General features: G+C 58.3%; 55 protein-coding genes (2 of these 55 running past the window's edge). 14 read left to right on the forward strand and 41 right to left on the reverse strand.

Translation table 11 applies throughout. From position 1 onward, the window contains the following. Positions 1 to 597, forward strand: partial view of a PD-(D/E)XK nuclease family protein gene (locus tag NL154_RS16545; protein ID WP_216759823.1) — the 3' portion only. It extends 573 nt beyond the left edge of the window; 597 of the gene's 1170 nt are visible here — the last part of the coding sequence; the start codon falls outside the window, past its left edge; it ends in the stop codon at positions 595 to 597. A gap of 35 nt (positions 598 to 632) precedes the next feature. Here NL154_RS16545 and NL154_RS16550 read toward each other — a convergent pair whose 3' ends face one another. Then, the gene (locus NL154_RS16550; RefSeq protein ID WP_434732997.1) at positions 633 to 1052 is read right to left on the reverse strand and encodes a hypothetical protein; all 420 of its coding nucleotides are present in this window, start codon (positions 1050 to 1052) and stop codon (positions 633 to 635) included. Positions 1053 to 1523: 471 nt separating this feature from the next. Between NL154_RS16550 and NL154_RS16555 the strand changes: the two genes are divergently transcribed. The 11 genes from NL154_RS16555 to NL154_RS16605 all read left to right on the forward strand — a co-directional run bounded on the left by NL154_RS16555 (position 1524) and on the right by NL154_RS16605 (position 9561). Continuing rightward, a complete protein-coding gene (locus NL154_RS16555) occupies positions 1524 to 2129 on the forward strand; it encodes a hypothetical protein (RefSeq protein WP_434732998.1) in 606 nt (201 codons plus the stop codon). Then, a complete protein-coding gene (gene dbpB, locus NL154_RS16560; protein WP_434732999.1) occupies positions 2126 to 3247 on the forward strand; it encodes a DGQHR domain-containing protein DpdB in 1122 nt (373 codons plus the stop codon). The genes NL154_RS16555 and dbpB (NL154_RS16560) overlap by 4 nt, the downstream gene beginning before the upstream one ends. Next, positions 3244 to 4611, forward strand: coding sequence for a tRNA-guanine transglycosylase DpdA (dpdA, locus tag NL154_RS16565; protein ID WP_434733000.1), 1368 nt, complete (start codon positions 3244 to 3246; stop codon positions 4609 to 4611). Before dbpB (NL154_RS16560) ends, dpdA begins: the two co-directional genes overlap by 4 nt. Then, positions 4529 to 5635, forward strand: coding sequence for a DGQHR domain-containing protein DpdB (gene dbpB, locus NL154_RS16570; RefSeq protein WP_216759828.1), 1107 nt, complete (start codon positions 4529 to 4531; stop codon positions 5633 to 5635). Before dpdA ends, dbpB (NL154_RS16570) begins: the two co-directional genes overlap by 83 nt. Further along, on the forward strand, positions 5632 to 6264 hold the full coding sequence (queE, locus tag NL154_RS16575) for a 7-carboxy-7-deazaguanine synthase (protein ID WP_434733001.1): 633 nt from the start codon (positions 5632 to 5634) through the stop codon (positions 6262 to 6264). Before dbpB (NL154_RS16570) ends, queE begins: the two co-directional genes overlap by 4 nt. After that, positions 6261 to 6617, forward strand: a complete 357-nt coding sequence (queD, locus tag NL154_RS16580) for a 6-carboxytetrahydropterin synthase QueD (protein ID WP_434733002.1) — start codon at positions 6261 to 6263, stop codon at positions 6615 to 6617. The genes queE and queD overlap by 4 nt, the downstream gene beginning before the upstream one ends. Then, entirely contained in the window at positions 6607 to 7341 is a 735-nt protein-coding gene (gene queC, locus NL154_RS16585) for a 7-cyano-7-deazaguanine synthase QueC (protein WP_253958379.1), read from the forward strand. Before queD ends, queC begins: the two co-directional genes overlap by 11 nt. Further along, the gene (locus NL154_RS16590) at positions 7338 to 7904 is read left to right on the forward strand and encodes a VUT family protein (protein WP_434733003.1); all 567 of its coding nucleotides are present in this window, start codon (positions 7338 to 7340) and stop codon (positions 7902 to 7904) included. Before queC ends, NL154_RS16590 begins: the two co-directional genes overlap by 4 nt. Next, positions 7901 to 8281 carry a hypothetical protein gene (locus tag NL154_RS16595; RefSeq protein ID WP_434733004.1) on the forward strand — a complete coding sequence of 127 codons (381 nt, stop codon included), beginning with the start codon at positions 7901 to 7903 and terminating at the stop codon, positions 8279 to 8281. The genes NL154_RS16590 and NL154_RS16595 overlap by 4 nt, the downstream gene beginning before the upstream one ends. Positions 8282 to 8345: 64 nt before the next feature. After that, positions 8346 to 8798 carry a hypothetical protein gene (locus NL154_RS16600; protein ID WP_434733005.1) on the forward strand — a complete coding sequence of 151 codons (453 nt, stop codon included), beginning with the start codon at positions 8346 to 8348 and terminating at the stop codon, positions 8796 to 8798. Further along, positions 8767 to 9561 carry an HAD family hydrolase gene (locus NL154_RS16605; RefSeq protein WP_434733006.1) on the forward strand — a complete coding sequence of 265 codons (795 nt, stop codon included), beginning with the start codon at positions 8767 to 8769 and terminating at the stop codon, positions 9559 to 9561. Before NL154_RS16600 ends, NL154_RS16605 begins: the two co-directional genes overlap by 32 nt. Positions 9562 to 9689: 128 nt before the next feature. Here NL154_RS16605 and NL154_RS16610 read toward each other — a convergent pair whose 3' ends face one another. The 15 genes from NL154_RS16610 to bhcA form a co-directional block, all read right to left on the reverse strand. After that, on the reverse strand, positions 9690 to 10886 hold the full coding sequence (locus NL154_RS16610) for a TrbI/VirB10 family protein (RefSeq protein WP_434733007.1): 1197 nt from the start codon (positions 10884 to 10886) through the stop codon (positions 9690 to 9692). Then, positions 10883 to 11923, reverse strand: a complete 1041-nt coding sequence (gene trbG / locus NL154_RS16615) for a P-type conjugative transfer protein TrbG (protein ID WP_434734105.1) — start codon at positions 11921 to 11923, stop codon at positions 10883 to 10885. Before trbG ends, NL154_RS16610 begins: the two co-directional genes overlap by 4 nt. A 20-nt stretch (positions 11924 to 11943) precedes the next feature. Beyond that, positions 11944 to 12633, reverse strand: coding sequence for a conjugal transfer protein TrbF (gene trbF, locus NL154_RS16620; protein WP_434733008.1), 690 nt, complete (start codon positions 12631 to 12633; stop codon positions 11944 to 11946). After that, positions 12630 to 13982 carry a P-type conjugative transfer protein TrbL gene (trbL, locus tag NL154_RS16625; RefSeq protein WP_434733009.1) on the reverse strand — a complete coding sequence of 451 codons (1353 nt, stop codon included), beginning with the start codon at positions 13980 to 13982 and terminating at the stop codon, positions 12630 to 12632. The genes trbF and trbL overlap by 4 nt, the downstream gene beginning before the upstream one ends. Further along, entirely contained in the window at positions 13979 to 14293 is a 315-nt protein-coding gene (trbK-alt, locus tag NL154_RS16630; RefSeq protein ID WP_434733010.1) for a putative entry exclusion protein TrbK-alt, read from the reverse strand. The genes trbL and trbK-alt overlap by 4 nt, the downstream gene beginning before the upstream one ends. A gap of 13 nt (positions 14294 to 14306) precedes the next feature. Next, positions 14307 to 15077 carry a P-type conjugative transfer protein TrbJ gene (gene trbJ, locus NL154_RS16635; RefSeq protein WP_434733011.1) on the reverse strand — a complete coding sequence of 257 codons (771 nt, stop codon included), beginning with the start codon at positions 15075 to 15077 and terminating at the stop codon, positions 14307 to 14309. Then, positions 15074 to 17620 carry a conjugal transfer protein TrbE gene (gene trbE / locus NL154_RS16640; protein WP_434733012.1) on the reverse strand — a complete coding sequence of 849 codons (2547 nt, stop codon included), beginning with the start codon at positions 17618 to 17620 and terminating at the stop codon, positions 15074 to 15076. The genes trbJ and trbE overlap by 4 nt, the downstream gene beginning before the upstream one ends. A 9-nt stretch (positions 17621 to 17629) precedes the next feature. Continuing rightward, positions 17630 to 17911 carry a VirB3 family type IV secretion system protein gene (locus NL154_RS16645; protein WP_373968716.1) on the reverse strand — a complete coding sequence of 94 codons (282 nt, stop codon included), beginning with the start codon at positions 17909 to 17911 and terminating at the stop codon, positions 17630 to 17632. Continuing rightward, entirely contained in the window at positions 17911 to 18207 is a 297-nt protein-coding gene (locus tag NL154_RS16650; RefSeq protein ID WP_434734106.1) for a TrbC/VirB2 family protein, read from the reverse strand. Before NL154_RS16650 ends, NL154_RS16645 begins: the two co-directional genes overlap by 1 nt. Before the next feature lie 44 nt (positions 18208 to 18251). Continuing rightward, on the reverse strand, positions 18252 to 19259 hold the full coding sequence (trbB, locus tag NL154_RS16655) for a P-type conjugative transfer ATPase TrbB (protein ID WP_434733013.1): 1008 nt from the start codon (positions 19257 to 19259) through the stop codon (positions 18252 to 18254). A 189-nt stretch (positions 19260 to 19448) separates the two neighbouring features. After that, positions 19449 to 20330: a LysR substrate-binding domain-containing protein gene (locus NL154_RS16660; RefSeq protein WP_434733014.1), complete on the reverse strand. Its 882-nt coding sequence runs from the start codon at positions 20328 to 20330 to the stop codon at positions 19449 to 19451. A gap of 192 nt (positions 20331 to 20522) precedes the next feature. Beyond that, positions 20523 to 21488: an iminosuccinate reductase BhcD gene (gene bhcD / locus NL154_RS16665; RefSeq protein WP_434733015.1), complete on the reverse strand. Its 966-nt coding sequence runs from the start codon at positions 21486 to 21488 to the stop codon at positions 20523 to 20525. Between the two features lie 44 nt (positions 21489 to 21532). Then, the gene (gene bhcC / locus NL154_RS16670; RefSeq protein ID WP_434733016.1) at positions 21533 to 22696 is read right to left on the reverse strand and encodes a 3-hydroxy-D-aspartate aldolase BhcC; all 1164 of its coding nucleotides are present in this window, start codon (positions 22694 to 22696) and stop codon (positions 21533 to 21535) included. A 13-nt stretch (positions 22697 to 22709) separates the two neighbouring features. Further along, positions 22710 to 23657, reverse strand: coding sequence for a beta-hydroxyaspartate dehydratase BhcB (bhcB, locus tag NL154_RS16675; RefSeq protein ID WP_434733017.1), 948 nt, complete (start codon positions 23655 to 23657; stop codon positions 22710 to 22712). Positions 23658 to 23668: 11 nt separating this feature from the next. Next, a complete protein-coding gene (bhcA, locus tag NL154_RS16680) occupies positions 23669 to 24859 on the reverse strand; it encodes an L-aspartate--glyoxylate aminotransferase BhcA (RefSeq protein WP_434733018.1) in 1191 nt (396 codons plus the stop codon). A gap of 192 nt (positions 24860 to 25051) precedes the next feature. Between bhcA and bhcR the strand changes: the two genes are divergently transcribed. Continuing rightward, positions 25052 to 25861, forward strand: coding sequence for an HTH-type transcriptional regulator BhcR (gene bhcR / locus NL154_RS16685; RefSeq protein ID WP_434733019.1), 810 nt, complete (start codon positions 25052 to 25054; stop codon positions 25859 to 25861). Between the two features lie 3 nt (positions 25862 to 25864). Here bhcR and glcF read toward each other — a convergent pair whose 3' ends face one another. The 11 genes from glcF to NL154_RS16740 form a co-directional block, all read right to left on the reverse strand. Next, the gene (glcF, locus tag NL154_RS16690; RefSeq protein WP_434733020.1) at positions 25865 to 27190 is read right to left on the reverse strand and encodes a glycolate oxidase subunit GlcF; all 1326 of its coding nucleotides are present in this window, start codon (positions 27188 to 27190) and stop codon (positions 25865 to 25867) included. Between the two features lies 1 nt (position 27191). Beyond that, the gene (locus NL154_RS16695) at positions 27192 to 28349 is read right to left on the reverse strand and encodes an FAD-binding protein (RefSeq protein WP_434733021.1); all 1158 of its coding nucleotides are present in this window, start codon (positions 28347 to 28349) and stop codon (positions 27192 to 27194) included. After that, the gene (locus tag NL154_RS16700) at positions 28346 to 29803 is read right to left on the reverse strand and encodes an FAD-linked oxidase C-terminal domain-containing protein (protein ID WP_434733022.1); all 1458 of its coding nucleotides are present in this window, start codon (positions 29801 to 29803) and stop codon (positions 28346 to 28348) included. Before NL154_RS16700 ends, NL154_RS16695 begins: the two co-directional genes overlap by 4 nt. 549 nt (positions 29804 to 30352) lie before the next feature. Continuing rightward, on the reverse strand, positions 30353 to 32590 hold the full coding sequence (locus NL154_RS16705) for a methyl-accepting chemotaxis protein (protein ID WP_434733023.1): 2238 nt from the start codon (positions 32588 to 32590) through the stop codon (positions 30353 to 30355). A gap of 423 nt (positions 32591 to 33013) precedes the next feature. Beyond that, entirely contained in the window at positions 33014 to 33919 is a 906-nt protein-coding gene (gene folD / locus NL154_RS16710; protein WP_434733024.1) for a bifunctional methylenetetrahydrofolate dehydrogenase/methenyltetrahydrofolate cyclohydrolase FolD, read from the reverse strand. Between the two features lie 3 nt (positions 33920 to 33922). After that, the gene (gene purU, locus NL154_RS16715) at positions 33923 to 34807 is read right to left on the reverse strand and encodes a formyltetrahydrofolate deformylase (protein ID WP_434733025.1); all 885 of its coding nucleotides are present in this window, start codon (positions 34805 to 34807) and stop codon (positions 33923 to 33925) included. A gap of 155 nt (positions 34808 to 34962) precedes the next feature. Then, positions 34963 to 36198, reverse strand: a complete 1236-nt coding sequence (locus NL154_RS16720) for an NAD(P)/FAD-dependent oxidoreductase (RefSeq protein ID WP_434733026.1) — start codon at positions 36196 to 36198, stop codon at positions 34963 to 34965. Between the two features lie 156 nt (positions 36199 to 36354). Beyond that, the gene (locus tag NL154_RS16725; protein ID WP_434733027.1) at positions 36355 to 36675 is read right to left on the reverse strand and encodes a Rieske 2Fe-2S domain-containing protein; all 321 of its coding nucleotides are present in this window, start codon (positions 36673 to 36675) and stop codon (positions 36355 to 36357) included. A 149-nt stretch (positions 36676 to 36824) separates the two neighbouring features. After that, positions 36825 to 37820, reverse strand: coding sequence for a sterol desaturase family protein (locus tag NL154_RS16730; RefSeq protein WP_434733028.1), 996 nt, complete (start codon positions 37818 to 37820; stop codon positions 36825 to 36827). A gap of 91 nt (positions 37821 to 37911) precedes the next feature. Beyond that, complete coding sequence (locus tag NL154_RS16735) at positions 37912 to 38757, reverse strand: 3-methyl-2-oxobutanoate hydroxymethyltransferase (RefSeq protein WP_434733029.1); 846 nt, start codon at positions 38755 to 38757, stop codon at positions 37912 to 37914. A gap of 33 nt (positions 38758 to 38790) precedes the next feature. After that, positions 38791 to 39822 (reverse strand): ribokinase, encoded by a 1032-nt coding sequence (locus tag NL154_RS16740; RefSeq protein ID WP_434733030.1) that lies wholly within the window; start codon positions 39820 to 39822, stop codon positions 38791 to 38793. Between the two features lie 160 nt (positions 39823 to 39982). On the opposite strand from NL154_RS16740, the gene NL154_RS16745 reads away from it, so the two are divergent. After that, positions 39983 to 40867, forward strand: a complete 885-nt coding sequence (locus NL154_RS16745; protein ID WP_434733031.1) for a helix-turn-helix domain-containing protein — start codon at positions 39983 to 39985, stop codon at positions 40865 to 40867. Positions 40868 to 41152: 285 nt separating this feature from the next. Here NL154_RS16745 and NL154_RS16750 read toward each other — a convergent pair whose 3' ends face one another. From NL154_RS16750 to NL154_RS16815, 14 genes are all read right to left on the reverse strand, one after another. Continuing rightward, positions 41153 to 42010 (reverse strand): branched-chain amino acid ABC transporter permease, encoded by an 858-nt coding sequence (locus NL154_RS16750; protein ID WP_434733032.1) that lies wholly within the window; start codon positions 42008 to 42010, stop codon positions 41153 to 41155. A 176-nt stretch (positions 42011 to 42186) separates the two neighbouring features. After that, positions 42187 to 43443, reverse strand: a complete 1257-nt coding sequence (locus tag NL154_RS16755) for an amidohydrolase family protein (protein ID WP_434733033.1) — start codon at positions 43441 to 43443, stop codon at positions 42187 to 42189. A 71-nt stretch (positions 43444 to 43514) separates the two neighbouring features. Continuing rightward, positions 43515 to 44216 (reverse strand): ABC transporter ATP-binding protein, encoded by a 702-nt coding sequence (locus tag NL154_RS16760; protein ID WP_132589919.1) that lies wholly within the window; start codon positions 44214 to 44216, stop codon positions 43515 to 43517. Next, on the reverse strand, positions 44209 to 44943 hold the full coding sequence (locus NL154_RS16765) for an ABC transporter ATP-binding protein (RefSeq protein ID WP_132589921.1): 735 nt from the start codon (positions 44941 to 44943) through the stop codon (positions 44209 to 44211). Before NL154_RS16765 ends, NL154_RS16760 begins: the two co-directional genes overlap by 8 nt. Beyond that, positions 44930 to 45886, reverse strand: coding sequence for a branched-chain amino acid ABC transporter permease (locus tag NL154_RS16770; protein ID WP_434734107.1), 957 nt, complete (start codon positions 45884 to 45886; stop codon positions 44930 to 44932). Before NL154_RS16770 ends, NL154_RS16765 begins: the two co-directional genes overlap by 14 nt. A gap of 132 nt (positions 45887 to 46018) precedes the next feature. Continuing rightward, on the reverse strand, positions 46019 to 47239 hold the full coding sequence (locus NL154_RS16775) for a substrate-binding protein (protein ID WP_434733034.1): 1221 nt from the start codon (positions 47237 to 47239) through the stop codon (positions 46019 to 46021). A gap of 621 nt (positions 47240 to 47860) precedes the next feature. Further along, positions 47861 to 49081: a substrate-binding protein gene (locus tag NL154_RS16780; RefSeq protein ID WP_434733035.1), complete on the reverse strand. Its 1221-nt coding sequence runs from the start codon at positions 49079 to 49081 to the stop codon at positions 47861 to 47863. Between the two features lie 497 nt (positions 49082 to 49578). Continuing rightward, entirely contained in the window at positions 49579 to 50550 is a 972-nt protein-coding gene (locus NL154_RS16785; RefSeq protein WP_434733036.1) for an ABC transporter permease, read from the reverse strand. Positions 50551 to 50578: 28 nt separating this feature from the next. Next, positions 50579 to 52120, reverse strand: a complete 1542-nt coding sequence (locus NL154_RS16790; protein WP_434733037.1) for a sugar ABC transporter ATP-binding protein — start codon at positions 52118 to 52120, stop codon at positions 50579 to 50581. After that, positions 52117 to 53079, reverse strand: coding sequence for an ABC transporter permease (locus NL154_RS16795; protein WP_221129740.1), 963 nt, complete (start codon positions 53077 to 53079; stop codon positions 52117 to 52119). The genes NL154_RS16790 and NL154_RS16795 overlap by 4 nt, the downstream gene beginning before the upstream one ends. 73 nt (positions 53080 to 53152) lie before the next feature. Next, positions 53153 to 54328, reverse strand: a complete 1176-nt coding sequence (locus NL154_RS16800) for a sugar ABC transporter substrate-binding protein (protein ID WP_221129739.1) — start codon at positions 54326 to 54328, stop codon at positions 53153 to 53155. A 172-nt stretch (positions 54329 to 54500) separates the two neighbouring features. Next, complete coding sequence (locus tag NL154_RS16805; RefSeq protein WP_434733038.1) at positions 54501 to 56015, reverse strand: amidase; 1515 nt, start codon at positions 56013 to 56015, stop codon at positions 54501 to 54503. A 355-nt stretch (positions 56016 to 56370) separates the two neighbouring features. Beyond that, on the reverse strand, positions 56371 to 56748 hold the full coding sequence (locus NL154_RS16810; protein WP_434733039.1) for a nuclear transport factor 2 family protein: 378 nt from the start codon (positions 56746 to 56748) through the stop codon (positions 56371 to 56373). Between the two features lie 246 nt (positions 56749 to 56994). Further along, a protein-coding gene (locus NL154_RS16815) for an FAD-dependent oxidoreductase (protein WP_434733040.1) crosses the window boundary here: on the reverse strand, positions 56995 to 57224 show its end. Its footprint extends 1501 nt past the window's final position; 230 of the gene's 1731 nt are visible here — the last part of the coding sequence; its start codon lies beyond the right edge, outside the window — the gene reads right to left on this strand; its stop codon occupies positions 56995 to 56997.

Consider the following 57224-nt stretch of genomic DNA (forward strand, 5'->3'; position numbering starts at 1 on the left):
TTGAAAGCCGCCATTGTCGCGGCGCAACCGGATCTCAACGGCGAATACGAAATCATCATCGACTACAAGGGATCGCGCCGCCCGCCGGTCGACACAGACGAGCGAAGCGACTGGCAGTTGGGCGAGTGGCAGGTACAAACCTATGCCTGGCTCAGATCGCAACAACCGGAGGCAAGGCCGGTTGCCGCCGCCATCCTCGTCTATATTGGCGAACTGTCGCCGGGTACGAATGAACTTTCAAACTTGAAACGCGAGATGCGCCGTGGCCGGACCGATGTCATTCCTGCCAATGGCACACCGGATTACTATCAGATCAATGCTTGGGAACCCGGTCGCCAAATCGATCTTTCCGACGACTTCAAGATGAGACGGGCGATCCGGATCATTCCGGTCACGCAAGAATCGATGCATGCTGCAACAGCAGCGATCGACCGCGTGGTTCGCGCGATTGAAGATAGGGTCGTGGACGAACGCACGAGCAATCATATTCGCCAAACCTGGCCCGCCGACAGCCAGGACGAAGCCACCTGCGTTGCGTGTGATTTCAGGGTCTCTTGCGAGCGGTACAACAGTCGCCCATGGCCGGAAAATGGCTAAAAGCTGCTTGGGCACGTCGGTCGTTCACTGGCAACCTAGTTCGCGACAAAGGGGGCCAATAGAAGCGATCCGTAGCCATTTATCAACGTACCCACGATGGCGATCGCGGGACCGTGTTGATATTCTGCGCGAGCGTCTTGGAAGCGTTGGTTCTCTTCCTCCGGGTTGACGAGAACGACACGACCCTCGACCTCCCTCACCTGACGCAGGATTGTTCTTCCACTCTCCAGCACCTTACGATCACCCTGCCGGATGAGCGGGTGAGCTATAGTCAGGACCCCTAGGATGATGATGAGCGCTCCGCCTGCCGAAAGCCAACCTGGATCGCCCAGGACAAACGCAAGCGCTACATGAACGATAAGAACCACAGTCGCCAGCAGCCAGCCAATTGCAGGATTGAAGGCACGCCATTGTTCCAGCGTGGCGATAACTGCGAAAAGCCAAGTGCGACTCATATGTAGTCTCCTGTTCGACGGCGTGACGATTCCGCAGTTTCCATAGCAGGAATAAAAGCAGTCTGCAGTTTTTTGGTTGACCTTTTTGCGGTGTCGCAGTTATTTCATGAGCTAGTTTGATCTCTGCAATTAATTGGGGAACCGCACATTGGTATGATGACGCATTTAATCCTTACGACGTGCACGAACCGGAAGCGATACGATCACAGTCCCGCCCTCTCCGCGCGTGCGCTTCCGTATGGGAGCCTGCGAGATGTAAGTGATGAATGGAAAGCCAGGATATTGGCGGCCCCACCAGTTGCCTCCGCTGGAGATCTCTATCGTGGTCGCTCTTTTTCTGAGGCGACCGCAGCAGCCCGCGAAATCGGAGCACCGCTTTGCGTTGTTTCCGCTGGGCTTGGCTTTCTGACGGCGCAACAGGCTGTTCCGTCCTATAACTTGACCGTTTCAAAAGGGACGTCGGACTGTGTCTTGGATCGCATCACCCCTTCCGCCTCGGCGGCGGAATGGTGGCGAACGCTTGTCGATCAAGATGCGGTACGTGGAACACTTCGCTTGGTGAATGGGCTGATTCTCATCGCTGTCGGGCCGGCGTACTTGAAAATGCTCGTGCCAATTCTTTCAGATTTGCCTGAGGAGACCATCGACCGTCTGCGGATTTTCGTCGGACCAGACGTTTCTATGCTGTCAGAACGTCTCGTCGCTCAGACCCTGCCCTACGATAATCGGCTGGATGGTCCAGATAGCCCGATTCGGGGAACAAAGATCGATTTTGTGTCGCGTGCGCTTCGCCACTTTGCCACGATCGTTATGCACCAATATCCGACGGCGCCGATTGCGAAACAGGCGAAACACGTTGAAGAGTTATCACGACATTGGGGCCGCCCCAATGTCCATCCTGGTGCTCGTCGTTCTGATGCAGAAATCAAAAGTCTTCTGCGCCAGCACTGGGATCGTACAGGCGGACTATCGACGAAGCTTCTCCGCGTTCTTCGAGATGAATTGTCTGTCGCTTGTGAGCAGAAGCGCTTCTCCCGTCTGGCCTCTGAGGTCCGGAGCGAGGGGATGTCAGTATGAGTATTGAAGATAACCTCGTTGTTCGCGCAGTGAAGACGCAGCAGGGCGATGGGATCGACGTTTATGCATTCTTCCTTTACGGGTCCGATCTGACCCGCGTTGCTGATATCAGCAGAATTCACAGGGACGAGAAGGAGTTGAAGGGGTTCCAGCGAAAAGAAATCCGCAGCCACGTCAACTCGATCGTTGAGTTTCTCGATAGCGGTCCCGTCCTTTTTCCGAACGCAATCACGCTGGCACTCTCCCCCGAGATCCATTTTGAACCGTCACGTGGACCAAAACCGAACGGACTTACTGAGGTTGGTGCTTCCGGCACCCTCACCATCCCCTTTCGAACGGAGGGAGACCGGGCGGCGTGGATCGTCGACGGTCAACAACGCTCTCTTGCCCTGGCCAAAGCGAAGAACAGCCGGTTCCCGGTTCCCGTCATCGGGTTCGTCTCCCGGGATCTGCAGATGCACCGCGAGCAATTTATACTTGTGAATAAGGTCAAGGCATTGGATGTGCGCCTGATTAATGAATTGTTGCCAGAAGTCGGCACACTTCTGCCGAAAGATTTGGCTGTTAATCGACTGCCGAGCGAACTCTGCAATCTTCTCAACAGACAGCCGAAATCGCCGTTTTATAAGCTGATCAAGCGGGCCTCGGACAAAATTGATGACGCCAGTGTAGTGAGCGATACGGCGTTGATAGCCGCGATCAAACAGAATTTGCGCCCGCCACTCGGTGCGCTCAGCCAGTACAAACATTCCCCGGAGACGGCGAATCCCGATGCCATGTACGAGACTTTGGCACTTTATTGGTCGGCCGTGCGTGACACTTTTCCAACTGCCTGGGGACGCGCTCCGACTGAGAGCCGGTTGATGCATTCTGCAGGCATCAAGGCGATGGGTGCGCTGATGGATCAGATCATGCTTCGTGCCGATAGTTCAGAAAATCCAGATATCGAGATCCGTGAAGCGCTCAAGCGCCTAGAACCCCATTGCGCTTGGACGGACGGTGTCTGGGGAGGCCTCGGCTGGGCCTGGAACGAAATCCAAGGTACGCCACAGCACATCACCAAGCTTGCTGACCATCTGATGCAACTTGACCGCAAGCTGTCGAGACCGAGCCGATGAAGTTCATTTTTGCCGACAGTCTCGATCACGTGGACCCTGGCTATGACTTTGTGCGCGACCGGTACGCCGAGGGAAGAGTCCCTTATTGGGATGACGCATACCCACACGAGATCATGGGCTACGCACCTTACGACGGCATGCTCGTCTCCCGCGGGATCGTAGGCGGCGTGGCCGTTGGAGGCAAATACACCGAGGCTCAGGCGATGCGCTTTCGCCGCGTCGGTGCCCGTGAGTTTTTAAGGCTTGATAAGCCGGCGCTCGATAAGCTCCCGATATTTGGCGATTGTGGTGCTTTCACTTATCATAAAGAGGAGCGCCCGCCCTATAGGCCAGAGGATACGGCTGAATTCTACGACGACGGACGGTTCACGCACGGCTGCTCGGTCGACCACATTATCTTCGATTTCGATGAGAGCCTTTCCGGCTTCGAGGGGGGCACAGAAGACGCCCGCCGGCGCTTCGACATTACTCTCGAAAATGCTGCGGAATTCCTCAAGGCCACATCCCATATGTCCGGTCGTTTCGTCCCACTCGGTGTCATCCAAGGATGGTCTCCGGGTAGTATGGCGGAAGCGGCACGCCGCCTGGTCGCGATGGGATATGAGTATTTAGCGCTCGGAGGCACTGTCCCTTTGAAGTCGGGGCAGATCAAAGCTTGCCTGCGCGCCATCCGTGATGTCATTCCGTCAGGCGTCCGGCTCCACATCCTCGGGTTTGCGAAGGCGGATGAGATCGAGACGTTCCAATCCTTCAACATCACGAGTTTCGACACCACCTCGCCGCTGATTCGCGCGTTCAAGGACGCCAAAGCGAATTATTATCTTCCAACGTCCAGCGGCACTCTGGCCTATTACACCGCCATTCGCGTACCGCAGGCACTCGAAAATCCGAAGCTGCAGCGCTTGGCGAAACAAGGCGCCTTGAATCAAGAGCAACTCGTTGCGATGGAAGCTCATGCCCTGAGCGCGCTACGATCGTATGATCGAGGAGATCTCGGCCTGGAAGACACCCTTGAAGCGGTCATTGCCTACGCGGCGCCGGCGCTGATGGGGGCGCCTATTGGCGAACTTCCGGGCATAAAGGCTGTCGAGGAATTGCGTAGCCGCTATAGGCGCACGCTCACCGATAGGCCATGGAAGATGTGCGGGTGCCCGATTTGCAAAGCGCTTTCCATCGAAGTGGTGATCTTCCGGGCAAGTAATCGGAACAAACGGCGCGGCATTCATAATCTCGGGGTCTACGAAGCCCTCGTCCGCAATCTACCATGCAGAAGTGAATTTGATGACGATATTCAGGTTTCCAGCGATCAAGGCGCGACAGAGCGAGCAGCACACAGTGGTGTCGTTTGCAGCCCTTGCCTCTGAACTACAGCAATTTGCCTTCATCGAGCGCGTTGCGCGCGACAGCGGCGGCCGCCTGAGCGGTTTTCAGCGCCCACAGATCGCGGGGCATATTCGGGAGATCCGTGACTATCTCGAAAAGTCGGAAGCGATCTTGCCCAACCCGATCGTCGTCGCCTTCACATCTGGAATCGAGATCGAGGAAGTGGACGCGTTCGGACGCTGTGTGGTCAAAATTTCCTCGGATGACGGGCCTCCGGGCTTCGTCGTTGACGGTCAACAGCGACTGACGGCCCTTTCGCAACTGCCTGACAAAGATTTCCAGGTATTCATCTCCGGTGTCGTCTGCGAAGACGACGCCGAACTTCGCCGGCAGTTCGTACTGATCAACAACACACGCCCCCTGCCGAAGTCGCTGATCTACGAACTGCTTCCGACCGTGGGCGGCCTGCCTAGACGTCTCGGCGATCGTGCCTTCGCCGCGGAACTTGCAGCGCGTCTAAACTTCGATGAAAATTCGTCCCTCAAGGGAATGATCCACCAGCATACCAATCCTGCCGGGATCATTCGTGATACCGCCATTCAACGAGTTATCATGAACTCGGTTACCGACGGGGTCATGCGGGAAATGATCCGCGAACCCAATGGCGAAGAACTTTGCTTCCAGGTGATCGAGCAGTTCTACGCAGCTGCGAAATACGTCTTCAAGGATGATTGGAAGAACCATACTCCCAAGTCTTCCCGCCTTGTTCATGGCGCAGGCGTCATGGCGTTGGGCTACGTGATGGAGGTCCTGGCGCTGCTCGATGGTGCCCGAACCTGGCAGGCTTTCTCGAAAGGCCTGTCGTGCCTGGTCGGCAAGACCGCGTGGACGTCCGGAGAATGGGAGTTTGGTCCGGATGATCACCGCCATTGGAAATCAGTGCAAAACGTCAATCGCGACATTGTCACCCTAGCCCAGTATCTGATTACGATTGTGCGTGCCGATGCGAAAGCGCGTCGAGCAGCCCTCACTGAACCGCCGGACGGTTCGCCGGAGGCACTATGACCTATTCCGTGAAGGAACTGTTCAAGACCCTCCAGGGAGAGGGTGCGCAGGCCGGTCGTGCGGCGGTTTTCTGCCGTTTCGCGGGATGTAACCTTTGGTCTGGTCGGGAGGAAGATCGGGCGAGATCGATCTGCCAATTTTGCGACACCGACTTCATCGGCACGAATGGCATCGGCGGGGGCAAATTTGCGCATGCGGCAATGCTTGCCGCGGCGGTCGAAAGAACCTGGGGACCGGAAATGCGAGGACGCTTCGTCGTGTTCACCGGGGGGGAACCGCTATTGCAACTCGATGCACCACTGATCGAGGCCGTTCACGCCGCCGGCTTTCAGATCGCGGTTGAAACCAACGGAACGATCGAGGCTCCAGCAGGACTGGACTGGATCTGCGTCAGCCCAAAGGCGGGTTCCGAGTTGAAACAACGGTACGGAAACGAGTTGAAGCTCGTCTATCCGCAGGTTGGCGCCGATCCCGACCAGTTTGGCGATCTCGCCTTTGATCACTATTGGCTTCAGCCGATGGATGGACCCCGGCGGCAGGAGAATACGGTGTCGATCGCCGCCTATTGTCTCGACAACCCGCAATGGCGCCTCAGTCTCCAGACGCACAAGATGATTGGTATCCCATGAAGATCACGCAAGCCTTTACCTTCGAAGCGGCACATCGGTTGCCGAACGTTCCAAGCACCCATAAATGCCACCGGATGCACGGCCACTCTTATCGCGTCGATGTCCAACTTTCGGGAAAGGTCGACCCACACACAGGCTTCGTGATCGACTTTTTCGACGTTGAACGCGCTTTCAAGCCCCTCCTGGAGCAGTTGGACCACCACACTTTGAATGACATCGACGGGCTCGAAAATCCAACGGCTGAAAACATCGCTGTCTGGATCTGGGAGCGCGCCAAACCCCTCCTGGCGCAATTGTCGTCGGTCAAGGTCTTTGAAACTCCTTTTTGCTGGGCGGAATATGATGGCGACTGAACATCAGGGCGGCGCACTGGTCCTCTTCTCCGGTGGCCAGGACTCCACCACATGCTTGGCGTGGGCGCTCGATCGCTTCCAATCCGTAGAGACCGTCGGCTTTGACTACGGCCAACGGCATAGGGTGGAGTTGGACTGCAGGGCGAAGCTACGGACCGAACTGGGCAACATTAACCGCGACTGGGCAAATCGCCTTGGTGACGACCATACAATTTCCCTTTCGGCGCTGGGCGAAATCTCGGATACGGCGCTGACCCAGGACATTGAAATCGAGATGGCGAGCAGCGGACTGCCAAATACGTTCGTGCCTGGCCGCAACCTGATATTTCTGACATTCGCGGCCGCTCTTGCTTATCGCCGCGGGCTGAAGCATGTCGTCGGCGGCATGTGTGAGACCGACTTCTCCGGCTATCCCGATTGCCGTGATGATACGATCAAGGCGCTTCAGGTCGCTCTCAATCTCGGAATGGAGAGCCGCTTCGTGCTTGAGACGCCTCTTATGTGGATCGACAAAGCAGCGACCTGGCAGCTTGCAAAGGGTCTGGGCGGACAGTCGCTGGTCGACGTGATCGTTGAAGACACGCATACATGCTACCGCGGCGAGCGCGGCCAACGGCATGACTGGGGCTTTGGATGCGGCGTCTGCCCTGCATGTGACCTGCGGGCCAAAGGGCACAGTAAATTTATTGCCGAAGACGCGACGAGCACGGGAGATCTCTCATGACGGATTCAGATCGCACACGCCGCACTGAAGGCGTCGTGTTTCTGCTTGCATTCACGGCCTGCATCCCTGCCGCGAACTTCATGATCGGGAACATTGGAACGTTCTGTGTACCAGATGGCCCGTGCCTGATACCCGTCGGGTTTGGATTAACCGCACCAAGCGGCGTCCTTCTTGTTGGTTTGGCGCTGGTTCTTCGCGACTTGGTGCAGCGACGCCTTGGACTTTTGTGGTCTGTTGGAGCAATCCTGGTTGGTGCAATTCTGTCCACTACATTCTCTGCGCCAAGCCTTGCGATCGCCTCTGCTTCAGCATTTCTTGCCTCCGAACTGGCTGATCTCTTTGTATTTACGCCGCTGCAGCGCAAAGGATTGATTATGGCGGCCCTCTGCAGCAGCGTTGTCGGACTGGTTGTCGATAGCGCCATGTTTCTCTGGCTCGCGTTCGGTTCGTTCGACTTCCTGACGGGGCAGATCCTGGGGAAGGCGATTATGGTGTTCGCCAGCCTTCCCTTTCTATTCTTGCTTCGCAAACACGATCGCAAACGGGGGCTCTATCCTGCATGACCAACGGCAATTCTGAGGATCCAGTCGGTCCTTTCCGAGCAATCTGGCATGCGCTGCGCGGCTCTCCCTTCGAACATTACCCGCAGGTTTCGCAAGACGGTGTTGTCAAACATCTTGAAACCGGCCTAGTTATGGAACGCGCGAGCGGCGAACTTGCTCAATTGAAAGCGCCAACCAAGGATAGCATCGAAGCACCACTGAAACTTGCTCGTCAGTCTCTCGACGAGGTTAAGGCGCTGACCGACTACCAAGACGGCAAGGCGACCAGACTGCTAACGATTATCACGTTCCTCAGTGCTTTTTCTGGGGTCCTCTTTAATCGCTTTTCCGATACTTACCCCCTGCAGTTTTTTTTTAAACGGCTTGTCCCTCGCTAACACGGCGACCTACAAGACGGCGCTCGTCCCTCTATGTTACCTGCTGTTTGCTGCGTTTGGGCTCTTGGCTGCATCCGGCGCGCTGGTGACGTTTCACGCGATCCGCGCCCGGTTTCGATATCCTCGGGTTGCAAGTGAAAAGGGCAAGCCTAAATCGTATGTCTTCTTCAAGCCAATCGCGGAGGTCGCCCCTGAGGATTGGAGCAAGGCCTTTCTATCAACTGACCCGACCAAGCTGAACGATGATCTGCAACTAAACTATCTTAAGAACTACATCGCCGAAGCCTATCTGGTCGCAACCAAGGTGGCCGACAAGCTGCGCTATCTGGAACCTGCGCAGCAACTGCAGTCTTGGGCCATCAAAGCGCTCATCCTTTGGCTCCTTGCCCTCAGCATCACGTTTATCTTTGTAACGCCGCCACAAAAGGATTCTAATGGTGCGATTCGAACGGCGGTCGCCACCGACTGTGCCACAGGTCAAAGAGATGTCGCAGCCATCGCTAGCCAGCACTGCTAATAGAACCCGCCGCGACAACCCGGCGCCGGTCGTTTGCCTGGATGCCGACAACACCTTATGGGATACAGATGGGGTGTTTGCGGCAGCGCAGCTTCGGTTGCTGGCGAACGTCATTGGTGCAATCGGGGTCGATACTGCAGAAGAGGATCGTTTGGCGTATGTACGAGAGATCGACCAGGAGCTCGCGTCGCGCCATCACCTCGGCCTCCGATATCCTGCTCGTTTGCTGATTGCGGCGCTCTGCCATAGGCTGCTCGGTGATGATCCGAGCCTTGCCGCCCGAAAGACCTGGAACGATCCTTCTGCAGTTCCGCTGGCGAAAGAAGTCATCGAAGGGATCGAAAAGCAATATCTTGCCGATCTACGAGAGACACCAGCACTTTTGTCAGGCGTACATACGGGGCTCGAACGATTGCACCACGCCGACGCAACTCTCGTTCTCGTCACAGAAGGCGGGCGCGACCGCGTCGAAAATCTGCTTCTAGCCAACAAAATTGACAAATATATCGACCGCGTTATCGATGCGCCGAAGCGTAAAGAACTTTTCCTACGGTTAAGACGCCTCTTCGGTGCCAACGTCCTTGTTTATATGATAGGCGATCAAGTAACGCGTGACATTCAACCGGCTGCCGAGGCCGGTCTTCGCACCATTCATATTCAAGGGAAGTTTCGACCGATCTGGGAGGTCGGCGCGGCGGCTCTGACAGCACGCGAAGCGAAGACGTTCGAGGACGCTGCGAACGCCATTCTTGCCGGCGACTGAGACTCTGTGCCGCTCGCCTGTTCTATGCTTTAGGCAACTGCTTGTCTTCCAGAGGCCGCCCCTCCCGCCGGGCTATTTCTGCCTCGATAGCGGTCCGGATGAAGCTGTGGCAGAAAGCTTCAGCTTGGTCATGTAGGCTCCTTCGCGGCACCATAGGCCTGCATGACAAGGTCCCTGTTGACGATGACGCGAACCGGGAACCCTGGGCGGATGGTAAGCGTCGGCTGGATGTTGAGCTGCCGGCTGACGATTTGCTGGCCGACATTCGAGGCGGTGCCTTGGGCGCTTTCCCGTATCGCCTGGGCGATCTCGCTCTCCTCGTCGTCGCTGCCGATCTGCGTGCCGACGCCGAGCAGCGTCGAGAGTGCGGCCGCCTTGAACAACTGGCCCCAATGATAATCCACCTCGTCCTCGAGGCCGGAGAAACCTTGAGGATCGGTGCCCTGCAGGCGCTCAAGGACGATCGAGGTGCCATTCGGCATGACGACGCGGTTCCAGACGAGCAGCACACGCGACTGTCCGAAGGCGACCTGACTGTCGTATTGGCCGATGAGACGAGCGCCCTGCGGAATGAGGAGATGCGCGCCACTCGGGCTGTCATAGACATTCTCCGTCACCTGTGCTGTGATCGATCCGGGCAGATCTGACTTGATGCCGGTGATGAGGGCTGTGGCAATCACAGACCCGGCCTGCAAGACATAGGGTGACGCCTTTTCCTCGACCCGATCGGGGCTGACGGTGCGCCGATCGGCCTCAGCATTGACAAAGGCAAGCTTGCGGTCCTGCATGTTCTGGGCCGCTCCGGTGTCAAGCGGCGGGACAGCGTCAGGCTGTGTCAGCGCATTGGGATCAGCCGTGGTGGTCCGCGTGTCGACAGGTTGGTTGCTGTCGTTGCGTTCGCCGCGGCTCTCGGTGAAGAGCTTGGCGACGCGCGCGGCCTCGATTTCGGCAAGGCGGCGCTGTTCCTCGGGATCGGCGCGGGGCGTCTGGATCGAAGGCACGACGACTGGCTTGCCCTCCTCCTGGGCTTCGAGGATCGGCTTGCCGAGATCGCCTGGAAGTGCGGGCCCAAGTTTCGGGATGCCGGTGTAATCCTTCGGCAGGTTGGCGAGACCGTCGGCCGGCGTGCGGTTTTCGGTGTTGTAGAGCTCGGATGGGGCCTCGCCCTGTCGCCTGTTGGTGTCGAGCGCGAAGAACAGGGCTGCGGCGATGGCAAGGCCTGAGACACCGCCAAGAGCGATCAGCACCTTGCGCGACAGGCGGGTGACGCGTGGCGGTTCTGGACGCAGCCGGAACTCCGCCTTGAGATCGGACGGTCCTGTCATCGGCTTCTCTCCGACGAAAACAGCGCCATGCGGTTTCCGATGCGGCGGCCGTCGGTGCGGACGATGCGCACGCGGCGCTGGCTGTCCTTGTCGCCAAGCCGGAGCTCCGCCGCAGCGAACAACCGGTCGACGACATAGTAGTTCTGCCGGGCGCGGTAGTTCACCAGTTCGGAATTGCCGGACGGGCCGATGACGAAGAGCGGCGGCATTTCGCCCTGGGCGATGCCCGACGGGAATTCGATATAGACCTTGGCGCCGTCGTCGAAGGCACGCAACGGCCGCCAGGGGGCGCTATCGCCCTCGATCCGGTAACGGAAGTTGAGGCTCTGCAGATCGACGCCGCTGGCCACGGCCTGGCTCTCTACCGCTCGCGTGTTCTGGCGCCTGAGCGCAATCAGCTGGTCGGCCGGATACTGCCAGGACACCGAGGCCATATAGGTCTTCTCGGTTGAGCGCAGCTCGAGATGATAGGTGCGCAGGTTGGTGTTGATCACGAGATTGGTCTGGAGATCGGCTCGCGTGGGCTTGACCAGGATATGCACCTGCTTTGCCGCGCCCGTTCCGCTCTCGGTATCGCCGATGATCCAGCGCACCGTGTCGCCAGCGGCAACGGGGCCGGCGCCGACCAGTTGCTCGCCCGGCTGCAGTGCAATGTCGGTCACCTGGCCGGGTGCGGCATAGACCTGATAGAGAGCGCCGATCGCGAAGGGATAGACCTGGACGGCATTGATGAAGCCGTCGCGGACCGGCTGCATGCGGGCCGCCTCATTGGCGGCGGCGATCCGCGCCTTCGGATCAGGATTGTCCTGCTTCTTCTTGCCCTCCTCCAGCGGCTTCAATTGGCCAGGCAGCGGCAGCGGCTTTGGCAGTGCGACGACCTTCACCGGCCCGACCGGATCGACCAGCTTCACGGCGGGTGCCGCATCGTCATAGTCGATCTCCGGCGGAATGTACTTCTTGGCGCAGCCGGCGAGCGCCGTCGCTGCCAGCAGCGCCGTTACCAGCATAGAGCCCCTGCCCAATCGAATCCTGTTCATGAAAATCACTGTTGCCCCCTTCATTGCGAAAGCTCCTTCGACCAGTTGATCGCGTTGACAAAGACCCCGAGCGGATTGGCGCGCAGCTTGTCGGGCGTGCGCGGCTGTTCGATCACGACGGTGAGGATGGCGGTCCAGCGCTCGGTGGATGCGAGTTGCCCGTTTTCGTAGCGGCGTTCGCTCCAGGCGACGCGAAAACTCTCGGGTGAAGCGCGGATGACGGAGGAGACGTCGACGGCGACCTGGATCTTGCCGACCTTGGTGAACGGGTCATTGGCGCGGGCATAGTCGTTGAGCGCCACAGCCCCGCGATCGGTCGTGAACTCGTAAGCGCGCAGCCAGTTCTGGCGAACGATCACCGCATCTGCCGGGATCGCACGGACGTTTTCGATGAAGCGGGCGAGATGCCAGGCGATCTGCGGATCGGTCGGCCGGTAGTCGGCCGTCGCGGGTGCCACGGCCTGCGCCTCGCCAAGCTTGTCGATCTGCACCACCCAGGGCACCACGGTGCCTTGCGTCGACTGCCAGATCAATGCAGCGGCAAATCCGCCGGCTAGAATGAGCGAACCGAAGGCCATCAGCCGCCAGTTTCGGGCCTGCACCCGGGCGGAGCCGATCCGCTCGTCCCAGGCCTGAGCGGCCTTCTGGTAGGGAGTTTCGGGTTCGGGCGTGCGGGCATAGCGCACGGAGGCGCGTTTGAAGGGATTCATCTGTGGTCATCCTGATTGAGGGAAACGGACATGGAGCCGCCGCCGTGGTCGCCGGAACGGACGGAATGAGCGGCGGTGCTGACGCCATGCTGGAAAGCCTGCTTGCGCTGCATGCGCTCGGCCCAGGGCGGCGGCGACGAGGATTGCGCTGCTCCACCCGCGGACTCACCGGCGGTTCCCGAGGCAGCGGCGCCGACGTCATTGCCGCCGCCGGTGGCCTTCCAGCCAGCCGCCTGCCCTACCCCGTAGCTCGCGCGCATCGTCTCGTTGGAGCGGCCGGCCGCCTCCTTTGCCTTGCTCATGACAAAGCCGGCGCCGGCCCTGGCCATGCCGGCGAGACCTGCCGCGGCGCGTCCGGCGCTGCCCGCATCGGACGATGCACTGGCCAGCCCATAGGCGGTGCTGGCGCCACCGGCGACAGCCGCCCCGCCCCGCATCGCGCCACCGATCGCGCCGGCCGCGGCACCGATACCGGCACGGGCGCCGACATAGCCGGCAGCGCCGAGGCCGGCGGCCGTCAGACCCGTTCCGACGGCGGCACCGGCGCCGAGCTGCGGGGCGCCGGAGACGAGGCCCGTGGCAATCCCCGGACCGAAGATCGACAGCCCCATTAGCGCAAGCGCGCCGAGCACGAGCGATAGTGCTTCGGAGATGGTCGGCTGCTCGGAGAAACCGGCGGTGAACTCACTGAATAGGCCAGAGCCGATGCCGACGATGACGGCAAGCACCAGGATCTTCACACCGGAGGCGACAATGTTGCCGAGCACCTTTTCGGCGAGGAAGGCCGTCTTGTTGAAGAAGGCGAAGGGAATCAGGATGAAGCCGGCGAGCGTCGTCAGCTTGAACTCGATCAGCGTGACGAAAATCTGGATCGCCAGGATGAAAAAGGCGACGAGTACGATGACCCAGGCGGTCATCAGTACGAAAATCTGCACGAAATTCTCGAAGAAGCTGACATAGCCCATCAGGTCGCCGGCCGCCTGCAGGATCGGATTGCCGGCGTCGATGCCGACCTGGGCAACGCGGCCCGGCTGCAGCAGCTCGGTGCTGGAGAGCGAGGAGCCGGCCGCCTTGAGCCCAAGGCCGGAGAAGCTCTCGAAGACGATCCGGGCGAGGCTGTTGAAGTTGCCGACGATGTAGGCGAAGAAGCCGATATAGAGCGTCTTCTTGACGAGACGCTGGATAACATCCTCATCGGCGCCCCAGGCCCAGAAGAGACCGGCCAGCACGATATCGATCGTTATCAGCGTCGAGGACAGGAACGCGACCTCGCTGCCGAGCAGGCCGAAGCCGGAATCGATATAGGAGGTGAAGGTCTCCAGGAAGCGATCGATGATGCCGCTGTTCATGGCATCACCGTCTGATCGGCTCCGGCGCCTGGTGCTCGCGGCTCACTAGACTGCGAGGGTTTCAGGAAGCGGCGGCGGCTTTCCAGCCAGGCCTTCAGGCAGGCCTTGTCCTTCAATGCCTCGGCGCCGAGATCCCGGCAGCGGATGAGCTCCTTGCGCACCTCATTCTCAGGCTCGCCGCCCGGAGTAAGCGACCGGAAGACGGGGGTCTCTTCCGGCCCCTGTCGCTGGCTCATAGCCATGAGCGTCGCGGTCAGTCCTGCTCCAAGGGCGATGACAGCGGTCATCCGGGCGGCGATCTTGAGGTCCATCGGTCCCGTCCCCTCAATCGTGGAACATGCGGACGTTTGCCGGGCTGTAGGCCGTGCCGGTCATGAAGCGGCTGAACTGCTCGCGAGCCTGCTCCTGGGCTGCGGCCTGGCGCGCTTTCTCGAGCGCTTCGGCCCGCCCCTGGGCGGCGAGCATTGCCGTCAGATCCGACATCTGCTTTGCCTGCACGGCGAGCAGCTGGTTGCCGGCCTGGGCGGCCTGCAGCACGCCGACGGCCGACTGGCTGGCGCTGACGAGCGTCGAGGTCTGGACTTGCGTGCTGGCAATGCCGCTGACCGCGACGGCGCCGGTCTTCAGCGAATCCTCGAAGGCCGAGACGGATTGTTGCCAGCGCTCGCGCGCCGCGGTGACCAGCTCACCGTTGCTCTTGCCGGCGGCGAAGGTCTCGTAGGTGGCGCTGAACTGCTGGTCGATATTCTGGACATTATAGGCAAGCTGCTCGGCCTGATCGAGCAGGCTCTGCATCTGCGAAAAGTTGCTTTCGATCTGCGACAGCAGCGATGTCGGCAGGCTGGTGAGATTGCGGGCCTGGTTGATCAGCATCTGCGCTTCGTTCTGAAGCGAGGTGATCTGGTTGTTGATCTGCTCCAGCGCCCGGGCGGCGGAGAGCAGGTTTTCGCCATAGTTCTTCGGGTCGAAGACGATCAGCGCATGGGCCGGCCGCGGCGCGAGCGTGACGGCGGCGATGGGCAACAGCGTCGTGGCGCCCAGTGCAAGCGCCAGCGCACGACCGGCATGGCCGGAGCGGGAAACGGAACGGATCATCGAATGATCTCCTCTTTGAATGAGATGGGATGGGAGGGAAGCGCGCCCGTCTTGACGGGCGCGGGCTCAGCAATGTTGGTGAGGACCGGGATGAGATCAGCGGCCCAGCGAAGGCCGCGGGCGGACAGCCACGCTTCGAGAAAGCGTGGCCGCTCGCCCTCTTCGACAAGCGCGTTCATCGCCGCATGCGCGGCCTTGTCCGAAGCGGCGCAGAGCGCAAGCGCCACCTCGCCCAAGCCCAGTTCGAAGAGCCGATTGCCGCGCCGCGACTGGCAGTAATAGTCGCGCTTCGGTGTGGCGCGGGCGACGATCTCGATCTGCCTGTCGTTGAGCCCGAACTGCCGGTAGACGTTGGTGATCTGCGGCTCGACAGCGCGCTCGTTGGCGAGGAAGATCCGGGTCGGGCAGCTTTCCACCAGCACCGGCGCAATGGGTGACGCCTCGATGTCGGCGAGCGACTGGGAGGAGAAGACGACACTGACATTCTTCTTGCGCAGCGTCTTCAGCCATTCCTTGATCTTTTGGGCAAAGCCGCCGTCATCAAGCGCCCGCCAGCCCTCGTCGATGATCAGCAGCGAAGGGCGGCCGTCAAAGCGGGCCTCGATCCGGTGGAAGAGATAGGCAAGCACGGCCGGCGCCGCGCCGGTTCCGATCAGACCCTCGGTTTCAAACGCCTGGACCGAGGCGTCTCCGAGCCATTCCATCTCCGCATCGAGCAGCCGGCCATGAGCGCCGCCGATGCAGTAGGGGCGGAGCGCCTGCTTGAGCGCCGTCGACTGCAGAAGCACCGTCAGGCCGGTGATGGTTCGTTCCGCCACCGGCGCCGAGGCAAGCGAGGTCAGCGCCGTCCAGAGATGCTCCTTAACCTGCGGCGTGATCTCCACGCCTTCGCGGGTGAGAATGTCCACCAGCCAGTCAGCCGCCCAGGCACGTTCCGGCGTGTCGTGAATGCCGGCCAGCGGCTGCAGTGCCACCATGTTGAGAAACGTCGCGGCATCGGAGATCGAGCCGCCGAGATCCTGCCAGTCGCCGCCCATGGCAAGCGTCGCCGCCCGGATCGAGCCACCGAAATCAAAGGCAAAGACCTGGGAGCGTTCGTAGCGGCGGAATTGCAGCGCCATCAATGCCAAAAGCACCGACTTGCCCGCTCCGGTCGGACCGACCACCATCGTGTGGCCGACATCACCCACGTGCAGTGAGAAGCGGAAGGGCGTCGAGCCCTCGGTCCGGGCATAGAAGAGCGGCGGCGCATCGAGATGTTCATCCCGCTCCGGTCCGGCCCAGATGGCTGAGATCGGGATCATGTGAGCGAGGTTCAACGTTGAGATCGGCGGCTGGCGGACATTGGCGTAAACATGGCCGGGAAGGCTTCCGAGCCAGGCTTCGATCGCATTGACGCTCTCGGCAATGCAGGTGAAGTCATGGGACTGGATGATCTTCTCGACGAGCCGCAGCTTCTCCTCGGCAGTCCGCGGATCTGCATCCCAGACGGTGACCGTCGCGGTCACATAGGCTTCGCCGATCTGGTCGGAGCCCAGGTCCTGGAGGGCGGCATCGGCCTCGTTCGCCTTGTTGGCGGCGTCGGAATCGACCAGCACCGACTGTTCGTTGGTCAGGACCTCTTTCAGGATTGCTGCGATCGACTTGCGCTTGGCGAACCACTGCCGCCGGATCTTGGCGACGAGGCGCGTCGCATCCGTCTTGTCGAGCATGATGGCGCGGGTCGACCAGCGGTAAGAGAAGGCGAGCCGATTGAGATCATCGAGGATGCCGGGAAAGGTGACCGTCGGAAAGCCGATCACCGTCAGCGTGCGCAGATACGCCTCGCCCAGCCGGGGCTCGAGACCGCCGGTCAATGGCCCAACGGCGAGCAGCGCATCGAGATGCATCGGGGTTTCAGGGACGCGCACGCGCTGGCGCGTCACCGATATAGTCGAATGCAGATAGGTGAGTGTCTCCGTGTCGTCGAGCCATTCGGCCTCCGGAACGAAGCCTTCGAAGAGATGCAGCACCCGGTCGGTTCGGTCGAGAAAGCCCTTGAGCAGCTCCCCCGGGTTGACGCCAGACTGCTCACGGCCCTCATAGAGCCAACCTTCCATGCGTGAGGCCTCTTCCGCCGGCGGTAGCCAGACGAAGGTCAGGAAATAGCTACTCTCGAACAAGGCACCGGCTCGCGGGCGATCGCTCCCCTGAGGAGAGCCCTGATCGGCCTCGCCCTCGAACTGCTCGCGCCGTTCGAGATCGACAAGCGCAGACGCGGCATCGGCAAACAGGCTTTCGGGATATTCATTGGCGGGATTGCGCTGCGCCTCGACGAACACCGCCCAGCCGGAACCAAGACGCCGTAGCACATTGTTGAGGCGTGCGGTGACGGCCACGAGCTCAGCGGGCGTGGCACTATCAAGGTCCGGCCCGCGAAATCGCGCCGAGCGTTGAAACGAGCCGTCCTTGTTGAGGACGACACTGGGGGCAATCAGCGCCGCCCAGGGCAGGAAATCGGCAAGGGAGGAATTCTTCTTCCGGTATTCGCTAAGGTTCATCATGGCCGAACCTCACACGCCCATATGCGCTGGATAGCGCAGGTGCCGGCGGCCGACATCGACGAACTGCGCATCACGGCGGGCCGCCCACACGGCTGCGAAGTGGCCGATCGCCCAGATCGCGAGACCGGCAAGCCAGAGGCGAAGGCCGAGGCCCACGGCGCCGGCAAGCGTACCGTTGACGATGGCGACGCTGCGCGGCGCACCGCCGAGCAGGATCTGTTCGGTCAGCGCCCGGCGAACCGGCGCATAGAAGCCGCGGATCTCGTCCTGTTCGGAGCCAAATGCCGTCATCAGACCAGAGCCCCGCCGCCGAAGGAGAAGAAGGACAGGAAGAAGCTCGAGGCGGCAAAGGCGATCGACAGACCGAAGACGATCTGGATCAGCCGCCGGAAGCCGCCGGACGTGTCGCCGAAGGCGAGCGCCAGACCCGTGGCGATGATGATGATGACGGCGACGATCTTCGCGACCGGCCCCTCGATGCTCTCGAGGATTTTTTCGAGCGGCTCTTCCCACGGCATGGAGGAACCGGAGGCATGCGCTGGCATTGCCGTCAGGACGAATACGGACGCGAGCGCCGTCGCTTGCATGAGCTGGCGATGGCAGCGGTGAAACATAGATGTAACGGACAGAGTCATTCCTCTTCTCCTTTCGGGAGCGGTTGGCGGTCGTCTGGGAGGTGAGCATTGAGGGTGCGGTAGTCGCCGGTCGCGGGATCGAGACCGCCGACGAGGGCGATCTCGGCAAGGCGACGGGCAGCACCGTGGCCGGAGAGCACGGCGATGAGGTCGATCGTGTCGGCGATCAGCGCCCGCGGCACCCTGACCACGGCTTCCTGCACAAGCTGTTCCAGCCGCCGAAGCGCGCCGATCGCGGTATTAGCGTGAATGGTGCCGATGCCGCCCGGATGACCGGTTCCCCAGGCCTTCAGAAGATCGAGCGCTTCTGCGCCGCGCACCTCACCGATCGGAATGCGGTCGGGCCTGAGGCGCAGTGAGGATTTGACGAGATCGGAAAGCGAGGCAACGCCGTCCTTGGTGCGCAGCGCCACGAGATTGGGCGAGGCGCATTGCAGCTCTCGCGTATCCTCGATCAGCACGACGCGGTCGGCAGTTCTTGCGACTTCCGCCAGCAGCGCATTGGTCAGCGTCGTCTTGCCCGTCGAGGTGCCACCGGCGACGAGAATGTTCTTGCGCCGCTCGACGGCAAGCCGCAGAACGTCGGCTTGGGCCTGGGTCATGATGCCGGCGTCGACATAATCAGAGAGCGTAAAGACGGCAACCGCTGGCTTGCGGATCGCGAAGGTGGCAGCGGCGACAACAGGAGGAAGCAACCCCTCGAAACGTTCGCCCGTTTCCGGAAGTTCAGCCGAGACGCGTGGGTTTCCGGGATGAACCTCGGCACCGACATGGTGAGCGACAAGGCGAACGATACGATCGCCGTCCGCGGGGAGCAGCCTCTCGCCCGTGTCGGCGAGCCCGTCCCTCAGCCGGTCTATCCACAGTCGGCCGTCCGGATTGAGCATGACCTCGACGACCGATGGGTCTTGGAGATGGCGTACGATTGAAGGTCCGAGAGCCGTGCGCAGCATGCGCGTACTACGAGAGATCGCTTCGTCGTTCTGATGGTGATGTCCCGGCATGTGGTCCCCGCTTCCGGCGATCAGCTGAGGAGCGGATCGCGACGGGAACAATCAAGAAAGGCAGAAATATGCGGGCAGCAACAGGTTAATCGCGAGCATCGTACCCAAGCGTAGTCGCGCGAAAAAATACTTGCTCATCTCGGACCTGGCCACCCATCAAAGGCAGCGGCCGCGGCTGCCGAAAATCGATCAGCGCGGAAATGTATCGAAGAAGTTCTTGACGACGGGATTGGCATTGTCGGGGCGCCAGCAGGCGATGAAACCAAGCCGAATGCCACCATTGCCGTCATGGACGGGCCGCTGGACAATGCCTTGCACCTGCGCAGGCTGGACGCCTTCGAACAGCAGGCTGATGCCCTGCCCGCTCACGACCTCAGCCAGGATGCTTTCGCGACCGAGTTGCCGCATGATGATTTCAGGGTGATCCGAGGGTGCGGCCAGATGGCGAAGGATGACATTGCGGATGTCCGGTCCCGGATCATCGTGGCCGATCAGGAAACGCTCTCCCTTCAACTCCGACCAATAGATTACGGCTTTTTCGGCGAGCGCATGATCCTCGGGGAGTACAACCAGCAATTGTGCGGACCAGAGCGGTATTGAGTCGAGCAGCTCCGTCCTGCCCGCGTCGCCGAGAATGATTGCCAGATCGATTGTACCCGACATGACGCCAGCCTTAAGCTCGATGTAGGAGGCCTCCAGCAACTCCACCTCGACGCCTGGGTAGTTGGCGCGAAAACTCTTTAATGCGGCCCGAAAGCACGCCGACAAAGTCGACTTGTAAAAGCCGATAACGATGCGCCCGGTCTTGCCGGCGCCGCTCGCCTTGGCCCGTTCGGAAAGCCGCTGAAAACCATCGATGATCCGCCGAGCGCCGACGACGAACTCTTCTCCAGTAGGCGTGAGCCGCGCCCCAGCCGTAGAGCGGTCGAACAGAAATACACCGAGTTCGTCCTCCAGCTCACGGATCCGCTTGCTGATGATCGGCTGCCGCACATTCAGCTCGTGGCCGGCAGCGCTAAAACTGCCGTTGCGCGCAGCGGCAACGACGTATCGGAGATGACGAAGGTCCATCACTCCCACCTAGCTCGATATCGTCACAAAATGGATTGTGGACGGGGCAACTATTGTAAATTCTCACTCGCGTGCCCGGACCAAGACATCCGTATCTCCGAGTGGTGCGGAACTGTCAAAGCGTAAGAAAGTCCTAAAGTACGTCCGTAAGCATCGAGGGCTCCGATTATTGCCTCCGCGGGGACGCCGTCGTTAAAAATCAATCTCGATGGCAACCCCTTTCGTTACTGCTGACTCGACAGCGGCCGAAGCCACAGCAAGATCTTGGAGCGCAACGCCGGTGCCGTCGAACAGTGTGATCTCATCCGCTGATGTTCGTCCGGGATGTGCTCCGCCTATTACGGCGCCAATTTCGACGATCGCATCTTTTGTCAATAGTCCCCTTTCCACCGCATGCTGGGACTCGCCAATCGTGACAGCTTGAGCGACTTCATCGGTAAAGACGGTTGCAGCAGCGAGGAGCTCGGCCTCGACCTCCTGCTTGCCCTTGGTGTCCGTGCCCATGCAGGCGAGATGGGTGCCGGCGCGTATCTGCGAGGACTTGAGAAGCGGAGCGAAGGACGACGTGATCGAGATGATGACATCCGCCTCGGCTCCCAGCCGATCGCGGTCGACTGCCTCGAATGGAAGGCCCTCCTCCTTTGCTACCTCCTCCAGACGGCTCAGCATGTCGGGATGCGGGTTCCAGGCAAGGATCTTCTCGAATGCGCGCTGCTCGAGGGCTGCGCGCAACTGAAACGTCGACTGGTGTCCCGCGCCGATCATGCCGAGTACCTTCGCGTCTTTTCGGGCGAGATATTTGATCGAGATTGCCGATGCGGCGGCCGTCCGCAGCGCAGTCAGCAAGTTACCGCCCACCATGGCGCGGCATCTTCCGGTATCGGCGTCGAACAGGAAGATGGCGGACTGGTGGTTGGTAAGGCCTCTGCTGGTATTATTTGGCCAGAACCCACCGGACTTGAGGCCGAGCGCCAGGCTCTTGCGATCGAAGCCGGACTTGAAGCCATACTGCGCATCGGCATGCCCGATCGCCTCCCGGATCACCGGAAAATTATAGGCCGACCTGCTCGCCATCGAGGCGAAGACCTCTTCGACCGCCTTGAGGCAATCGGAGGGCGTGACCAGTTCGGCAATGGCACTTTCGGGAATGATGATCATTGCACTTCCGCTTGGTTTGCCGGGAACCGAAGCCCCCTGTTTCATCAGTAGGCCTTGCCGCGGGCCGACACCGGCCAAAGCGTCTCCACCTTGCCGTTACGCACGCCGACATACCAGTCGTGAACATTGCAGGTCGGATCGCAATGGCCCGGAACCAGGCGGAGCTTCTCGTTGATCTTGAGAACGCCTTCGGGATCTTCGATAACGCCGTGCTCGTCGGAGCATTTGATGTATTTCACGTCATTGCGACCGTAGATAAAAGGCAGGCCTGAGTCGACCGATTGCGCCTTGAGGCCGGCGTCGCAGATCGCCTTGTCGGGCTTTGCATGGCTCATGATGCTCGTCAGGATGAAGAGAGCATTTTCCCATTCGCCATGGTCGATCCTCTTGCCGTCCTTGTCCTGGATGCGGCCGTAATCGGCATCCATGAACGCATAGCTGCCGCACTGCAGCTCGTTGTAGACGCCCGAATTGCTCTCGAAATAGTAGCTGCCTGTGCCGCCGCCACTGACCAGTTCGGGTTCCAGGCCCTCAGCCTTCAGCGCTTCGACAGCATCCTTGACCTGGGCAATGGCCGCATCGAGTTTCGCCTTGCGGTCTTCATATTTATCAATGTGCTGCATCGCGCCCTGATAGGCCTGGATGCCCGTGAACTTGAGACCCGGTGCCGCGTGGATGGCATTGGCGAGTTCGACGACGGCCGACGTCGTCATGACGCCGCAGCGTCCGGCGCCGCAATCGATCTCCACGAAGCACTCCAGCGTCGTGCCGTATTTCTGTGCCGCCTTGGAGAGTTCCACGACATTGGCGAGATCATCGACGCAGACGATGATGCGCGCACCGTGCTGCGGCAGGAGTGCCAGGCGATCGATCTTTGCTGGGTCGCGAACCTGGTTCGAGACCAGCACATCCTTGATGCCGCCGCGAACGAAAACTTCGGCCTCGGACACCTTCTGGCAGCAGACCCCGACTGCACCGCCAAGCTCTTGCTGTAGCCTAAGGACATCGACGGATTTGTGCATCTTTCCATGCGCTCTGTGGCGCATGTTGTGGGCCTTGGCATAGTCGCCCATCTTGCGGATGTTGTGCTCGAGCGCATCGAGATCGAGGATCAGGCAAGGCGTCTGGATTTCGTCGACGCTCATGCCGGGAAGAGCCGGCACGTCGTAGCCGACTTCCATGCCGGCGAATTTCGGTTCCATGTTCATTGCTCTTTCTCCCTTACTGCCAAGGCAATGTGTCGAGGTCGACGTTTCCGCCGGTGATGATGATGCCAATACGCTGACCGGCGAAAACCTCCCTGTTCTTGATGATCGTCGCCAGCGGGACGGCGCTTGAAGGTTCCATGACGATCTTCATCCGCTTCCAGATGAGCTTCATCGCATCGACGATATCCTCTTCGGTGGCCGTCAGGATATCGGTCACATGGTTTCTGACGAAATGCCAGGTCAGCTCCTTGAGCGGCACTTTCAGACCATCGGCCACCGTATTCGGCGCGTCGTCGGCAATGATGTAACCCGCCCTGAAGCTGCGGCAGGCATCATCGGCCTGCTCGGGTTCGGCTGCATAGATCCGGACATTCGGCGCGAGGTTCGACAAGGTGAGGCAGGTTCCCGACACCATGCCGCCACCGCCGATCGGTGCGACCACGGCATCGAGCCCGTCGACCTGCTCGATCAGCTCTCTGGAGCAGGTTGCCTGACCTGCGATGACGCGCGGATCATTGTAGGGATGAACGAATTCGGCGCCGCTCTCGGCGACGACTTCGGCAAAGACGGCCTCGCGCGAGGAGGTCGAAGGTTCGCATTCGACCACTCTGCCTCCATACCCCTTGACGGCATCCTTCTTTGCTTGCGGGGCGGTCCGCGGCATGACGACGGTGCAGGGAATGCCCCGCCGCCCAGCGGCGTAGGAAAGGCAAGTTCCGTGGTTTCCGGATGAATGCGTGGCAACGCCGCGGGCTGCCTGCTCGTCACTCAGGCCGAAGACGGCGTTGGATGCGCCGCGGGCCTTGAACGCACCGGCTTTCTGGAAGTTCTCGCATTTGAAGAACAATTCGGCGCCGACGAGCGAGTTGATGAAGCTGGAGGTGAGGACCGGGGTGCGATGGATGTGGGGCCTGATGCGCGTATGCGCAGCCACCACATCGGCCAATGTCGGAATGTACATCATATAGCTCCTCAGGCCGCGGCTTGAATCTTGGATTGCTGGTCGTTGCGATAGTGTTCCTGCGCGGCCGCAACACCCGAGCCGAGTTTGACATTGAGACCGAGATCGACCATGGCCATCTCAGCCGCCGCTATGCCCGACAGGGCCATGACGTCAGTCAAACTGCCGAGATGCCCGATGCGGAACACCTTGCCGGCGACCTCGCCCAACCCGGTTCCGAAAGCGACATCGTACTTCCTCGCGGCATGCGCGACGATCGATGTCGCGTCGAAACCTTGCGGCGTGCGGATCGCACTCACCGTGTCGGAATAGAGTTCCTCGCTTCTAGCGCACAGATTAAGCTCCCATGCCCGAACGGCGGCTCGGATGCCGCCGGCAATACGCCGGTGTCTTGCAAATACATTCTCCAATCCTTCGGCGAGCAGCAGCTCCGTCGAGAGTTTCAGCCCATTCAGAAGGCCGACCGCCGGGGTATAGGGATAGGCGTTGTTCGCATAGCTCTTCGCCATATCGCGAATATCGAAGAAGGTACGCGGAAGCTTTGCGTGATCGACCGCTGCCAGGGCCTTCGGGGAAAAGGCCGTGATCGCCAGACCGGCGGGCAGCATGAAGCCCTTTTGCGACCCCGTCACGGCGATGTCGACGGACCATTCGTCCATGCGGAAATCCATCGAGGCGATCGAGCTGACACCATCGACGAACAACAAGGCGGGATGGCCGGCGGCGTCGATCGCCCGGCGGATGGCAGCGATATCGGATTTGACGCCGGTTGCAGTCTCGTTGTGCGTGACGAGGACGGCCTTGATTTCGTGCGCGGTATCGCCTGCAAGAACTTCCTCATAGCGATCGGCAGGAGCACCGCCGCCCCATTCGGCCTCGATGACATCGACTTTGAGACCGTGCCGTAGGCACATGTCGATCCAGCGGTGGCTGAACATGCCGTATCGAGAGGCAAGAACACGATCACCAGGGTTGAGCGTATTGGTGATGGCAGTTTCCCACCCGCCCGTGCCAGTCGAGGGAAATACGAATGCCGACGCCGTTTCAGATTTCAGAACCTTCTTTACGCCTGCAAGAGCCGGCCTCAGAATCTCACCGAACAGCGGCGAACGATGATCCAGCGTCGGCATGTCGGAAGCCTTTCGAAGAACTTCAGGCATGTTAGTCGGGCCAGGGATAAAGACGGGGTTTTGCATGTACATCTAGGCGTCCTCCGCGTGTAAGAAACTTCTAACACGAGAGTCGCGCACAAGATATTTTTCCGAAAGTGGCTTTTAAAAGCTGACTTTTGATACAAAATCTTTGTTAAAACAAGTTGTTAGTTTTTTTCATTGTACAAAGTGATTTTTCAGTTCAGAAATTTTCTGAACCCATTCTCATGGAGACGATTTCCGATGCCCGTTGAAATGCGCAAAAGAGGACGCCCGAAAGCCTTCAATGGACCACAGTCACAAAACACCATTCAAGCACTCGACCGGGCACTGGATGTACTTGAGGCTCTCGCTACACCGGAGGGTATGACGCTTTCGAAGCTCGCTGACCATCTTGGTCAATCAACGGCCACGATGCACCGCGTGTTGGCTACTCTTGAACGGCGTGAATTCGTCGAAATCAGCCCTGACCGCCAAGTATGGCATATTGGCCCGGAGGCCTATAGGTTGGGCTCGGCGTTTCTGCGCCGATCCAATGTCGTCGAGCGCAGTCGTCCAATCATGCGCGAGCTTATGCTGGAAACAGGGGAGACGTCCAATCTGGGGATCGAGAAAGACGGCCATGTCCTGTTCATAAGCCAAGTCGAGACGCACGAATCGATCCGGGCCTTTTTTCCACCGGGAACACTGTCGCCTCTGCATGCGTCCGGCATCGGCAAGGCGCTCCTCAGCACCTATGACGAAGACCGGCTCTCAGCTCTTTTCAAGAAGAGAGAACTCGAGCGGTTTACAGAAAATACCGTACGCTCATTCGATCACTTGAAAGCAGAACTGCAAAGGACGCGAGAAAGGGGCTATGCGGTTGATGACGAGGAACGAACCTGGGGTATGCGATGCGTCGCGGCACCGATCCTCAATATGCATGGAGAGGCCGTGGCAGGCATCTCCGTCTCCGGACCGAAAATTCGACTCCACGACGCCGACGTGCATCATATAGGAGAGCGTGTGAGACGCGCGGCGAGCATGGTGTCCCGCCGCATTGGCGCGCCATGACGGTCAGGCGTGCACGTCTTCTCGGACCGGCACTTCGGCGGGGGCAGCCAGACTCGGGGGCATGGGGCCACCTGTTGCCCAATCGAGAAGTTCCACCGTGTGAACCATCGGAATGGCCGTTGCCGATCCGATCTGCATCATACAGCCTATATTGCCCGAGCTGATCACCTGAGGCTGAGTCGCCTCGATTGTCGCGACCTTGCGCCTCTTGAGCTCGACCGATATTGCCGGCTGCATCAGATTGTAAGTGCCGGCCGACCCGCAGCAGATGTGGCTTTCACGGGGCTCGACCACCTGGAATCCGGCGGCTTTCAGCAGGTCCTTTGGCGTCGAGCGGATCTGCTGGCCGTGCTGCAAGGAACATGCGGCATGATAGGCGACGCGCAGCGGTTCGGCGTGCGACGGGTCCCTCAGCCCGAGATCGGCAATGACCTCGGAAATGTCTTTCGCACGAGCTGCAACGCGTCCAGCATCAACGGCCAGCGGATCATTGCGGAACATGTGACCATAGTCTTTGACCGTGGTCCCACAGCCTGAGGTATTTATGACGACGGCATCAAGCCCCTTGCCATCAAGCTCGGCGACGATTGCCCGGATATTGGCAGCGGCCATCGCATGGCTGTCGTCGCTCTTACCCATATGATGGGTGAGCGCGCCGCAGCAACCAATTCCCTGGGGAATGACAACTTCACAGCCATGCCGTCTCAGCAGTCGGATGGTTGCATCATTGATGTCGGTGTTCAGCGCGCGTTGTGCACAGCCGGTGAGAAGGGCAACGCGCTTGATTCGCTGTCCCTCGGCGGGAAAGCATTGCGGCCGATCATTCCGGCTCGGCGGCGGTATTTGGTCCGGCGCCATTTCAAGCATCGCCCTGAGCCGAAGATCCGGAACAATTTTCCTGAAGGGTCGAGCTAGCTTTGCCCATAACAGCGCAAAGCGAAATCGGTTGGGATAGGGCAGAATCTGCGAAAGCAGCCATCTTAGTAACCTGTCATCCCACCGGCGTTTGTAGTTCCGTTCAATGTAGGCGCGCGCGTGATCGACAAGGTGCATGTAATGAACGCCGGACGGGCAGGTCGTCATGCAGCTGAGGCAGCTCAGGCACCGGTCGACGTGCATCACCGTCTTTTCATCTGGCTTCCTGTTGTTTTCCAGCATGTCCTTGATCAGGTAGATGCGGCCGCGCGGACTATCGAGCTCATCGCCGAGCACCTTGTACGTCGGACAAGTGGCCGTGCAGAAGCCGCAGTGCACGCATGATCTCAAGATCTCGTTGCACCGTTTGGTGGCCGGGTCGGCCAGTTGCGCTTCGGTAAAGTTCGTCTGCATCTCAGTTGCCCATTAGGCCGGGATTGAATATCCCGGCGGGATCGAATGCCTTGCGCAGCGATGCCGATATCCGGGCAACGGCGCCGTCTTCATGTGGGAAGAGGTCAGCGGCAGGCAGCGGACCGCGTCGTACCAGCATCGCGTGTCCCTTGCCCACTGCTTTGCGAACAGCCGCACTTGCGGCCCCACCCGAGAACCAGATCAAGCCGCCGCCCCAATCGACAGACGCCTCTCCGCCAAGTTGACGCAGTGCCTCAACCACGGCCGGTGCTTCGCTTGGCTTGATCAGGATCCGCCAGATTGAATCATTGGAACCCGCGAACTGTTTAACGTCGCGCAGGTCACGCCACACGCTGCGACTTACAGGGTCCGCGATGACATTAATTTCCCGGCGGAAGAACAGCTCCCTGAGCTGGTCCACTCGATAGTCGACTTGAGCCTCGAAACCTTCGACCCTCAACCATGCGGTGCCCGCGTGGAACGCCGCGCCGGAGATTTCGAACGGTGTAGCAAGCGCTGCGACGAAGATTTCGCGTGCTTCGCGAAGCGTGATCCCAGGAAATGCTAGGCTCGTTTCGGCTTCCGCCCGAGGCAACGTCTTCAGCGCGACTTCCGTGAGCACGCCCAGAGTGCCAAAGCTGCCGCAAAGGAGCTTGCCGAGGTCAAGCCCAGTGACATTCTTCATCACGCGGCCACCATTCTTGATGGTTCGCCCACGGCCGTCCACGAACCTGACACCGAGAAGGTGATCTCTGCACGCCCCGGCCTGGATGCGGCGTGGTCCCGAGACATTAGCAGACACGATACCGCCGATCGTCGGTGTGCCTTTCGAACCGAGGATCGCCCTGTGGTCCATTGGTTCAAACGCCAAGGCCTGCCCTTCGGCCGCAAGCGCGTCTTCCACATCCTGCAAGGTCGTGCCCGCGCGCGCGATCAGCGTCAACGCCCCCGGTTCAAAGGTTACGATGCCAGACATGTTGCGAGTCGTGAGAATGTGCTCCCCTTCGACGGCCCCGGCCTGAACCCGCGTTCCGCCTCCGACAATGCGGATCGGCGCCACCCGTGCATGGCTTTCACCAACGAAAGCTGCGAGTTCAGCCTCGTCTGTCGGACCAACAAGGGAACGAGGGGCCTTCATTGTTGACTCGTCGATGTTCATCGACCCCTCCCCGCCCTGTCCCTGTAGGGCTGACTTAATTCGAGGGGAAAAACCTTGGCCGAATTGAGCAGCCAGTTTGGGTCGAAAACGCTTTTGATCTCCATCTGGATCGCCAGGTCATCAGCCGAATATTGCTTAGTCATGAGATCGCGCTTCTCGATTCCGACGCCATGTTCTCCAGTGAGGCACCCCCCGACATCGACGCAGAGCCGGAGGATATCGGCTCCGAATGCTTCGGCCCGCTCCAGTTCGCCGGGCGCGTTGGCATTGAACAGGATCAGGGGATGCATGTTTCCGTCACCGGCGTGAAAGACATTGGCTACCTCCAGGCCGTAATCTTTGGAAAGCTCGTCGATGCGCTTCAGTGTATAAGGCAGCTGCGAGACGGGCACGGTTCCGTCGAGACACAGATAGTCACCAAGCCTTCCCATGGCGCCGAAGGCCGACTTGCGCCCTTTCCAGATGGCAAGGGACTCGCCCGCGTTGCGGCTGATGCGAAACTCCACGGGGTTGAGCTCTTCGGCGATCTGGCGAATTCGCTCGATCTGGTGAAGAATCTCATCCTCGGAACCCTCCACCTCGACAATCAGAACCGCTGCGCAGTTTGGATATCCGGCGTTCGCAAATGTCTCGATCGCTCGCAGGCAGACGTCGTCCATGTATTCGATTGCCACTGGGAGCAGACCGGACCGAATGATGCGCGCTACGCATTCGCCAGCAGTCTCGGCGCTGTCAAATCCGATGAGCATCGGGCGCGCGCCCTCAGGCTTAGGCAGGATGCGCAAAGTCGCCTCGGTGACGATTGCAAGCTGCCCCTCCGAACCGCATAGCAGGCCCAAAATATCAAGCCCGCTTCCACCCAGCAAAGGGCCACCGAGATCGACGATTTCTCCGTTGGCCATGACCATCCGGACGCCCATTAGATTGTTCGTGGTGACACCATACTTGAGGCAGTGCGCGCCGCCGGAATTCATCGCGATGTTCCCGGCAATGGTGCATGCGAGCTGGGAGGACGGATCGGGTGCGTAGAAAAAACCCTCTGCCTCCAGTTCGGCGCTCACCGACAGATTGGTGACACCTGTCTGGACGCGGATGAAGCGGTTGACGGTGTCGACCTGCAGGATGTCGCGCAAGCGCATGGTGCCGATGACCACGCTGTCGGCCGTTGGCAATGCCCCGCCAGCTAGCGATGTGCCCGCACCTCTGGGAATAACGGGCACGCGCAGGTCATGACAAATCTTCATCGCTGCTGCGACCTCTTCGGTCGTCCGCGGCAGCACGACAGCAAGCGGCGGGCAACGATAAGCGGCCAATGCATCGCACTCGTAAGCGCGGGTTTCTTCAGGATTCGATATAACCGTATCTGGGGGAAGAGCAGCTATTAGCCGATCGACAATGTCTGGCGCCCTGGCCAGTATGCCTTGGTCAGGTTCCGGCATGGCTATGGTTGCCATGAATTGCTCCTCCCTACGCTGGATCGATAGACGAGCACCGAACTCCCCACCCATGCTCACGTTTATTTGCGGCCCCAGAAGTCACGCAAGCGATATATCGCTCATGGTTCTGTTCCCGAGGACGCCCTCACTGCGAATAACCGATGATGCAGACAAGAGGAGTTGGAGCAACGAGCCTTTTGGGTAAGAATGGGTAACTTTCGCTCTATGCGCTACTTGCGCCAAGTCAGAACGAAAGAAGTGTGGTTCCTCATTGCGTTAGCTTGCCGATAAAAAAGGCCCGATACCGCTGGTATCGGGCCAATTGGCGGGAGGTGCTCGGCCATTCCCGCTGGGAACATCGAAGCTGCTTGATACTGACACGCCGCCAAGAACGGGGCAGACGGCCCGAGGTGCCGACCGGCGCACCATGGCGCCGACCTAATGGCGTTGGCTGGCGTGCCCGGGCACGGGCCACATCACGAGCCCCCAGGCGTGGGTACCTATCATGGCAGGACGCCACAGCGGATCGTGGGAGCGCAAGACATCAGTCAGCCGAAGACATGGCGACTAGCTGGCCAGCGAATGCTGCTCGCTTGGCAACGGGTTGTCCGCCAGCATGAACTGACTAATGAGTGTTAGTAGATGGGTCGCCTCGCTTTGCAGGGAACGACACGCCACCATGGACTCGTCGGCCATACTGGCTGTCTGCTGTGTGGCTGCATCGATCTGAGAAATCGTGGATTTGAACTCCGCCAGATGGTTGGCCTGGCCAGCGGCGGTTGTCGCTATTTCGGACACCATCGACCTGATAAGCTTGATATGGTTGGCAACGTATTTGAGGACATCGCTAGTCGACCCTACGAGTTGCATTCCTTTTGCAACTCGGTGGGATGAGATGTCGATCAAATCTTTGATTTCCTTTGCTGCCTCCGCCGAGCGCTGCGCCAGGGCACGCACCTCGGAGGCGACCACTGCAAATCCCTTGCCGGCATCACCCGCCCTTGATGCCTCGACACCGGCGTTGAGGGCGAGAAGATTTGTTTGGAAGGCAATCTCGTCGATGACTGTGATGATACTGGCAATATCGACCGATGAACGTTCGATTTCCGCCATCCCGCTGAGCGCGCTTGAAATGATCTCGTCGGACGACGCGGCGGCTTGATGGGCCTCGGAAACGAGTTGGTCGGCTCGGGTTGCTGCCGCGGCCGTTTGGCTGACATCTCGTGTAATCGCGGTCATGGTGCTGACCGCTCCGTCAAGAACAAGGGCTTGTTGCTCGGTTTGCCCCGCCAAGCTGTTGCTGGCATTGCTTATTTGGTCGAGCGTCGCAGACATCGAGGTCGCCTGACTTGCAACGGATTGAATAGTATGGTTGAGCTGCACGAGCGCGTCGTTGAAGTCGCTTTTTAGCTGCCGGTAGTCGTCCGGGAAACTTCCGGATATTTGGCACCGGAGATTTCCTTTTGCGAGCGCAGAGAGGCCACGACCGATCTGATTTACAATTTCAGCCTGTGTCTTGAGCCTCTCGGCTTTTTCGGCTTCCATGGCCCTGCGTTCGGTGTCGGCTAGTTTTTCCGATCGAAGCGCATCAGCCTCTGCGTTTACCTTCGCCACGGCATTATCACGAAACACGACAACAGCTCGTGACATGTCACCGACTTCGTCACTGCGATTGATCCCCTCGATCCGCCCGCTTGTGTCACCTTGGGCGAGCCGCTTCATGCTATAAACCAGCTGGGTTATTGGCTTCGAAATGGATCGAGAAGCCATGATTGACACGAAGAGAGTCACAAGAGCGGTAATCCCGGTGATCCCCAAAATCTTGTAAATCATGAGAACCGCCGGTGCGAAGACCTCGGCCGCAGGTTCCAAGGCCACGACCGTGAGCTGTTTGCCCGCCCACTTCAATGACTCGGAAGCGGAAAGCACCCTGGAGCCTTCGAAAGCGCCGGATGACATCCCTTCCATAAGCAAGTGCGCGTCGATCAACCCAGTCGCTTCTCGAGAAGTATTGAACCGCGAGGTTGAACGCAAAGCGCGATCGGCACCCACAACCATGGCCTGACCGTGCGCGCTGAAGCCTGCGGGGTCGTGCATGATCGCATCGAGTATGCCGGTGCTCACCGCGACGACCAATGTTCCGCTTCGGTCACTGGGATTATAGGGATCTGCAATACCTACCGCAAAAAAGGCTTGACCCGACTCCACCTGCGAAGGCGCGGTAAAATCCGTTGCGGTGAGACCTTTGGCAGCCTCCGATGAGGTAGCGAGGCGGCTGGTTGAGCTATCCGCTTTCAGCCGCCCCAGGGGTTCCAATCCCGTGCTATACACAAGATCCCCATTTTTGTTCACAAGGGATATACTGGCGTATTGATGCTCCTTGCTAAATTGCCTCAGCCAGTGGTCAAGCTTGGTGTAATTGGAAAGGAAGTACTTTGCCTTGTCGGGTGCGGCATCCGAGAGGTCACTGCCCGTCTCCTTTTTGCTCGAGAGAGCCGAGACCATCTCCGCGGGTATCATCTTCAGGCCGTTGTTGGTGTCATCGAAGAGCTGAACCAGTCCCGGGTTGGCAGCCAACGCTTCAATCTCGAGGCTCATGTTGCTCAACTTCGACGCCACAGCATCACGCTTCGTGCTCGCTATGTATTCGAGATGCTTGCCAATGAGATCTCTCGTCGCTGAAAATGAAGTGACACCCGCAAACGTCGCAACTGCACTACAAGACAGGACCGCTATGCCAACTGTCAGCGCGGGTATTTTCTTGCTGATCGTCCATTGGAACCGCGTATTGAACAAGCGCCACATTCAATTTCCTCCTAAAATCAATAAGCTGGCCGAAAGCGCTCTCTAAAGCGCGCCCGAAAGATCGAGTTCATCATCAGCCCCGTCCTTAGGTCTGCCGCCACCTCAGAGAAGCATCGTCCCGGCGGCGCTTGCACAGTATCCCTGCAGCGCAAAGACTTCTCGCTACCGCCCTCCTCCCAGAATCGTGACTGTGAGAGCCTATCCACCGCCTTTCTGTGAATTCGGCAATTCTGGTGAGAAGTTGAGTAAAATTGCGTAATAGCCGCGGTGATGGACATCTGAGTTGTTCAAGAATGTCGCCCCTCATCCGCGTCAATGCGCGTGGAGAGCACACCGCTTGTTCCTGCCGCGCCTTCGGCCTCCCGGTTCCGCGGAGCACCCTGACCAATTGTCTCACTTGCGTGCGTCAGCACCGCACGATGTTCATAGCCACCGTGGGATCTTTCCAGCCGAGCGATAGGCTGCGCTAACAGTATTAGCCATCAGCATGGCGATCGTCATTGGGCCGACACCGCCCGGAACCGGCGTGATCGCTGCGGCGACTTCAGAGGCTTCCGCATAGGCGACATCGCCTACCAGCCGGCTCTTGCCCTCGCCGCGCTCAGGTGCATCGATGCGATTGATGCCCACGTCGATGACAGTGGCGCCGGGCTTGATCCAATCCGCCTTGACCATCTCCGGACGGCCGACGGCCGCCACCAGAATATCGGCACCCTTTGCGACGGAGGCGAGATCCTTGGTGTGCGAATGCGCCGTCGTAACCGTCGCATTGGCAGAGAGCAGCAATTGCGCCATCGGCTTGCCGAACAGGTTGGAACGGCCGATGACCACCGCATTGAGCCCCGACAGGTCCTCGCCATGGATGGAGCGCACCAAAAGCATGGCGCCGGCGGGCGTGCAGGAGATCAACCCGGTTTCGAGATCGCCGGTTGCCAGCTTGCCGGCATTGACCACATGCAACCCATCGACATCCTTCTCCGGCTTGATCGATTGAACTATCGATTCCGAATCAAGATGCTTCGGCAACGGCAGCTGTACGAGACTGCCGTGGATGGACGGATCGTCGTTCAGCGAGGCCACGAGCTTTGCCAGTTCTTCCTGCGTCGTTTCGGCCGGCAGCGTGTGCTGGACCGACTTGAAGCCGCATTCCTTCGCCATCTTGCTCTTGGAGTTCACATAGGCGTGGCTGGCCGGATCGTCGCCGACGATGACGACGGCAAGCCCGGTCTTCACACCGGCCTCCGCCTCAAGCCCAGCCGCCGCAGCCTTCACGGCCTCGATCACCGAAGCGGCCGCTTGTTTCCCGTCGATCACCGTTGCGAGCGCCATAACTCACCCCATGCGCTCGGAGGCGTATGAACCCGGGCTTGCCGGGAAGACGACAGTGCGGTTGCCGTTCAGGAAGGTGCGATAATGGATATGTGCATGGATGGCGCGGGCCAGTACCTGGCTCTCCACATCGCGGCCGATCGAGACATAGTCTTCGGCCGACTGCGCATGCGTGATGCGGGCCGTGTCCTGCTCGATGATCGGACCTTCGTCGAGATCGGCCGTCACATAATGCGCCGTCGCGCCGATCAGCTTCACGCCGCGCTCATAGGCCTGCTTGTAGGGGTTCGCTCCCTTGAAGGACGGCAGGAAGGAATGATGGATGTTGATGATGCGGCCAGACATCTTCCGGCACATCGCATCCGACAGAACCTGCATGTAGCGGGCGAGAACAATGAGTTCCGTGCCGGTCTGCTCGACGAGGTCCATCAGCTGGGCTTCGGCCTGCGGCTTGTTGTCCTTCGTCACCTTGATGTGGTGGAAGGGGATATCGTGATTGACGACCACTTTCTGGTAGTCGAAATGGTTGGAGACGACGCCGACGATGTCGATCGGCAATGCGCCGATCTTCCAGCGATAGAGCAGGTCGTTCAAGCAATGGCCGAAGCGCGAGACCATCAGCAGCACCTTCATGCGCTTCTTGGCATCGTGGATCTCCGCATCCATGGCGAACTTTTCCGCGATCGGCTTGAAGCCTTCGGCAAGTGCCGGCCCACCCACACCTTCTTCCGAGATGAAGGAGACGCGCATGAAGAACTTGCCGGTATCGAGATCGTCGAACTGGCTGGAGTCGATGATGTTGCAGCCCTTCTCGGCCAGATAGCTCGAAATCGCTGCGACGATGCCGCGCGTCGAACGACACGTGACAGTTAGAACGCATTCCTTCACCTACAACTCCTCCTAAATATTCCCGCAACCGCTTTAGCCATTGGGCGGAGATCTTAACGGGCAGCTCGTTGACTGGCGCCAAGTTTTGTCTTGTCTCATTGCCTGGGAGAGATTGGTGCTCGCGCTATCAACTATCCGAAGCTCGAATGTCGAATTTAACTGAGCAAAGACTTCAGGTTAGTAGTGGGATCTGCGAGCGCGCGCACATCGGGGCTGAGCCGCCTGCTGATCATCATTTCTGCGATACGGATTTCTTTTGCGACGGCGCCCAGGCTACCAAAGCCACATGCAGCCACTAAGCGTCCATCATCGGCCAGGTAATAGAACAGCCGTGCCCTCGAGCCGAGATCTCGCACGAGTTCAACTTGTCCTGGATCGCAAAGGCCCACGATCTGGAGCGTCTCATCATACTGGTCCGTCCAGAACCATGGCACGTCCAAGTACGGACGTGCCTCGCCCAAAATGCTGGCAGCCGCCGCGGCACCCTGTCGCTGCGCATTGCGCCATGCCTCTACCCGGATCCTTCGCCCGTAAAGACCGTGCGGAAACGAGCAGCAGTCCCCAGCAGCAAAGACATTAGGGTCCGAAGTCGCGAGCGTCTCGTCTACAAGGATGCCGTTGTCGATGGCCAGTCCTGCCGCCTGCGCCAACTCAATATTGGGGATAGCGCCGATACCAACAACCACCAGATCGGCGGCATGGCTTTGGCCGCTGGCCAAGATAACGTTGGATCGTCCTGCGTTGAAATCGATGCGTTCAACAATGGCACCAGTTTCAACGCGTACGCCCATACGCTCGTGCTTGCTTTTGATCAGTTCAGCTACCGCAGCTGGTACTGCCCGCGTAAGGAGCCGAGGGCCTGCCTCGATGACGGTGGCATAAGCACCTCTAATAACTGCACTTGCAGCGACCTCAAGTCCGATAAAACCGCCGCCGATAACCGCAACTCGGCATCCTTGACCGACAATCTTGCGGATACCGACTGCATCCCCATATGTTCGCAGCGTGACCACTCTGGCTCCCTCGGCGGTCGGGACACCTAGTGAGCGCGCTCGTGCTCCTGTGGTCAGAAGGAGCCGGTGATATGGTATCCGGGCTCCATCAGAGAGGATCACGACCTTTTCGGCTCGACGGATTGAGACAACCTCCGTTGCGTCAAGAAGCTCGATGCCCAACTGCGCGATACGCTCTGCAGTCAAAATCAGCTTGGGTGCGAACCCTGCCCCCTCAACGAGGGTTGCTTTGGACAGCGGCGGTCGCTCATATGGGAGCAGATTTTCATTCCCGATCAAGACAACCCGGCCCGTCCAGCCCTTTTCGCGCACTGCCTTTGCGGCAGCTATGCCGGCTTCGCCGGCTCCAACAATCACAATCGGCGCATTGTCGCTCACTTGATCTACCCATTTCAATGCAAGGCCATGCCAGCGACCTCGAATGATCGCGTTTGAAGCTTTGACCGATTTTGGTTGCCAGTTTCAGATGAACTCGACGCCGTCATTTTCTAGAAAATGACAAGGTCCGAGGTGCACCCATTGACCGAAATTCCTTCAGATCTTCACGAACACGGTGTCACCCTCGAGCTTGACCTCGTAGGCGCGCAGATCGACACAGGCGGGCAGTGCACGTGACTCTCCTGTCCGGTAGTCAAAAGTCCCGAAATGCTTGGGGCATTCGATGATGTCGCCGTCTACGATGCCATCAGCGAGATGAACTTTTTCATGCGAACAATGTCCGTCGATAGCGAAGTATTCCCCTTCGGGAGAACAAATGACCACGAAGGTCCGTCCTTGGTGATCAAGACGCAAGGCTTCTTCAGGTCTAAGTGCCGAAGTCTTGCATGCTGCCACCCATTCGCCTTGCACTGCCATATTCTTTCCTCGATATGTCATCTGAAACGCCACCGACCCGTTTTCGGAAAGGCAGCCACTTTAGGGATAGCGGCTGGCGCCGAATATCTGGCGCGGGCATGCGGCGGGATCCTCTCATTGAACCGCCGCGTTGCCTGACTGTGATTGAATCAGGTACCGCGAGCCCACTTCTTGGCCTTGATGCGCTTGTACATACGTTCGTCCGCCTCAGGTGAGCCGTCGTGGGCGGTGCCGAACCACTCGTCGAGCGGGATGCGGCGTTCGCCATAATTGACCTCGAAATACTTGTGGTGAAGGTAGTGGTAGAAGTTGTCGGTGTTGACGGCGTTGTCGTCATCGAGAACCACACGGTCGAATCCGACGTGAGACTTTGCAGGCGAGAGACCAGCATGCACGAGCTGGAACATCGCGTGTACCGGATGCAGCGGCACGACGAAGTGGATCAGGACCCCTGAGAAGTAACCGATGTGCTCCAAGGTCGACATCGAGAGGCCCGACCAAGGTCCTGGATTAACGTTCTTGTGATGCACTGCATGAACGATGTGGTAGAGCGGCCCCATGTGGATGATGCGGTGCACGATATAGAAGTGGAGCTCCCGCCAAGCCGGCATAAGAACGAGCATCGCCACGAAGAAGATGGGGTGCGTGGCAAAGTCGAGATAGGAAAGATGACCGTTCGCGTACAGCCACCAGGTCAGCACCTCATAGGCGCTCCAGACCGGGACGCCGATGCCTAGCGTTCGAAATACATTTTCAGCGGTCTGGCTGCCAAACATGAACGTCGGATTGTCGATGTCCGGCCACTTGGCATTGTACTTGAAGTCCGTGCCCTGGCGGCGCTGAATATAAAGCAGGAAGTGGAAGCCGCCGTAGAAGAGGATGGTCAGACCCAAATTCCTGATCAGGATCATGACAATCCAGTTGGCATGGAACTCCCTCATGGTGTCCATCGATGGCGTAAGGTATAGCCATGAAAGGAGGGCCACAGAGAAATAAGTAGCGTTCCAAGGCAGGAGATAACCCGGGAGCCAGCGAAGGATCTTTAGGGGCTGCACGGGCCAGACGAAGATCGGCGCGCGCCGAGGCTTCTTGTTGGGGGTCCAGTTTCCTCGCTTGTCGCGCGTACCATAGATCGTATCATCCATTCTTCCATCTCCGTTCCATAATTCGGACGAGAAAGTCCCGGCCGCCGGCGCAAGAGTGCGCGGATGCAAAGCGTAGTAGTTGCGGGATTATTCACGACGTGCGCGCGATGTGTCCGTTCTTTTCAAGCGCATCGACAAAGGCCACGTATTCACCGTCAGAAATCTGTGAGACTTCCTTCGGTCCCGGAAATGACCGGCTGACGACGTCGCTCCGGAAAGCGGAAAGCGCCTTCACACGTTCCATGCGAACCTGTTCTTGCAGATCATGCAAGTTTCCATACCGGCGCGCGTGCCGGGGAAGACGCGCCTCCCCGCCGCATACATCCTCAGTAAACAGGAACATAACGTCTGCATCCGGACCCGAACCTAGCGACACGGTGACGAGGCCGGTCCGAAGATAGATTTCCCGCATCACCCGCGCAGGGATGACCTCACATTCCACCGCGAAAGCACCTGCCTCCTCGAGGCGGCGAAAGCGGTGAAAAAGCTCTACTGCCTCGTCCGCAGTCTTTCCGACCGCCCGGAGCTTACCAACCCATGTCGACTTTCTCGGCACGAGGCCTAAGTGGCCCATAACCGGAATATCTTCCGCGGCAAGGATGGACACTGCCGACATACCACGAGCGGTGATGACGGCATCAGCTCCATCGGAAAGGGCCTTGAATGCCGTGCGCAAGATGTCGTCGTGCGTGACGGCGTCGGCAAAGCCCAGCGCTGCGGTTACGAAAAGCCTACCTGAACCTCTTCGAACTTCACGCACATTACCTGCGCGGGCAATGACCATGTCGATGCCTGCCTCGTCAGCTGCCGCTGCCTCTTCGGCCGTATTGGCCGTCACCTGCGTGTAGCGCATGCCCGCACTGCGGGCATTGCGCAGGTCGGCCACCGTCACGAGACGCTCTGCCTCTCTTGCAGCCCAATCGTAGATAAGTGGCATCACTTCAGTCCTCCAAATATCATCGGAAAGTTGTCAGGCCCCCTCGAGAGCCGGCAACGGAATGGTGTTCGCCATCCTGTCAACGGCTTCACGAGTTGCCATTCCAGGAATGACACCGAGTTTCGTGCAGACGAGCGCGCCGCAAGCAACACCGAGGCGCGCGGCCTCCAGAACGTTCATTCCCTCTGCTAATCCAACTGCGAATCCGGAATTGAAGGCGTCGCCCGCCCCGGTCGTGTCGACCACGTCTATTTTTGCAGCCGGGATTTCCACGTCCACTGTGTCGGTGACGATGAGCACCCCGCGGCTGCCAAGGGTGACGACGACATTGCGGGCGCCACGCTTGCGGAGCATTTCAACGAGCTGTCGCGACGGGCGCGGGTCGTCAGGCCGAAGACCGAGCAGGATCCGGAGCTCACTCTCATTTGGAGTAAGATAGTCGACGAACGGGAAGATCTCGTCCGGGATCGGCGCAGCCGGGGCCGGATTGAGGATGGTCGTCTTTCCCGATCGATGACCGAGTTCCATAGCACGCATCGCGGCGGCAACCGGAACCTCAAGCACGGCCATCACCACGTCGCTCTCGCTTATTGCGCTTTCGGCCCGCTCCACGGAGGAAACGTTCACAAGGTTTGCCGCGCCATAATCCATGATGATGAAGTTTTCGCCGCGCTCATTCAGAACGATGAAGCCCACTGCAGTCGCGGCCTCCGACGTGCGTTCGACGTAGGACGTTCGCACACCCTCGGCGGCGAATAGCTCTTCCGCCATCTCGGCAAACTTGTCCTCTCCAAGCAATGTGATCAGTGAGGAATCGGCACCAAGTCGGGCGGTTGCGACAGCCTGGTTCGACCCTTTGCCTCCCGGCCCCATGTCGAAACTGTTACCGAACATGGTCATTCCGAAGACTGGCATATTCGGTGCGCGGATTGTGAGGCCAACCGCAAAGCTGCCTAAAACGGTGATCTTCGGCTTAGCCATCAACCCCTCCCCCCGAAGGTGATCGAGGCGAACGCGCCGGCGAGAACCGCATCTTCGGCGACAAAGGCGCGAAGTGACCGGCATGCGAACAGCACCGCATCATGCGGATAACTGGTATCAACATTGGCTCCTCCCAGGATCCTCGTTGAGCCGCAAGTGATATAAAACGCGCATCAATAGCGCCAATCGACGAGGGCATTACTAATCAACAAAGGCAGCATAGACCTGTGTTCCATCGGTTGAAATGGACAAAGAGGACGGAAAGATATACAAAACGCGCATGCCAAATATTCCGCAGCGCACCATTTTCCCAGAGAACCACTATTACGTCCCCGAGGACGCCTGGAGCCAAAGCGCCTATACGGTACTGAGAGCTGGGAAAGCCATTACGGCGCGCGACCATCGAATTCAGCGCGATAGCTATCGTGGACAGGACATTATGTTTTGTACTGCAGGACGGGGTTACGTACAGACGGAAGGCAAGACACTCAGCGTTGGGCGTAACGAGATGGTTTGGATCGCCAATGAAGCGCCCCATGCACACTGGCCGGATGAAACTGATCCCTGGACAGTCTTGTTTGTGCGCATTGATGGCCCTGCCTGCCCGATAATGCGCCGCAAGGTGTTCAACACTGGCCCGACGCTTGCTGCGATACCCATATCGAATGAAATCGTGGCGTGGTTCGAGAGGTTGTTCGCTGTTCTGCGCACCAGGGCCGATAACGTCGATTTGGCCCTCAACCATCTTGTTGCAGAACTGATGCATCTCATCGCTGCACCGATGGCTGAAGCTGGCGAGTCACGCCTTCCCACTCCCTTGCGTGCGATACTATCCAAGATGAGGCTGCAACCCGAGCGACCTTGGCATGCAGAAGAACTGACCACTGTCTCCGGCCTCAGCGCGGCACAGACACGGCGTCTTTTTCAGAAACATCTGCAGATAAGTCCAAGACGTTGGCTCATTCGCGAACGGATAATGATGGCTCAAAAGCTGCTATTGGAGGGCGACGGACCCATAGGAGATATCGCCGAACGCTGCGGATTTTGTGACGTCTATCATCTCAGTCGGGAGTTCAAGCGAAGTACTGGCACCAGTCCGCGCGCATGGCGAGCCAGCGAGGGCAGTTGAACCTGTGCGCCTCAGCCGCCCACGCACTCAAATCGTGGAAAGAGGCTCCGCCCGGAAGCTCGAGTTCACCATCAGCCCAGCCGCCTTTTAAACGGATCAGCAGGCAGATGACGCCTCATGGGTTGGAGGCACTGTTGCGGCGATACCGGACGAGGTGCAGGGGACGTTATCAAAATGGCGACAGGAGGAGGTGTTTCCTGCACGTTGTCTCAGCTCGGCAGTAAAAGAATGACCCGCTTCCGATCACGTGCGCCAAAAAACTGTCGGTCGTTGCCTCTCGACACCTTAGACCCCCCTGCCTGAGATGAGTCCCCGTGGCCGAAACTTTACGAAAACTATGGCAAGAACGAATACAAGAACGTCCGCAACCACTGGCGTGATCACCCACGGAAGAGCGGCACTTAGGGTGCCGATCACGCTTGCTCCGGCGACCGGGCCGGCAAACGATCCAACACCTCCAACCATAACGGCGACAAAACCTTGGATCAGGAATCGGATTCCGAGATCGGCAAACAGCGAGAATACGGGCACAATCAGCGCGCCAGCCAGGCCAGCCAGTGCTGCACCGAACGCGAAGGTTATACTGTAAATCTTGCGGCTCGATATGCCTGAAGCGCGTGCGAGCGACGGATTCTCCAGTGAAGCGCGGACACGTAGGCCAAACGAGGTACGGGCAAGCAGCAGATAGCACAGAGCCATTACCAGCAACGTGATGATGACGATCACACAACGCCAGACCGCAAAGTGCAGCGGTCCAATGGTAATCGAACCTCCAAGGGGTTCAGGTACCGAAAGATAAAGACCGCCAATTAAACCTCGCACGAGTTCGCGAATTATCAGGCCAAGCGCATAGGTGCCGAGCATTGCGACAATCGGTGCGGCATAGAACCTACGGACCACTAGCCTCTCCAGCGCAAAACCCAAGGCACCGACTACGATGGGCGCGGCCAACATCCCAACGGCCACAGGCAAGCCGATGCTGTACGTTAGATAGGTGACATATGCGCCCAAAAGAACAAACTCACCCTGCGCGAAGTTGAAGATGCCCATCATGCTGGCGATGATCCCCAGCCCAAGCACCACCAGAACAACGATGGCGCCGAAGCTAATAATCTCGAAGAAGGCGGTAATCCACGTTTCCATTTTGTGGTCCTGACGCTCAGAATAATCGTGACAGTTACTGCCACGAACTCCGCTTATGTGAGAGAGTACGAACACTATATTCGCGGTGCAATGGACTATCCAGGTGCTGCACCAGCAATGAAGCCAACGTCGTTCGCCAGAGAAATACGCCTGGCGATTGACTCGCTTGGCTTTGATCAGGATAGCCCGAAAAACTTCCTCGCATTCTCAGCAAGCATATTCGTGGCCAGACGTTCGGCAGCTCCGTTGCGAAGGTATCCGCATGCAACCTTCTCCTCTAGGACATCGCCAATTAGGCGACGGGCGGATTGGATTGCAGCAAACGACTCTTCGACGTGCTGACAATCTCCCCCGATCATCATTCGCGAGTTGTCAGGCAACACTTCAATTGCCTCGTGCAAGGCAAGTTTGAAATGCGACGGGCTCAGCAAGAAGGACCAACACAGGTCCAGCCAGACGTTTCGATATATAAACGCCATGCCCAGAAGATCGCGACTCCAGGGGTAGGCCAAGTGCATCAGCAAGAAACGTGTCTTGGGATGGCGCTCGATCAAACCGGCAACCCGAAGAGGGTGGGAACCTCGCAAGATTGCTGTTCCGAGATGGGTTTGCACTGGGAGGTCGAACTCGGCTGCAAGTTTGCAGAACAAGTCAACAATGTAATCGCTGAAGGCCTTTCGAGCCGGACCGGATGGAGAAATTTGCCCCCATGCCGCGCGAGCCAATTGCTCGTCGGGCTCATCGAAATTTAGATCTCTGTCATATGCGAGGGCGTTCTTGAGCGCAACCTGGTTGCGTCCTCGGCAGCCTTTGACAAGCTCTCGGATCGCGTCACAATAATCATCGAAGGTATTCAACTGATGGGCAAGACGCTTAAGCAATGTCTGGCCAGAATTGCCGTTGTGATCTCGTGACTCCGGATGCCAGCCAAAAGCAAAAGCGTTGATGCGGAGAACAGCGTCGTAGTTCGCCCCGAGTGCTGCACGGGGCTCGAATATTGGATCAAGGTAAGAGTCAGTAATGACCCTTCGGATGCCGGCGCGTTCAACGACCTCACCGGCCCACGTTGTCTGCCGATGCCGCGAGCGAACCGATTCATCAATCGCCTCCCAGGTCTCTCGCGTGATCCCGAAGTCGCCGGAGCCGTGTAAATCAACCACTCCACGAACGAGATTCGTAACAAATGCGTTTGAGCTGCTGTTTTCTAAGTATGGGGTTAAGGCCTCCCACGTCGTCGGCACAGTCGCAGCAGATAAGACCTCATGTGTAGCCTTGGGTTCAGACGGCGACACGTTATGTGTCCAAGCGGCATAGCTCTGCTGGAATAATTTCAAAAGGTTTACGTCACGGCTCAGCGTGATCTCCGGCATATGATGTTCATGAACATCGATAACGTCGGACGAATTTACGATCTGCTTAATTGCTTCAGACATTGTCTGCGTCCCCTTGTCAATTCTGAAGAAAGGAATAGTTCTTGCCGTGGCCGCGAAGTATATGGACGTTCCTAGGGTGCCAGATACTTCACGAGCCGGGGATCATCGCGCACCTCTGAAGAAGAGCCAGTGAGTGCGACGCATCCACGATCGAGCACGTAGGCATGGCTCGCCACCCTTAGCGCTAGGTCCAGATGCTGCTCGACCACGATCACCGCGATGTCCTTGGCAAGATCAATAAGTCGCTCCGTGATTTCTTCGACAACGCCAATCCACACCCCCTCAGTCGGTTCGTCGAGCAAAAGCAGCCTCGGGTTGGGAAGTAGCGCGCGCGCTATCGCCAACATCTTTCGTTCGCCACCAGAAAGCGTGCCTGCGGCTTGGCCGAAGCGCTGACCAAGCTTCGGAAAGATTGCAAGAACCCGGTCGAGAGCGTCTCGCTCGCGTTTGGCGATCATTCCAATTGCTAGGTTGTCACGTACCGACAGGCGCGCAAATACGGAGTGTTCCTGCGGCACATAGCCGATACCGAGCCTTATTCTTTGCTCGGTAGGCAATCTCCCGATATCACCGGCATCCATCTTGACAGTGCCGCTGCCAAGCGGAAGTTCCCCCACGATGGCTTTCAGGAGAGTGGTTTTTCCGGCGCCGTTACGGCCCAGCACCGCGACACCGCCTTGTTGCGGCACATGGATGTTGACGCCGAACAAGACCTGGCTGCGCCCATAACCCGCATTGATGTCTTTGACGTCGAGTAATATGTTGCTAAGCACGGCGCAGATAGACCTCCTTGACCTTGGAGCTTGCCTGGATTTCCTGTACGGTGCCGGAGCATATGACGCTGCCTTGATCGAGCACTGTAAGTCGGTCGCAGATGTCTCGAATGAAATCGAGATCGTGCTCGACGATGACAAGCGAGCAGCTAGCCTTGATCGGCCGCAGCAACTCACCTGTGACGCGACGTTCCTCGTAACTCATGCCACCGGTGGGTTCATCGAGCAGCAAGAGCTTCGGCTCGCCCGCCAGCGCCATCGCAATCTCAAGCCATTGCTGCTGACCGTGCGAAAGCGCGCCTGCCGGTTGGTACGAGCGATCTGCGAGGCGAAACTGCTCCAGGGTGCTCATGACGCGATCATGCAAGGCGCCACGACTGCGGGAGAAGACCAAACTCACCAGCGACAGTTTTGCCTGCAGCGCGAGCAAAACGTTGTCGTAAAGCGTGAGCGTCGGGAGCACGTTGGTAATCTGGAACTTGAGGCTCATACCCGCACGCGCTCGCTCTGCAGGTGATAGTCGTGTTACATCCAAGCCAGAGAATAATACCCGACCTTTAGTAGGTGTTTCAGCACCCGCTACGCACTTCATCAGGGTGCTTTTTCCGGAGCCATTCGGGCCAATAAGCCCATGGAACTCGTTCTCACCGACAGCGAACGCGGCATTGTTCAGCGCAGTCAGTTTTCCGAAGCTTTTGCCAATACCACTTACTTCAAGCAGCGCCATTTTTTCCTCGCTTTTCCGGGCGACCAAAGGTTCCAACCCGTTCGCGTTCGCTTAACAGCAGACTGACGAGGCCAGCAGGCCGGAACATGATCACGAGCAGCAGCAGGACACCGAGGATGATCGGCCAAACATCCTGGAAGCTGTTCGAGAGCCAAAAGCTCAATGCTTCAATGACAACTGTCCCGATCAACGCCCCAACAAGCGTACCGGAGCCTCCGAAGAGGACGTAAAGGACCACCTGCGTCGACATTACCACGCCGAGAACATTGGTGCCGACGAACCCCTCGTGAAAAGCATACAAGCTGCCGGCCATTCCAGCGATTGCGCCACTGATTGCAAAGATAACGGCTTTCAAATGCTGTGCCTTGTAGCCAAAGAAGCCGATCCTGTATTCGTTCTCTCGCAAACCTGCCAGCGCAAGTCCAAACTGCGAGCGAAGCAAAAATCTAGCAAGGAGGTAAACGAGGACCAGAAAGCCAAGCGCTAGATAATAGAACGTCGATCCCTCGTTCAGTTCATACGACCCGACGGTCATCAACTGGATCGATGGTATACCATTCTGGCCGCCGAGATAGGATGAACCTCCGGCAAGTCGGTCAGCCGCGTAAGCGCCTGTCATCGTCCCAAGAGAAACGAAGACAATGCTTGATGGATGACGACCCAGCAACAGAAAGCCGGCGAGCAGCAACGCGACTACAAAGCCGATCAATGCCCCCACCGGAACCACAACGAATATCGATGCGATGTTCAAGTCTCGCGAAAGAAGCGCGACGCCGTAACCTGCCATGCCAAAAAATAGCGACTGACCCAGGCTTAGGATTCCGGCGTAACCCCAGACCAGGTCGAAGGACAACGCAAAAAGGCAAAGTATCAATACACGTGTTGCGAACACGGTGGCGTAGTCCTGGAGCACAAGCGGCGCAAGAACTGCCATGACGAGCATTGATATTTCGAGTGCCGGAAGAAACCTCCGGCTCTCAGAGGATCCAGTTGGATCTTTTGTCCGCCTCCCAGGAAGCTCGATCACCTGCGACCCTGCAGTTGCAGCGGCCCGGTCAATTGATTGGTGTGACATTCAGCACTCCTTGGGGTCCACAAGGCCAGCGCTGCGGGAGACGATCTCGTATTTGCCCCCTTTTGCCACGCCAATGTACATGTTCATTTTGCAATGGTGCTTGCCGGGCACCATCTCTGCCGGTCCGCCCGGCCCTTCTGCAATCTTTGCGTGGTCGAGTGCTGCAGCTACTGCGTCGCGCTCGGGGGTTCCAGCTTCTTTCACGGCCGCTTCCCATAACTTCAGGCCGCGATAGGCACCGGTGGCTGCGCTCCCCGCTGAGAATCGAAACTGGTTGGTAAACTGCTTTTCGTAGTTTCCCTGGATCCTGGCACTGATCGAATCCTCCGCAGTCAGCGCGCTGTAGTAGTCCAGGCTGCTCGCAAGACCATCAATCTCGTGGGCCGGGTTCATGTCGAGAAAGTTTTCGTCAAAATAGGTGCAACCTATCCGCCCACCGTTTTTGGAAAAACCCGCTTCATAAAGCTGTTTGAAGAACGGGCTTACACCGGGAGGCACGATTGTATTGAACACCACATCCACCCGGTTTGAGATGATGCGACTGACCATCGAGGAAAAGTCAACCTGGTCAACCGGATAGTATTCCTCGATGATCACCTCGCCGCCGTTGCTTTCGATCACCTTCCGTGCATAGGCGTTAATTGTCTGCGGCCAGACGTAGTTGGAGCCAGGCAACGCGAAACGTTTGCCGCCATTCTTGATCAGCCAGGGAATGAACTGATCACAGTTCTGCGCCGGAACCGGCCCGGTGCAAAACAGATTCGGCGTGCACTCTTTACCTTCATAGCCCTCCGGATAGATGTAGAGCGTCTTGCCTCGGGACACGATGGGGTCCTTGATGGCATTGCGCATCGAACTCGAGATTCCTCCAAGGACCATGTCGACCTTGTCTCGCTGGATCAGCTTTCGGACGTTGCCAACAGCAACGGATTCATTGGAGGCGGTGTCTTCAATATAGAGCTCGATGGGACGCCCCAGCAGACCGCCCGCGTCATTGATCTCTTTCACGACCATGCGAGCGACATTGGCATTGGTGTTCCCGGCAAATCCGAGCGCGCCCGTTAGGTCAGTGGCGATACCAAGCTTGATCGGACCTTCCGCGGCGTTTGCCCAATCCGGACGGATCACCCAGCTCCCCGGACCTACCGCGATAGCCGCTGATGCGAAAGCGAAATTCTGGAGAAACCGGCGCCGGCTCAATTTCATGCTGTCATTCAACATGTATAACGTCTCCCAATGGCTCGTTGGCCCAATGCGCCCCCCTCCGGGTCGCAGCGGTGAGAATGTATCCGTCATATTTCAGTCACAGTCGGCTTTCGGTGCAGGAGTTGGGTAAAATTGCGTAAAGCGTGCGAAGAAAAGAAGGCTACTGAAGGAAGGAGCTTGTCTACGTGCGGCTGGCTCGTCGGTGATCACTAGCCTTGTGATGCCCCTACGAGAGACGCAGGCCAAACCCAGTTACGTGCGACCGGGTTTTACGGGTTGGCGGAGCTTTGAGCGTGACGCCACCTTTCTAGGTCACTTCTGCATTTCAGCGACCGGAATAGCTGTCAAAGGACATGATCGATTTGGAGCGCTGGTGCAACGCGGCAACAATGGCGCAGCATTGGCCCCCAGGCAGTCTCGTTCACCGGCTTCTTTCTTGATTGGATGTCCGCCCGGCACGTCGAAGTCCAATGCTGCGGGAAGTTAAAAAAAGCAGGCAAGTCTCACCTCGCCTGCTCCAAAAAACGCAAGTTCATGCCAACAATCAGGCTGCAGAGTTGCAGATTTCTTCTGCGCGGACACTCATTCTGCCGATGAAAATTCGGCGATCTGCGGGTGTGCGGGCTGGCATGACTTTCAGCACTCCTTAGGGTCAACAAGGCCAGTGCTGCGTGAGACGACCTCAAACTTAGCCCCTTTCGCCACACCGATATACATGTTCATCTTGCAATGGCGCTTTCCGGGCACCATCTCGGCTGGTCCGCCTGGGCCTTCCGCAATCTTTGCGTGATCGAGGGCTGCAGCTACTGCATCGCGCTCGAGGGTGCCAGCTTCTTTCACGGCCGCCTCCCACAACTTCAATGCTCGATAAGTGCCAGTAGCGGCGCTTCCGGCTGAGAACCGGAACGCACCGGGGAATTCCTTTTCGTACGTCTCTTGGATTTTGGCACTTGCCGGATCTTCGGCTGTCAGGGCCTTGTAGTAGTCAAGGCTGCTTGCAAGACCTTCGACCTCAAAAGGTTGATTCATTGGTAGCGCGTTCTCATCGTAGTAGACGCAGCCAAGTCGACCGCCGTTCTTTGAGAAACCCGCTTGATAAAGCTGCTTGAAGAACGGACCAACGCCCGGGGGGATAACAGTATTGAAGACCACATCGACCCGATTTGAGACCACGCGACTGACGGTCGAGGAAAAATCGACTTGGTCAATGGGGTAGTATTCTTCAAATACTACCTCGCCGCCATTGCTTTCAATTACCTTGCGCGCGTAGGCGTTGATCGTCTGCGGCCACACATAGTTGGAGCCAGGCAACGCGAAACGTTTGCCGCCGTTCTTGATCAGCCAGGGGATAAACTGATCACAATTCTGCGCCGGCACTGGTCCTGTGCAGAACAGATATGGCGTGCACTCTTGGCCCTCATAAGCCTGCGGGTAGATGTACAGCGTCTTACCGCGAGAAATTATCGTGTCCTTGATTGCATTGCGCATGGCGCTCGAAATTCCACCAACCACCAGGTCGACCTTGTCTCGCTGGATCAGCTTTCGCACGTTGCCAACGCCGATGGATTCATTGGAAGCCGTGTCCTGGATAAGAAGTTCAATAGGACGTCCGAGCAGACCACCTGCGTCGTTGATCTCTTTCACGACCATACGAGCGACATTCGCATCGGTATTGCCTGGAAATCCGAGCGAGCCCGTGAGGTCGGTTGCTATACCCAGCTTGATCGGACCCTCTGCAGCGTTGGCCCAATCAGGGCGGATCACCCAGCTCCCCGAACCCACAGTGATAGCGGCTGATGCGAATGCAAAATTCTGGAGAAAGCGGCGCCGGCTAAACTTCATGCTGTCATTCAACATTGATAACCTCTCCCAATGGCTCGTTGGCCCAGTTTGCGTCCCCCTCCGGGCCGCAGCATTGAGAATGCTATCCGTCATCTTTCAATCGCAGACGGTTTTTCGAGGCAGGAATTGGGTAAAATTGCGCATTACTCTGGAAGATGAAGAGGAAGCGCCTTGACCATCGCTTGGGCCGGCGAGTGGCTGAGACGTCCTGGAGTCACAAGCGAGGTCCGTCAGAATGACAGGAGTAGCCGTGATTTGAGCATCAGCCGAAAACAGGTTCGATTATAAAAAATTGACCTGCGGAATATCCACGGGCCAGTTGCTCTGCAGGGCGCCGGGAGATCTCTACTGATAGCTATGCAGAGGCTTAAGGATGCCGAATACAACTGTGGGGAGGGGCATCGGCAACATGGGAAAGCGCTGCAATCCCGTATAATGCTTCACCCACATCAGATAGGCAGGCCTTGCGTTTTAGAGGATATTCTTCAGGCTCAAGGACCTGACTTCGCTAACTACTTGATGAAAGCCAGCCGCGATCTATCCAAAGTTATGGTCACTGACAGGATCACGATCATGCCTGTCACCATGATCTGAACGTATGGGTGGACACCTGCGATGTTCAGTCCGTTTTGAAAGACCGCTATCACCAGTACGCCGGTCAGCGTTCGATGCACTCCTCCAGAACCACCGGATAATGCGGTCCCCCCCATCACAACTGCTGCGATCGCCTGAAGCAGAAGGTCATCGCCCATGTGTGCGGTGCCGGTCGAGGTTCTGGACACAAGCAGCAGCCCTGCGGTGCCGCACAGTACGCCGGAAGTGATAAACGCAAGGGCTTTCGTGCCGATAACACTGATGCCGGAGAGCCTAGCGGTCACTCCCCCACCGCCGATCGCAGTTAGCGACCGACCAAAATGGCTACGAGCGCCGATGAACGAGGCTGCGGCGAATATCATCAGTGCCAGGACGCCCGAGTTGGGAACTCTGCCCACCAAAGCACCGGAAGCGATCCAAGTTAGCTCGGGGCTGCGAAAGAAGACAGTCACGCCACCGCTGATCCAGGTGGAAATACCACTCACAATCGTCATTGTGCCCAACGTGGCGACAAATGAAGGCAATCTGAACTTCAGAACCAGAACCGCGTTGAGGGCACCGCAAAGCGCCCCGATACCCAGTGCCGAGAGGGCGACATGCAAGGCACCGAACCCGGCCTGGGTCATCAGCACGGCAGACGATACGCCGACCAGGGTGACGATTGCGCCGACGGAGAGGTCGATGGCGCCCATCAGTATAACGAAGGTGATGCCGGTCGCGACGACAAGCAGGATGGACGACTGCCTCATTAAATTGAACAGATTGATCCAGCTAAGGAAGCGCGGATTGATGGCAGTAAAGACTGCCACCAGCACTAGCAGCAGAACCACAGGGCCGACGGTGCTGACGAGAGCGCGGTGGCGATAATAGAATGTGGAAATCGGCTGCATCTGCTTGCTCCCCGCCTTCGTTACCTGTTCAGACCATGTGCTCTACAAGCTCCTGCTCGGTCGGCTTGTCTTTCACCGGAGCAGGGCGCTCGAACTGAATTGATCCGTCCCTCATCACCAGGATTCGATTGGACAGGCCTATTAGCTCCAGAAGATCGTCAGATATCAGAAGCACCGATACGCCTTGGTCTGCCAGATCGCGCAGCACCCCGTAGATTTCTTCCTTCGCACCCACGTCGACGCCTCTTGTCGGGTTATCCAGAACAAGGACTCGCACCCCTCGGGCAAGCCATTTCGAAAGAACGACTTTTTGCTGATTGCCGCCTGAAAGAAACTGGCAAAGTTGCGCAGTGCTGCTGCAGCGGATACGTAGAAGTTCCACGTGCTTTTTGGCGACGCGCCTCTCAAGGCGCCGGGAGATAATTCCTCTGACCTTCGAAACTGCTGGTAACGATGCCATCGTGACGTTTGCCTCGAGTGACATGTAAGGAACTATACCTTCCGTTTTCCGCTCCTTCGGAACGAACCCTACGCCAAGCTCCATTGCCAACTTGATGCGGTTGCGGACAGGAAGGGTCTTACCGGCGACTTCGACCTTGCCGCCAACAGGAAATGGATCATAGCCGACGATGGCTCGTGCAACCTCTTCCTTGCCGCAACCTACAAGGCCGCCGAGGCCGAGGATCTCACCACGCCGTACCTCGAAGCTCACGTCGCGTACCGTTGCTCCGGACAGTCCGGTCACAGAGAGGGCGACTTCGGCGTTGCCCACTTCCAGCTGGCGGTGCTCCTTGAAGTACTCGTCGTCACGAATGCGGCCAACCATGGCCTTGTGCAGGTTCTGCTCGGAAATCGATTCACCGACGAACTCGCCGGCGTTCCGGCCATCCTTGAACACGTAGATTCTATCGCAGAGCTCAGTGTATTCTGCGAGACGGTGAGTGATGAGCACGAAGGAAGCGTGCTGCCGAAACCGCCTGATGGATTCAAAAAGGACCTTCACCTCCCGCTCGCCGATCGCAGCAGTCGGCTCGTCGAGTAGGATGATAGGGTGCTTGATGTCAAAGAACTCGGCTAGCGCGAACGCCTTTGCGATCTCGATCATCTGTCGGTCATGGAAGGGGTAGCCGGTGGTGCGTTTGCGAGGATCAATATGGTCCAGTCCAAGCTTCGCAAGGTGACGCCGGCTGTAGTGAATCATCTGCTGGCGGTTCATGATGCCGGCAAATCTGGAAAAGTTTCTTTCGAGAGAAAGAAACATGTTCTCGTATACGGCTAGGTTGGGGATCAGGGCCTGCTCCTGGAAGACCATCGATATCCCCGACTCCACCGCATGGGTGTATCTTGAAGGTCTGAACTTTTTGCCGAAAAGCTCCATGTCACCCGAAGAGGGAGGATGAATTCCGGCGATCATCTTGAGCGTAGTGGACTTTCCTGCTCCGTTCTCCCCAGCAATTCCAACGATCTCGTTCGCGTAAATATCGAGGTCGATACCGTCCACGACGGTGATGCCGTTGAAAGCCTTCGACGCGTTCTTCATCGTGAATATGGGTTTACGCGGGCTCGTCATCTCACGTCCTCCGCGCGGGCACGGCTTGTGTTGAGTAGAACGGCCAGCAAAATGACCACGCCCTGGATGATGGTCTGTAGATACGGCTGCAAGGCCATGATGTTCATGCCGTTGGTGAGTGTCGTGATGAATACAACGCCTAGAAGCGTGCCCGCCGCGTTTCCGACGCCGCCAGTTATCGCCGTTCCTCCGACGACGACCGCTGTAATTGAGTCCAGCGTCATGGAGTTGCCCATGGTGGCAGTACCGGACCCGAGTCGCGCCGCAAGCAGTGCACCTGCAACACCGGCAAGGAGTCCGGAAAATGCGAATGCCTTGATCTTCGTCGATTTGACCTTCACCCCTACCAGTGTCGCGGTTTGTTCATCGCTTCCAATGGCAACAGTCATTCTGCCAAATATCGTGTGGGAACCCATCGCCGCGGAGCCGAGATAAATTGCTACGGCAATGAGAATTGCATTAGGCAAGAGAGGGATCCAGGCACCCTGCGCCATGTCGAGGATGATGGGATCGACAATCGGTACCGACTGGCCATCGGAGATGAAGAGCACCGCGCCGGAAAGCGTTGTGGCCGTCCCTAACGTGACAAGGATAGAAGGAATTCTCAAATAGACATAGATAAGGCCGTTGAGCACTCCGAAAATCAATCCAGCACCACAGGCAACCAGCACAGCTGCAAACCCGAACTGCGGCGCCAGACCCGCGACCAGCATGCCACAGAATGTTGCAATCGCTCCGACGGAAAAGTCTATTGATCCCATGAGGATCACGAACGTCGCGCCAACGGACACGATCAGCAGCGCAGAACTCGAAAGAACAATGGCACGTACATTGTCTGCAGAGAGAAACGATGGTGCCAAGGCGCTAAATAATAGGCACGCCGCGGCGAAAATCACTGCGGTAACGAAGCGCCGGCTTATTTCGCCATGACTGGGGTCGCTAGACAGGTCTTTAAGCATTTCGAAGTCCGGTTGAAGGTGTGCAAGTTGCGATGCCCTCTTCGACGGCGAACAAGGCATCGCTTGAGTGCGGTTAGTCCGGAATTCGTTGCTTGTAGTGTGTTTCGTATTCCGTTTTCAGCTTCGCCACGCATCCGGAGTCGAAAGCCTCCTGATACGCCTTGGGGAAGGTGTATCCAGCAGGAGTGGATTTACCCCAGTAGCCCGCCACGTCGATCGGCCAAACCACATTCTGAGGATCCCAGTCATTTGGATGGAGCGTGCGCGACATCTTCTTCCAGTCAAATGGCAGCTTATCCCCTGACAGGAATTTCTGATAAGTGTCCACATTGGCAGCGGTGATTTGGGTGGCACCCGTATACATCATGCGCTCACAAGGGCTGGGTTTGAAGCCCTTGGATACATCATAAGCGCGAACGAGCGCATATCCTGCCTGCCACTGAGGCGTGAAAGCCATGGTGCCGAGAATGCGCCCTTCCTTGATGAGATCGAGAGTCTCCTTATTTCCGTCGAGACCAACAATAGGCAGCGTCAGCCCGGCATCTTCGACTGCCTGCATCGCACCAAGAGCGATCGAGTCGTTCTGACCGAATACAGCATTGATATCCGGATGCGCCACGAGCAGGTCTTCCATCACCTTGCGCGAGTCGTTCTGGTTCCATTTTCCTGGCTGCCGAGCGATAAGCTTGATGCCAGGATATTCGGCCAAGGCCTTGTCAAAGCCCGCAGTGCGAGCGACGTCCGGCGGGGCGCCGGGGAAACCGGTGATGTGCACCACGTTGCCCTTTCCACCGATCTTGTCGAACAAGAGTTTCGCCATCCGATAACCGCTTTGGACGTCATCGGGGGTAAAGAAAGTTGCAAAGGCGTAGTTGTCTTCGCCTGCATCGAGCGGATGGAAGCCGGGCAAAGACTCCCAGACGCCTACGTGTACAGCGCCGGCTTTCGTGGCCTTCTCAATGATTTGCTTCAAATTTGAAGCGTTCAGGTTTTCGCCAAAGGTGATTTTAACACCGCGAGCAAACTGAGCTTCGTAGATCTCGATCTGTTTTGCGGCGTCACCTTTGTCGGCAAGCAGTTGGTAGTTGAGACCGAGAGCCTCAGCCGCTTGCTTTGCGCCCTGGTCCCAGTTGTTGAAGTATTCGTTCTCAATTGTCGACACCTCCGACAGGACGTCCTCGGCCCATGCGGCCGCGGACATTCCTGACATCGCGGCAGTCGCAAACAGGCATGCAAGAAGTCTTCGCATCAGTTCACCCTCCTGTTGTAAACAGATCTTATTATGTTGCCAGATTGCCCGGGTCCGATAACGGGTACCGTGCATGGTCATCCTGGCGATGACTTCGTGCTTTGGCGTGAAAGCGTTGAGCCTCCCCAAAGCTTGAAAGGTATGGTGGCGGTTTGCGCAGGCGCGAGAACCGCTACATCTTCCGCCAGTCGTCGCTCTGCTCGAATGCGTGAGCTGCTGCATAGATGGTCGACTCCTCAAAGTGGCGACCGACGAGCATGAGCCCAACGGGAAGACCGTCCACCAATCCGCACGGGATCGACATTGCCGGATGATGCGTCAGGTTGAATGGAGCAGTGTTCGTGAACATCTCTGTGGCACGCGTGATGTACTCTTTTCGGCTCGCATCTTGAGACGGCAGCTTCGTCGCCTTCATCGGTGTTGTAGGCATAACGATTAGATCGTAGTCCCTCAAAACCATGTCGTACGCGGCTCGAAGGCGACGGGTGATATTGACGGCCTTTCCGTAGTAGCGCGGTCCGTACATGTTGTTCACATAGGTGCCGAGCAGTAGAAAGAGCTTCGCCTGATCAGAAAGCATATCGGCCTTCTGGCGCCAACCTCGATGGAAATCCATGAGAGACAGCGAATAAAGATCGTTACGTCCCACGCCGTAGCCATCACCAAACATCATGTTCTGTGTGGCACCTTCGGTGCCAATCGGCGTCCAGATGGCTGGACCATCCAAATGCATAGGGACGGAGACTGTATCAACCGTTGCGCCCAAAGACTTGAAGCGCTCCGCGGCTGAAAGCACCTTTTGGTTTACCTCGGCCTCGGCCCCCTCCTGAACGAAACCCTCCTTGAGGACGGCTATCCTGAGACCCTGTGCACCACGGCCTATGGCCGCTGTGTATTCCTCTACTTTGGGAGATTTGATGCGCGGATCATATCCATCATCTCCGGCAAGGACCTCCAGCAGAAGGGCGTTGTCAGCTACGTTTGCCGTCATCGGACCGATATGGTCGATGGTCATCTCGTTCGGCATGATACCGGTATAAGGGACGAGCCCCCAGGTCGGCTTCATGCCATAGATGCCGCAAAAGGACGCCGGCATGCGGATGGATCCGCCCTGGTCGCCTCCGATGGCCATATCCACTTCGCCGAGGGCGACCACGACGCCCGAACCCGACGAGGAACCACCTGCAGAATAACCCATCCTATGGGGGTTGTGCACTGGCCCGAGGGCGGCGGTATGGCTGCCGCCAGAAGTACAAAATGTCTCGCAGTGAACCTTTCCAGCAATCTCGGCACCAGCGTCGAGGATTCGCCCCACAATCACTGCATCGATATCCGGGACGAAGCCTTCAAGCGTCGAGGAGCCATTCATCATCGGCACTCCAGCGAGCAGGATGTTGTCTTTTAGCGCGATCCTCTTGCCCTTGAGCTTACCCGACGCAGCGCCCGGAATGCTCGTTTTGCGGTACCAGGCGTTATGGCTGTTTTCCTCTGGAGAGGGTTGGTATCCGGGGGTGCGGGGATATTTCACCGCAGGCACTTCGTCGTTGGCCATCGCGACGAAGTTATAAGCTTTAAGTGCGTCGTTGATGAGCGCCCGGTAGGAGTGAACGTCGTCGTCCGTGAGCGAGAGACCGCATTGCTTTGCCACCGCCTGTAACTGGTCAGGACTCGGCGTCACTATAGGCATTGATTTCCTCCATGATCATCGTCTTTCGCTGCCGCGGCTTGCTGCCATTCTGCGAAAGTTCACCCTCTTATGAGCACAGATTATCAAGGAAAATTCGGGCTGCGACAGAATGTCATTCCGACTTGAGTAAAATTGGGTAACCCGGGAGAAGGTCCGCATGCATGGAGGAAGCAACGTCGCCAAGGCTGCGGCATAAGCGGATTGCTCTTACAAAGGGATCGGGCAACAACCGACTTTGTCGGCCAACCCGAGCGGCATTTTGCACCCGAGGCAGGCACGCTACGTGATTGACCGCACGCGCTGCAGAGCACCGCGAAAGGCGTCAGGGCTTTAGTTCATCACTGGCAATTGTGGCTTATAAAGGAGCCAACGAGGAATGGTGGTGCGCAATCTGCGGCCCGCCGCCGCCGAGTTCGACGATAAAGGTGAACCGCGCATCCACTTCCTTAACTTGCTCTCCTTCAGGTACCCGGAAGATGTAGTATCCGACGGCAATTGCTGTTGCGTCTGCCACGCAAGTTATTTCGCTGCTCAGAAATTCGACAGACGCCTGTCCTTTGAAATAGCTTCGGATGTGTTCGCGGCCCTGGTATAGCAAAGGGCTCGACGTGCCGTGCAAGGTTGCATGCTGTGCATACAGAAGTGCCAGTCGGTCGAATTCATGCGCGTTAAAGAGTTCGCTCCATGATTCCAGCAAATCAAGTACCGTAAGTTCCAACGTCGGGGTGCCCATCTCTTCAACTCCGGCTTTTAGTACTCTGAAAGACTCGCCGATAACGTCAGACTCGCATGCGAGTTAGTAGCCGCGGCATCGCCCCGAAAAATGCAGCGCAAAAAGAGGCCCCGCAATCAATTGCGGGGCCAAGGCTCTGTCCGTCGCTTGGGAGGCGAGCTTTGTAGATGAGGACAGAGGAACTGTGATGGCTGCTGGTAATGCCGCTCGTACTTACGGCGACGCGAACTCCGCTCCGTGTTTGTTTCAATTGGTTCCAGCAATGGCCTTGGCTGCTCGATAAGCGAAGACGATTCCGGGGCCGATTGTGATACCCGCACCGGGGTACAGCCCGCGCATCAGCGACGTCGCATCATTGCCGCAAGCGAAGAGCCCCTGAATCGGTGCGCCCGCGGCATTAAGAACGCGACCTGAGGTGTCCGTCGCGAGCCCGGTTGCGGTTCCGAGCGTCGCCGGCACGATACGGAGTGCAACGA

Origin of the sequence: Rhizobium sp. YTUHZ044 (assembly GCF_051123975.1) — a bacterium.
In the GTDB taxonomy this organism is placed as follows: domain Bacteria; phylum Pseudomonadota; class Alphaproteobacteria; order Rhizobiales; family Rhizobiaceae; genus Rhizobium.

What these genes read in the sequence shown, in the direction of transcription:
- NL154_RS16550 (WP_434732997.1), bottom strand. Translation starts at nt 1,052, where the DNA reads ATGAGTCGCACTTGGCTTTTCGCAGTTATCGCCACGCTGGAACAATGG.
- dbpB (WP_434732999.1), top strand. Translation starts at nt 2,126, where the DNA reads ATGAGTATTGAAGATAACCTCGTTGTTCGCGCAGTGAAGACGCAGCAG.
- dpdA (WP_434733000.1), top strand. Translation starts at nt 3,244, where the DNA reads ATGAAGTTCATTTTTGCCGACAGTCTCGATCACGTGGACCCTGGCTAT.
- dbpB (WP_216759828.1), top strand. Translation starts at nt 4,529, where the DNA reads ATGACGATATTCAGGTTTCCAGCGATCAAGGCGCGACAGAGCGAGCAG.
- queE (WP_434733001.1), top strand. Translation starts at nt 5,632, where the DNA reads ATGACCTATTCCGTGAAGGAACTGTTCAAGACCCTCCAGGGAGAGGGT.
- queD (WP_434733002.1), top strand. Translation starts at nt 6,261, where the DNA reads ATGAAGATCACGCAAGCCTTTACCTTCGAAGCGGCACATCGGTTGCCG.
- queC (WP_253958379.1), top strand. Translation starts at nt 6,607, where the DNA reads ATGGCGACTGAACATCAGGGCGGCGCACTGGTCCTCTTCTCCGGTGGC.
- NL154_RS16590 (WP_434733003.1), top strand. Translation starts at nt 7,338, where the DNA reads ATGACGGATTCAGATCGCACACGCCGCACTGAAGGCGTCGTGTTTCTG.
- NL154_RS16595 (WP_434733004.1), top strand. Translation starts at nt 7,901, where the DNA reads ATGACCAACGGCAATTCTGAGGATCCAGTCGGTCCTTTCCGAGCAATC.
- NL154_RS16605 (WP_434733006.1), top strand. Translation starts at nt 8,767, where the DNA reads ATGTCGCAGCCATCGCTAGCCAGCACTGCTAATAGAACCCGCCGCGAC.
- NL154_RS16610 (WP_434733007.1), bottom strand. Translation starts at nt 10,886, where the DNA reads ATGACAGGACCGTCCGATCTCAAGGCGGAGTTCCGGCTGCGTCCAGAA.
- trbG (WP_434734105.1), bottom strand. Translation starts at nt 11,923, where the DNA reads ATGAACAGGATTCGATTGGGCAGGGGCTCTATGCTGGTAACGGCGCTG.
- trbF (WP_434733008.1), bottom strand. Translation starts at nt 12,633, where the DNA reads ATGAATCCCTTCAAACGCGCCTCCGTGCGCTATGCCCGCACGCCCGAA.
- trbL (WP_434733009.1), bottom strand. Translation starts at nt 13,982, where the DNA reads ATGAACAGCGGCATCATCGATCGCTTCCTGGAGACCTTCACCTCCTAT.
- trbK-alt (WP_434733010.1), bottom strand. Translation starts at nt 14,293, where the DNA reads ATGGACCTCAAGATCGCCGCCCGGATGACCGCTGTCATCGCCCTTGGA.
- trbJ (WP_434733011.1), bottom strand. Translation starts at nt 15,077, where the DNA reads ATGATCCGTTCCGTTTCCCGCTCCGGCCATGCCGGTCGTGCGCTGGCG.
- trbE (WP_434733012.1), bottom strand. Translation starts at nt 17,620, where the DNA reads ATGATGAACCTTAGCGAATACCGGAAGAAGAATTCCTCCCTTGCCGAT.
- NL154_RS16645 (WP_373968716.1), bottom strand. Translation starts at nt 17,911, where the DNA reads ATGACGGCATTTGGCTCCGAACAGGACGAGATCCGCGGCTTCTATGCG.
- NL154_RS16650 (WP_434734106.1), bottom strand. Translation starts at nt 18,207, where the DNA reads ATGCAAGCGACGGCGCTCGCGTCCGTATTCGTCCTGACGGCAATGCCA.
- trbB (WP_434733013.1), bottom strand. Translation starts at nt 19,259, where the DNA reads ATGCCGGGACATCACCATCAGAACGACGAAGCGATCTCTCGTAGTACG.
- NL154_RS16660 (WP_434733014.1), bottom strand. Translation starts at nt 20,330, where the DNA reads ATGGACCTTCGTCATCTCCGATACGTCGTTGCCGCTGCGCGCAACGGC.
- bhcD (WP_434733015.1), bottom strand. Translation starts at nt 21,488, where the DNA reads ATGATCATCATTCCCGAAAGTGCCATTGCCGAACTGGTCACGCCCTCC.
- bhcC (WP_434733016.1), bottom strand. Translation starts at nt 22,696, where the DNA reads ATGAACATGGAACCGAAATTCGCCGGCATGGAAGTCGGCTACGACGTG.
- bhcB (WP_434733017.1), bottom strand. Translation starts at nt 23,657, where the DNA reads ATGTACATTCCGACATTGGCCGATGTGGTGGCTGCGCATACGCGCATC.
- bhcA (WP_434733018.1), bottom strand. Translation starts at nt 24,859, where the DNA reads ATGTACATGCAAAACCCCGTCTTTATCCCTGGCCCGACTAACATGCCT.
- bhcR (WP_434733019.1), top strand. Translation starts at nt 25,052, where the DNA reads ATGCCCGTTGAAATGCGCAAAAGAGGACGCCCGAAAGCCTTCAATGGA.
- glcF (WP_434733020.1), bottom strand. Translation starts at nt 27,190, where the DNA reads ATGCAGACGAACTTTACCGAAGCGCAACTGGCCGACCCGGCCACCAAA.
- NL154_RS16695 (WP_434733021.1), bottom strand. Translation starts at nt 28,349, where the DNA reads ATGAACATCGACGAGTCAACAATGAAGGCCCCTCGTTCCCTTGTTGGT.
- NL154_RS16700 (WP_434733022.1), bottom strand. Translation starts at nt 29,803, where the DNA reads ATGGCAACCATAGCCATGCCGGAACCTGACCAAGGCATACTGGCCAGG.
- NL154_RS16705 (WP_434733023.1), bottom strand. Translation starts at nt 32,590, where the DNA reads ATGTGGCGCTTGTTCAATACGCGGTTCCAATGGACGATCAGCAAGAAA.
- folD (WP_434733024.1), bottom strand. Translation starts at nt 33,919, where the DNA reads ATGGCGCTCGCAACGGTGATCGACGGGAAACAAGCGGCCGCTTCGGTG.
- NL154_RS16725 (WP_434733027.1), bottom strand. Translation starts at nt 36,675, where the DNA reads ATGGCAGTGCAAGGCGAATGGGTGGCAGCATGCAAGACTTCGGCACTT.
- NL154_RS16730 (WP_434733028.1), bottom strand. Translation starts at nt 37,820, where the DNA reads ATGGATGATACGATCTATGGTACGCGCGACAAGCGAGGAAACTGGACC.
- NL154_RS16735 (WP_434733029.1), bottom strand. Translation starts at nt 38,757, where the DNA reads ATGCCACTTATCTACGATTGGGCTGCAAGAGAGGCAGAGCGTCTCGTG.
- NL154_RS16740 (WP_434733030.1), bottom strand. Translation starts at nt 39,822, where the DNA reads ATGCCGGTCACTTCGCGCCTTTGTCGCCGAAGATGCGGTTCTCGCCGG.
- NL154_RS16745 (WP_434733031.1), top strand. Translation starts at nt 39,983, where the DNA reads ATGGACAAAGAGGACGGAAAGATATACAAAACGCGCATGCCAAATATT.
- NL154_RS16750 (WP_434733032.1), bottom strand. Translation starts at nt 42,010, where the DNA reads ATGGAAACGTGGATTACCGCCTTCTTCGAGATTATTAGCTTCGGCGCC.
- NL154_RS16755 (WP_434733033.1), bottom strand. Translation starts at nt 43,443, where the DNA reads ATGTCTGAAGCAATTAAGCAGATCGTAAATTCGTCCGACGTTATCGAT.
- NL154_RS16765 (WP_132589921.1), bottom strand. Translation starts at nt 44,943, where the DNA reads ATGGCGCTGCTTGAAGTAAGTGGTATTGGCAAAAGCTTCGGAAAACTG.
- NL154_RS16770 (WP_434734107.1), bottom strand. Translation starts at nt 45,886, where the DNA reads ATGCTCGTCATGGCAGTTCTTGCGCCGCTTGTGCTCCAGGACTACGCC.
- NL154_RS16775 (WP_434733034.1), bottom strand. Translation starts at nt 47,239, where the DNA reads ATGTTGAATGACAGCATGAAATTGAGCCGGCGCCGGTTTCTCCAGAAT.
- NL154_RS16780 (WP_434733035.1), bottom strand. Translation starts at nt 49,081, where the DNA reads ATGTTGAATGACAGCATGAAGTTTAGCCGGCGCCGCTTTCTCCAGAAT.
- NL154_RS16785 (WP_434733036.1), bottom strand. Translation starts at nt 50,550, where the DNA reads ATGCAGCCGATTTCCACATTCTATTATCGCCACCGCGCTCTCGTCAGC.
- NL154_RS16790 (WP_434733037.1), bottom strand. Translation starts at nt 52,120, where the DNA reads ATGACGAGCCCGCGTAAACCCATATTCACGATGAAGAACGCGTCGAAG.
- NL154_RS16795 (WP_221129740.1), bottom strand. Translation starts at nt 53,079, where the DNA reads ATGCTTAAAGACCTGTCTAGCGACCCCAGTCATGGCGAAATAAGCCGG.
- NL154_RS16800 (WP_221129739.1), bottom strand. Translation starts at nt 54,328, where the DNA reads ATGCGAAGACTTCTTGCATGCCTGTTTGCGACTGCCGCGATGTCAGGA.
- NL154_RS16805 (WP_434733038.1), bottom strand. Translation starts at nt 56,015, where the DNA reads ATGCCTATAGTGACGCCGAGTCCTGACCAGTTACAGGCGGTGGCAAAG.
- NL154_RS16810 (WP_434733039.1), bottom strand. Translation starts at nt 56,748, where the DNA reads ATGGGCACCCCGACGTTGGAACTTACGGTACTTGATTTGCTGGAATCA.